General features: G+C 43.7%; 58 protein-coding genes and 1 pseudogene. 34 read left to right on the forward strand and 25 right to left on the reverse strand.

The genetic code is table 11. From position 1 onward, the window contains the following. Positions 1–285 (forward strand): transposase (locus tag EDC44_RS03940; RefSeq protein ID WP_207896705.1); only part of this gene is annotated, 285 nt, incomplete at its 5' end. A 123-nt stretch (positions 286–408) separates the two neighbouring features. Here EDC44_RS03940 and mfd read toward each other — a convergent pair. From mfd to EDC44_RS03980, 7 genes are all read right to left on the reverse strand, one after another. After that, a complete protein-coding gene (mfd, locus tag EDC44_RS03945; protein WP_131975617.1) occupies positions 409–3,849 on the reverse strand; it encodes a transcription-repair coupling factor in 3,441 nt (1,146 codons plus the stop codon). A gap of 3 nt (positions 3,850–3,852) precedes the next feature. Further along, positions 3,853–4,326, reverse strand: a complete 474-nt coding sequence (locus tag EDC44_RS03950; RefSeq protein ID WP_131975619.1) for a GNAT family N-acetyltransferase — start codon at positions 4,324–4,326, stop codon at positions 3,853–3,855. Continuing rightward, entirely contained in the window at positions 4,326–4,592 is a 267-nt protein-coding gene (locus EDC44_RS03955) for a type II toxin-antitoxin system TacA family antitoxin (protein ID WP_131975621.1), read from the reverse strand. The genes EDC44_RS03950 and EDC44_RS03955 overlap by 1 nt, the downstream gene beginning before the upstream one ends. Positions 4,593–4,901: 309 nt before the next feature. After that, complete coding sequence (locus tag EDC44_RS03965; RefSeq protein WP_131975625.1) at positions 4,902–5,975, reverse strand: porin; 1,074 nt, start codon at positions 5,973–5,975, stop codon at positions 4,902–4,904. 254 nt (positions 5,976–6,229) lie between these two features. Continuing rightward, positions 6,230–7,303 carry a porin gene (locus tag EDC44_RS03970; protein ID WP_131975627.1) on the reverse strand — a complete coding sequence of 358 codons (1,074 nt, stop codon included), beginning with the start codon at positions 7,301–7,303 and terminating at the stop codon, positions 6,230–6,232. Between the two features lie 243 nt (positions 7,304–7,546). Then, entirely contained in the window at positions 7,547–8,614 is a 1,068-nt protein-coding gene (locus tag EDC44_RS03975) for a porin (protein WP_131975629.1), read from the reverse strand. A 251-nt stretch (positions 8,615–8,865) separates the two neighbouring features. Next, positions 8,866–9,936 (reverse strand): porin, encoded by a 1,071-nt coding sequence (locus tag EDC44_RS03980; protein WP_131975631.1) that lies wholly within the window; start codon positions 9,934–9,936, stop codon positions 8,866–8,868. Positions 9,937–10,333: 397 nt separating this feature from the next. Between EDC44_RS03980 and rppH the strand changes: the two genes are divergently transcribed. The 5 genes from rppH (at position 10,334) to trxA (ending at position 13,972) form a co-directional block, all read left to right on the forward strand. Beyond that, complete coding sequence (rppH, locus tag EDC44_RS03985) at positions 10,334–10,942, forward strand: RNA pyrophosphohydrolase (RefSeq protein ID WP_131975633.1); 609 nt, start codon at positions 10,334–10,336, stop codon at positions 10,940–10,942. 14 nt (positions 10,943–10,956) lie between these two features. Then, the gene (locus tag EDC44_RS03990) at positions 10,957–11,748 is read left to right on the forward strand and encodes a sulfite exporter TauE/SafE family protein (protein WP_131975635.1); all 792 of its coding nucleotides are present in this window, start codon (positions 10,957–10,959) and stop codon (positions 11,746–11,748) included. 55 nt (positions 11,749–11,803) lie between these two features. Beyond that, positions 11,804–12,613 carry a prolipoprotein diacylglyceryl transferase gene (gene lgt, locus EDC44_RS03995; protein ID WP_131975637.1) on the forward strand — a complete coding sequence of 270 codons (810 nt, stop codon included), beginning with the start codon at positions 11,804–11,806 and terminating at the stop codon, positions 12,611–12,613. A 9-nt stretch (positions 12,614–12,622) separates the two neighbouring features. Then, entirely contained in the window at positions 12,623–13,474 is an 852-nt protein-coding gene (locus tag EDC44_RS04000; protein WP_131975639.1) for a thymidylate synthase, read from the forward strand. Positions 13,475–13,612: 138 nt separating this feature from the next. After that, positions 13,613–13,972, forward strand: a complete 360-nt coding sequence (trxA, locus tag EDC44_RS04005; RefSeq protein WP_341538949.1) for a thioredoxin — start codon at positions 13,613–13,615, stop codon at positions 13,970–13,972. Positions 13,973–14,029: 57 nt separating this feature from the next. Here the strand turns inward: trxA and EDC44_RS04010 are convergent, their stop codons facing one another. Both EDC44_RS04010 and EDC44_RS04015 read right to left on the reverse strand, forming a co-directional pair. Continuing rightward, positions 14,030–14,890, reverse strand: a complete 861-nt coding sequence (locus EDC44_RS04010) for a phosphoribosylaminoimidazolesuccinocarboxamide synthase (RefSeq protein ID WP_131975643.1) — start codon at positions 14,888–14,890, stop codon at positions 14,030–14,032. Positions 14,891–14,986: 96 nt separating this feature from the next. Continuing rightward, on the reverse strand, positions 14,987–17,647 hold the full coding sequence (locus EDC44_RS04015; RefSeq protein ID WP_131975645.1) for a GDYXXLXY domain-containing protein: 2,661 nt from the start codon (positions 17,645–17,647) through the stop codon (positions 14,987–14,989). A gap of 131 nt (positions 17,648–17,778) precedes the next feature. Between EDC44_RS04015 and cmoB the strand changes: the two genes are divergently transcribed. From cmoB to bamJ, 3 genes are read left to right on the forward strand one after another with little or no spacing between them, the layout of a single operon-like run. Continuing rightward, the gene (gene cmoB, locus EDC44_RS04020) at positions 17,779–18,744 is read left to right on the forward strand and encodes a tRNA 5-methoxyuridine(34)/uridine 5-oxyacetic acid(34) synthase CmoB (protein WP_131975647.1); all 966 of its coding nucleotides are present in this window, start codon (positions 17,779–17,781) and stop codon (positions 18,742–18,744) included. Positions 18,745–18,800: 56 nt separating this feature from the next. Next, positions 18,801–19,673: an archaetidylserine decarboxylase gene (gene asd / locus EDC44_RS04025; RefSeq protein WP_131975649.1), complete on the forward strand. Its 873-nt coding sequence runs from the start codon at positions 18,801–18,803 to the stop codon at positions 19,671–19,673. An 11-nt stretch (positions 19,674–19,684) separates the two neighbouring features. After that, complete coding sequence (bamJ, locus tag EDC44_RS04030) at positions 19,685–20,317, forward strand: BamJ family beta-barrel-assembly machinery protein (protein ID WP_131975651.1); 633 nt, start codon at positions 19,685–19,687, stop codon at positions 20,315–20,317. Positions 20,318–20,417: 100 nt separating this feature from the next. Here the strand turns inward: bamJ and EDC44_RS04035 are convergent, their stop codons facing one another. After that, positions 20,418–21,182, reverse strand: coding sequence for a M48 family metallopeptidase (locus tag EDC44_RS04035; RefSeq protein WP_131975653.1), 765 nt, complete (start codon positions 21,180–21,182; stop codon positions 20,418–20,420). Positions 21,183–21,212: 30 nt separating this feature from the next. After that, positions 21,213–21,647 (reverse strand): GNAT family N-acetyltransferase, encoded by a 435-nt coding sequence (locus EDC44_RS04040; protein WP_131975655.1) that lies wholly within the window; start codon positions 21,645–21,647, stop codon positions 21,213–21,215. Positions 21,648–21,842: 195 nt separating this feature from the next. Between EDC44_RS04040 and tpiA the strand changes: the two genes are divergently transcribed. The 3 genes from tpiA to pckA all read left to right on the forward strand — a co-directional run bounded on the left by tpiA (position 21,843) and on the right by pckA (position 26,125). Then, positions 21,843–22,610: a triose-phosphate isomerase gene (tpiA, locus tag EDC44_RS04045; protein ID WP_131975656.1), complete on the forward strand. Its 768-nt coding sequence runs from the start codon at positions 21,843–21,845 to the stop codon at positions 22,608–22,610. A gap of 304 nt (positions 22,611–22,914) precedes the next feature. Then, positions 22,915–24,249, forward strand: coding sequence for an NAD(P)/FAD-dependent oxidoreductase (locus EDC44_RS04050; RefSeq protein ID WP_131975658.1), 1,335 nt, complete (start codon positions 22,915–22,917; stop codon positions 24,247–24,249). A gap of 259 nt (positions 24,250–24,508) precedes the next feature. Next, positions 24,509–26,125: a phosphoenolpyruvate carboxykinase (ATP) gene (gene pckA, locus EDC44_RS04055; RefSeq protein ID WP_131975660.1), complete on the forward strand. Its 1,617-nt coding sequence runs from the start codon at positions 24,509–24,511 to the stop codon at positions 26,123–26,125. Positions 26,126–26,277: 152 nt separating this feature from the next. Here pckA and cmoA read toward each other — a convergent pair whose 3' ends face one another. Continuing rightward, entirely contained in the window at positions 26,278–27,003 is a 726-nt protein-coding gene (cmoA, locus tag EDC44_RS04060; RefSeq protein ID WP_131975662.1) for a carboxy-S-adenosyl-L-methionine synthase CmoA, read from the reverse strand. A 22-nt stretch (positions 27,004–27,025) separates the two neighbouring features. Continuing rightward, entirely contained in the window at positions 27,026–27,535 is a 510-nt protein-coding gene (locus EDC44_RS04065; protein WP_131975664.1) for an isoprenylcysteine carboxyl methyltransferase family protein, read from the reverse strand. Between the two features lie 207 nt (positions 27,536–27,742). Between EDC44_RS04065 and aspS the strand changes: the two genes are divergently transcribed. From aspS to ruvB, 9 genes are all read left to right on the forward strand, one after another. Beyond that, positions 27,743–29,509, forward strand: a complete 1,767-nt coding sequence (aspS, locus tag EDC44_RS04070; protein ID WP_131975666.1) for an aspartate--tRNA ligase — start codon at positions 27,743–27,745, stop codon at positions 29,507–29,509. Positions 29,510–29,595: 86 nt separating this feature from the next. Further along, positions 29,596–30,696: an AAA family ATPase gene (locus tag EDC44_RS04075; protein WP_131975668.1), complete on the forward strand. Its 1,101-nt coding sequence runs from the start codon at positions 29,596–29,598 to the stop codon at positions 30,694–30,696. A gap of 4 nt (positions 30,697–30,700) precedes the next feature. Then, positions 30,701–31,180, forward strand: a complete 480-nt coding sequence (locus tag EDC44_RS04080; RefSeq protein ID WP_131975670.1) for a type II toxin-antitoxin system VapC family toxin — start codon at positions 30,701–30,703, stop codon at positions 31,178–31,180. Further along, a complete protein-coding gene (gene nudB, locus EDC44_RS04085; RefSeq protein ID WP_131975672.1) occupies positions 31,150–31,584 on the forward strand; it encodes a dihydroneopterin triphosphate diphosphatase in 435 nt (144 codons plus the stop codon). Before EDC44_RS04080 ends, nudB begins: the two co-directional genes overlap by 31 nt. A 2-nt stretch (positions 31,585–31,586) precedes the next feature. Next, a complete protein-coding gene (locus EDC44_RS04090; protein WP_131975674.1) occupies positions 31,587–32,327 on the forward strand; it encodes a YebC/PmpR family DNA-binding transcriptional regulator in 741 nt (246 codons plus the stop codon). A gap of 26 nt (positions 32,328–32,353) precedes the next feature. Further along, positions 32,354–32,788, forward strand: a complete 435-nt coding sequence (locus EDC44_RS04095; RefSeq protein WP_131975676.1) for a hypothetical protein — start codon at positions 32,354–32,356, stop codon at positions 32,786–32,788. A gap of 52 nt (positions 32,789–32,840) precedes the next feature. Then, positions 32,841–33,413 carry a crossover junction endodeoxyribonuclease RuvC gene (gene ruvC / locus EDC44_RS04100; RefSeq protein WP_131975678.1) on the forward strand — a complete coding sequence of 191 codons (573 nt, stop codon included), beginning with the start codon at positions 32,841–32,843 and terminating at the stop codon, positions 33,411–33,413. Positions 33,414–33,514: 101 nt separating this feature from the next. Next, the gene (gene ruvA, locus EDC44_RS04105) at positions 33,515–34,129 is read left to right on the forward strand and encodes a Holliday junction branch migration protein RuvA (RefSeq protein ID WP_131975679.1); all 615 of its coding nucleotides are present in this window, start codon (positions 33,515–33,517) and stop codon (positions 34,127–34,129) included. Between the two features lie 26 nt (positions 34,130–34,155). Beyond that, positions 34,156–35,160 carry a Holliday junction branch migration DNA helicase RuvB gene (ruvB, locus tag EDC44_RS04110; protein ID WP_131975681.1) on the forward strand — a complete coding sequence of 335 codons (1,005 nt, stop codon included), beginning with the start codon at positions 34,156–34,158 and terminating at the stop codon, positions 35,158–35,160. Between the two features lie 15 nt (positions 35,161–35,175). On the opposite strand, the gene EDC44_RS04115 is transcribed toward ruvB, so the two are convergent. Together EDC44_RS04115 and EDC44_RS04120 are read right to left on the reverse strand one after the other, a co-directional pair. After that, complete coding sequence (locus EDC44_RS04115; RefSeq protein WP_131975683.1) at positions 35,176–36,066, reverse strand: LysR family transcriptional regulator; 891 nt, start codon at positions 36,064–36,066, stop codon at positions 35,176–35,178. A 23-nt stretch (positions 36,067–36,089) separates the two neighbouring features. Continuing rightward, positions 36,090–37,292 carry an ATP-binding protein gene (locus tag EDC44_RS04120; RefSeq protein ID WP_243647896.1) on the reverse strand — a complete coding sequence of 401 codons (1,203 nt, stop codon included), beginning with the start codon at positions 37,290–37,292 and terminating at the stop codon, positions 36,090–36,092. 231 nt (positions 37,293–37,523) lie between these two features. Here EDC44_RS04120 and EDC44_RS04125 point away from each other — a divergent pair, with 231 nt between their 5' ends. Continuing rightward, entirely contained in the window at positions 37,524–38,501 is a 978-nt protein-coding gene (locus EDC44_RS04125; protein WP_131975685.1) for an alpha/beta hydrolase, read from the forward strand. A 25-nt stretch (positions 38,502–38,526) separates the two neighbouring features. Here the strand turns inward: EDC44_RS04125 and EDC44_RS04130 are convergent, their stop codons facing one another. Further along, entirely contained in the window at positions 38,527–39,408 is an 882-nt protein-coding gene (locus tag EDC44_RS04130) for a LysR family transcriptional regulator (protein ID WP_131975687.1), read from the reverse strand. 129 nt (positions 39,409–39,537) lie between these two features. Between EDC44_RS04130 and EDC44_RS04135 the strand changes: the two genes are divergently transcribed. From EDC44_RS04135 to EDC44_RS04155, 5 genes are all read left to right on the forward strand, one after another. After that, positions 39,538–40,545 (forward strand): aldo/keto reductase, encoded by a 1,008-nt coding sequence (locus EDC44_RS04135; protein ID WP_131975689.1) that lies wholly within the window; start codon positions 39,538–39,540, stop codon positions 40,543–40,545. A 309-nt stretch (positions 40,546–40,854) separates the two neighbouring features. After that, positions 40,855–41,463, forward strand: coding sequence for a flavodoxin (locus EDC44_RS04140; RefSeq protein ID WP_131975691.1), 609 nt, complete (start codon positions 40,855–40,857; stop codon positions 41,461–41,463). A gap of 2 nt (positions 41,464–41,465) precedes the next feature. Further along, complete coding sequence (locus EDC44_RS04145; protein ID WP_131975693.1) at positions 41,466–42,404, forward strand: alpha/beta hydrolase; 939 nt, start codon at positions 41,466–41,468, stop codon at positions 42,402–42,404. Positions 42,405–42,514: 110 nt separating this feature from the next. Next, positions 42,515–44,164: a carboxylesterase/lipase family protein gene (locus tag EDC44_RS04150; RefSeq protein ID WP_131975695.1), complete on the forward strand. Its 1,650-nt coding sequence runs from the start codon at positions 42,515–42,517 to the stop codon at positions 44,162–44,164. A gap of 131 nt (positions 44,165–44,295) precedes the next feature. Continuing rightward, on the forward strand, positions 44,296–44,622 hold the full coding sequence (locus tag EDC44_RS04155; protein WP_131975697.1) for a nuclear transport factor 2 family protein: 327 nt from the start codon (positions 44,296–44,298) through the stop codon (positions 44,620–44,622). 69 nt (positions 44,623–44,691) lie between these two features. Here EDC44_RS04155 and EDC44_RS04160 read toward each other — a convergent pair whose 3' ends face one another. The 8 genes from EDC44_RS04160 to EDC44_RS13185 form a co-directional block, all read right to left on the reverse strand. Continuing rightward, on the reverse strand, positions 44,692–45,942 hold the full coding sequence (locus tag EDC44_RS04160; RefSeq protein WP_131975699.1) for an ATP-binding protein: 1,251 nt from the start codon (positions 45,940–45,942) through the stop codon (positions 44,692–44,694). 177 nt (positions 45,943–46,119) lie between these two features. Further along, the gene (locus tag EDC44_RS04165; protein WP_131975701.1) at positions 46,120–46,872 is read right to left on the reverse strand and encodes an SDR family oxidoreductase; all 753 of its coding nucleotides are present in this window, start codon (positions 46,870–46,872) and stop codon (positions 46,120–46,122) included. A gap of 141 nt (positions 46,873–47,013) precedes the next feature. Beyond that, the gene (locus tag EDC44_RS04170; protein WP_131975703.1) at positions 47,014–47,721 is read right to left on the reverse strand and encodes a carboxymuconolactone decarboxylase family protein; all 708 of its coding nucleotides are present in this window, start codon (positions 47,719–47,721) and stop codon (positions 47,014–47,016) included. Then, on the reverse strand, positions 47,699–48,223 hold the full coding sequence (locus EDC44_RS04175; RefSeq protein WP_243647897.1) for a cupin domain-containing protein: 525 nt from the start codon (positions 48,221–48,223) through the stop codon (positions 47,699–47,701). Before EDC44_RS04175 ends, EDC44_RS04170 begins: the two co-directional genes overlap by 23 nt. A gap of 93 nt (positions 48,224–48,316) precedes the next feature. Next, a complete protein-coding gene (locus EDC44_RS04180) occupies positions 48,317–48,730 on the reverse strand; it encodes a cyclophilin-like fold protein (RefSeq protein ID WP_207896709.1) in 414 nt (137 codons plus the stop codon). A gap of 222 nt (positions 48,731–48,952) precedes the next feature. Next, positions 48,953–49,831, reverse strand: coding sequence for a LysR family transcriptional regulator (locus EDC44_RS04185; RefSeq protein ID WP_131975705.1), 879 nt, complete (start codon positions 49,829–49,831; stop codon positions 48,953–48,955). Positions 49,832–49,929: 98 nt separating this feature from the next. After that, on the reverse strand, positions 49,930–50,535 hold the full coding sequence (locus EDC44_RS04190) for a LysR substrate-binding domain-containing protein (RefSeq protein WP_243647898.1): 606 nt from the start codon (positions 50,533–50,535) through the stop codon (positions 49,930–49,932). Between the two features lie 6 nt (positions 50,536–50,541). Continuing rightward, the gene (locus EDC44_RS13185) at positions 50,542–50,814 is read right to left on the reverse strand and encodes a LysR family transcriptional regulator (protein WP_243647899.1); all 273 of its coding nucleotides are present in this window, start codon (positions 50,812–50,814) and stop codon (positions 50,542–50,544) included. Between the two features lie 153 nt (positions 50,815–50,967). Between EDC44_RS13185 and EDC44_RS04195 the strand changes: the two genes are divergently transcribed. Next, positions 50,968–52,113: an aldo/keto reductase gene (locus EDC44_RS04195; RefSeq protein WP_243647900.1), complete on the forward strand. Its 1,146-nt coding sequence runs from the start codon at positions 50,968–50,970 to the stop codon at positions 52,111–52,113. Positions 52,114–52,115: 2 nt separating this feature from the next. Then, a complete protein-coding gene (locus EDC44_RS04200) occupies positions 52,116–52,685 on the forward strand; it encodes an NAD(P)H-dependent oxidoreductase (protein WP_131975707.1) in 570 nt (189 codons plus the stop codon). A 20-nt stretch (positions 52,686–52,705) separates the two neighbouring features. Here EDC44_RS04200 and EDC44_RS13370 read toward each other — a convergent pair. Beyond that, positions 52,706–52,801, reverse strand: a pseudogene (locus tag EDC44_RS13370) (electron transport complex subunit RsxE); the annotation flags it as partial. Positions 52,802–52,822: 21 nt separating this feature from the next. Between EDC44_RS13370 and EDC44_RS04210 the strand changes: the two are divergent. The 5 genes from EDC44_RS04210 to EDC44_RS04230 all read left to right on the forward strand — a co-directional run bounded on the left by EDC44_RS04210 (position 52,823) and on the right by EDC44_RS04230 (position 57,495). Further along, on the forward strand, positions 52,823–53,401 hold the full coding sequence (locus tag EDC44_RS04210) for an NAD(P)H-dependent oxidoreductase (protein ID WP_131975709.1): 579 nt from the start codon (positions 52,823–52,825) through the stop codon (positions 53,399–53,401). A 203-nt stretch (positions 53,402–53,604) separates the two neighbouring features. Continuing rightward, the gene (locus EDC44_RS04215; protein WP_131975711.1) at positions 53,605–53,862 is read left to right on the forward strand and encodes a helix-turn-helix domain-containing protein; all 258 of its coding nucleotides are present in this window, start codon (positions 53,605–53,607) and stop codon (positions 53,860–53,862) included. Next, positions 53,859–55,145: a type II toxin-antitoxin system HipA family toxin gene (locus tag EDC44_RS04220; protein ID WP_341538950.1), complete on the forward strand. Its 1,287-nt coding sequence runs from the start codon at positions 53,859–53,861 to the stop codon at positions 55,143–55,145. The genes EDC44_RS04215 and EDC44_RS04220 overlap by 4 nt, the downstream gene beginning before the upstream one ends. A 105-nt stretch (positions 55,146–55,250) precedes the next feature. Then, positions 55,251–56,366: an alpha/beta hydrolase gene (locus tag EDC44_RS04225; protein ID WP_131975715.1), complete on the forward strand. Its 1,116-nt coding sequence runs from the start codon at positions 55,251–55,253 to the stop codon at positions 56,364–56,366. A gap of 235 nt (positions 56,367–56,601) precedes the next feature. Then, the gene (locus EDC44_RS04230) at positions 56,602–57,495 is read left to right on the forward strand and encodes an aldo/keto reductase (RefSeq protein WP_207896711.1); all 894 of its coding nucleotides are present in this window, start codon (positions 56,602–56,604) and stop codon (positions 57,493–57,495) included. Positions 57,496–57,671 lie beyond the last annotated feature (176 nt).

Here is a 57,671-nt window from a genome sequence, read left to right on the forward strand (position 1 = left end):
AACGCAGTGAGAGTATCGGAGCAAGGCAAAAAACTTTACAAACGCCGAGCGGAAACAGTAGAACGCAGTTTTGCCGATGCAAAACAACATCACGGTCACCGTTATGCCCGTTATAGAGGACTATCTAAAGTTCAAATGCAATGCTTCCTTGCAGCCGTGGCACAAAATATCAAGAAAATCGCCCTGGTGGTATGGGCTTTTTTATACTGTTTATGGCTCAAATTATGTACGTCTAGAGTATTTGCAAAAAAATCAGGGAAAATGACTGCTTGTGTGGTTATCTGAAAGGGAATATCAAGAGAAAGGTGAAAAAACTAAAAAATAAACCCTCTTTTATCAAATTGCTTTGAAAAAGTGGGTTTGTCAGTAGTCTGCCCGTCTATGTATCACATAGACGGTTTACGCTTTTTACGTTAGTTCTATCACCAAATTCTCCACAAATTCCAACCGCTCTTTGTAGCTGGTAAAGGTTTTATTAAAGCGGAATTTTGTCGGTCCGTCGAATTTGTAGATTTGCGGTTCGCTGCGGATAAGCTGAATAAATTTCACCGGATCCACATCCGTATTCGGGGCAAATTCTATAAAACCACCTTGAGCGGTGGAGTCGATACGTAACACTTTAAGCGGTTTGGCAATTAAGCGGAGTTCGGCAATTTTCAATAAATTGTTTGCCGCTTCCGGTAAGCTGCCGAAACGATCAATCAGCTCGACTTTCAATTCATCCAAGGCTTGTTTATTGTCACTACCTGCAATACGTTTGTAGAAAGATAACCGCATATTCACATCGCCGAGATAATCTTCCGGTAATAACGCAGGGATTCGCAGATCAATTTCCAATTGATGGTTTTGCGTGAGTTCTTCCAAACTTGGCTCACGCCCTTCTTTCAACGCCTCTACCGCACTTTCCAATAAATCCATATAAAGAGAAAAACCGATGCTTTCGATTTGTCCGCTTTGTTCCGAACCGAGCAATTCACCGGCTCCGCGAATTTCCAAATCATGTGTGGCAAGCACAAAACCGGCACCTAGATTATCCAAACTTTCCAAGGCTTCCAAGCGTTTTACCGCATCTTTGGTCATGGCTTTCGGGTGCGGAGTCAGCAAATAAGCATAAGCCTGATGATGGGAACGCCCCACTCGGCCGCGTAATTGATGCAGTTGGGCCAAACCGAAATGATCCGCCCGTTCGATAATAATGGTGTTTGCCGTCGGCACGTCGATACCGGTTTCGATAATGGTGGAACAGACCAGCACATTAAAACGCTGATGATAAAAATCCGACATCACTCGCTCTAATTCCCGCTCCCGCATTTGACCGTGACCGATAGTCACGCGGGCTTCCGGCACAAGTGCGGTAAGTTTTTCCGCACAATTTTCAATACTCGCCACATCGTTATGCAGATAATAAACCTGCCCGCCCCGCAGAATTTCCCGCAGAATGGCTTCACGGATAATCACATCATCCGCTTGCCGCACGAAAGTTTTAATGGTCAAACGACGAGCCGGCGGCGTAGAAATAATGGATAAATCCCGAATGCCGTTCATCGCCATATTCAATGTTCTCGGAATCGGCGTTGCCGTCAGCGTCAAAATATCTACATTGGCTCGCAGCTGTTTGATTTTCTCTTTTTGCCGCACGCCGAAACGGTGTTCCTCATCAATAATCAGCAGACCTAAATCATTAAATTGCACATCGGATTGAATCAGCTTGTGCGTACCGATCACAATATCCGCTTTGCCGTCCGTGAGATCCTGCAAAATTTGCTTTTGTTCTTTGCTCGTTTTAAAACGGGACAACACTTCCACACTTACCGGCAAATTAGCGAAACGATCTTTAAAATTTTCATAATGCTGTTGAGCCAATAAGGTAGTCGGCACCAATACCGCTACCTGTTTGTTATTCATCACCGCTAAAAATGCCGCCCGCATTGCGACTTCCGTTTTGCCAAAGCCCACATCGCCGCACACCAAGCGATCCATTGCTTTGGCTTGGCACATATCGGCAATCACCGCATTAATCGCCATTTCCTGATCGAATGTTTCCTCAAAAGGGAAAGTGGCGGCGAATTTTTGCATTTCATCGCGATCATATTGGAAAGCAAAGCCTTTTTTCACTTCCCGTTGAGCATAAATATCCAATAATTCCGCCGCCACATCGCGGATTTTTTCTGCCGCTTTTTGGCGGGAACGCACCCACGCCTCACTGCCTAATTTGTGCAATGGTGCGGTTTCATCCGCACCGCCCACATAACGGCTAATTAAATGCAGAGATGATACCGGCACATAGAGTTTGGCATCGTTGGCATAGCCAAGCAGCAAATATTCAGCAGTAATCCCACCGTTTTCAATGGTCACTAAGCCGCCGTAACGCCCTACGCCATGCTCTAAATGCACCACAGCCTGACCGATTTTTAATTCCGCTAAATTACGAATCAGAGTATCCGGATTAACGGATTTGCGTTTATCCCGGCTGCGTTGTTGCACCCGTTCACCAAGCAGCTCCGTTTCGCAAATAATTGCCAATTTCCGCCCTTCGCCCTGTATGATAAAACCATGGTCTAGCCCACTGATAAGCAACCCGGTTTTTTGTGCCGTCGGCATTGATAAACTACTGATTTGCTGCGGTTTTAATTTTAACGGCTTTAACAAATCCAGTAAGGTTTCCCGCCGCCCTTCGCTTTCTACGGAAAAAATAATCTGTCCGTCAAAATGTTCTATAAATTGACGTAACAAATGCAACGGTTCTTTTTGCTGTGCCTGAATCATCAATTCCGGTAAGGATTCCACCGTTAGATTTTGCTGCCGTGCCGATGTGCGGACTTTTTCCGTTTTTAAGGTGATACGGGGATAATTTTTTAAAGTGCGGTTGATTTCGTCGATTTTTAGCCATAGTTGCGACGGAGCCAGTAAAGGCCGCATAGGATCCACTTTGCGACTTTCAAAACGGCTTTCCGCATCGCTGTAAAAACGTTCCGCCTGTTCGTTATTATGTTCAAAATCAATAATTAAACTTTTTTCCGGCAGATAATCAAACAAGGTAGCCATTTGTTCAAAAAACAGCGGCTGCCAATATTCAATCCCGGCGACCAGCGTGCCTTTGCTTACTTGTTGATAAATATGTTCCGGATCGCGGCGGATTTCGCCAAAGGTATCACGGAATCGACTGCGGAAAAATTCAATGCCTTTTTCATCTGTGGGAAATTCATTGGCGGGCAATAAATTGATTTGTGGAATTTCATCAAGACTGCGTTGGCTGTCCACATCAAAAGTGCGGATAGAATCAATTTCATCATCAAAAAAATCTAAGCGAAAAGGCACCGCACTTCCCATAGGAAACAGATCCAATAACGCTCCCCGCACGGCATATTCGCCGTGTTCTAATACTTGTTCCACCGCCCGATAACCGGCATTTTCCAGTTGCAGTCGCATTTTTTCGATACGCAGCATATCACCTTTTTTTATCAGCAGCACATTATTTGCCAAAAATGACGGCGGACACAGGCGTTGCATTAAGGTGGTAATCGGTAAAATCAATATGCCCTGTTTGGTGTTTTGCACATAATACAAGGCACTCAAACGAGCGGATATAATATCTTGATGCGGTGAAAAATTATCATAAGGTAAAGTTTCCCAATCGGGAAAAAAACTCACCGGAAGTGCGGTCCGTTCTGATAAAATTTTTTCCAAACGCACCGCACTTCGGGTGTCGTTGGTGACAATCACGGTCAAACCTTTGTTTTGATTTGCAATTTCCGCTAAAGCTAAAGATTCCGATCCGTTGATTACGTTGGCAAGAATTTTATGATCTTGCGGTTGAGTTGGAATGTTGAGATTAAAGTAGGTGTTCATTGATTATAGTTTTAGTAGCAATATCATAGGATCAATCGGAGATGACCGGAATCCATAGTATAAATAAAATTGTTTTGCCCGCTCATTTAATGCGTGAACCAATAATGCTCTGGCGCCGATATGTTCACTTACATTTCCAGCCCGTATAATTGCATCTTTTAGTAAACCAACGCCCATATGTCGCCCCTGCATAGAATAGTCAACCGCTAATCGAGCCAACACAATAACGGGAATAGGGTTCGGCATATTACGGCGAATATTACTTGTTGCGATTTCGTGGCTTACCGAACCGGAAGCAAGAGCATAATAACCCAGCGCTCTATTATGTTCATCACATATAACAAAAGTACGGCTTGCTTTGCTTTTTTGATTTTTCAATGCCTGATTCTTTAACCAAGAATTCAAGCTCAGTTCTGTACAATCAAAATCGGCAATATAGTGAATATCCGATAATAAACAAAGATTAAATTCCGGCATTATTCTTGTTCCCAAGGTGCTTTTTTCGCAAATAACCGCTCTAAACCCGGATTATACTGAGCAGGCTCTTCTAAAATTTGTAAAAATTGATTGTATTGTTCTTCACTCACAGAAAAAACCGTGCGATCTAAAATCACATTTTGTGCTTCCTTACAAGCCACTTCCAACATAAAATCAGAACGGGTTTTTCCTAACAATGCCGCAGCTTGATCGATAAGATCGCGTTGACTTGGCAGTGCTCTTAAATTGATTGGTGCGCTTCTCATTATTTATCCTTTATCCTTTATCCTTTATCCTTTATCCTTTATCCTTTATCCTTTATCCTTTATCCTTTATCCTTTATCCTTTATCCTTTATCCTTTATCCTTTATCCTTTATCCTTTATCCTTTATCCTTTATCCTTTATCCTTTATCCTTTATCCTTTATCCTTTATCCTTTATCCTTTATCCTTTATCCTTTATCCTGAAATACACATCAGATATACAAATAATAATTTAGATAAATAATTAAGTCAACTCAAAACACATAAAAAAACCCGACCAAAGGCCGGGTTTTATATATAATCTAACTGAAATTAGAAATGTACACGTAAGCCAACACCGAAGACATTGTCTTTTTCAGTTTCACCTATTAGTGCATCTTTAGTACGTTGATGAGCATATTCGATATAAGGCACTACATTTTTATGTAATTTATAATCGATACCTGCTGTATATTGGTTTATAATTTCAGTTGTATAAGCTAAAGAATCATATTTAGTATCAAGACGTTCCCATTGAACATATAAACGTGACTCAGGTACTACACGATATCCCGCATCTAAAAGGATATAATTATGTTTTTTATCCCTAACAACTGAATAAGCGGCTAAAGAATTACCGAATTCTTCTGCTGATCTTACATAACTTACAGCAATATCGAATGGTCCGTATACATAACCTAAATGAGCACCCCAATCTGATTTTTTAGATCCTGTGTCACTGCCATGACCTTCCCGACGGTCTTCGGTATAAAGTAATGCCGCATTGAATGATTGCATATCATCAATATCAAGATTATAGAATGCTACTGCGCCGAAACCATTTTTATAATCTCCAGAAGTCACCTTATTATAACTTTTATCTGCATCACCAAATAAATAATCCAAACCGAAGCTAAAACCGTTCCATTCTGCCGAACGGAATTTCACGGATTTATCACTGCGGGTTGTTAACGGACTTAATGCAGCACTGTTATAATATGCTGAATCTTGTAAGAAATCATCCGCATTAGTCAATTGACGACCAAAGCTTAAGGCACCAACATCCTGATGTTTGAAACCTAAGTACAATTCACGCGTTGTCGGATCACCCCAACCACTCTTAGAACCTTGTTGTGCTGTTTTAGCTGATTCTGCTTCAAAACGAAGTTGATAACCGCCAAACGCAGAGAAACCGTTACCTAAATCATGTGAAGCTCTAAAAATAAGACGTGAACCGTCATTTTTTAAATCTCCGCGTTGATCATCGCCAACACGACCTAAGAACATACGAACAGAACCACCTAATTCTACTTTAGTTCCTTCTTGTTCATACACTGTTATAAGTGCGTTTGCAGAACTTGTTGCTGCCATTGCTGCAACCGCTAATGCTACTAATGTCTTTTTCATAGTTTAATCCCTCTGGTGATTAAATATATTAATTATTAGATAAATTAGATTGAACTTACTTTAAAATAAAGTGTCCACCCGACGTGATAATCTCAAAAGATTATGACAGTGTCAAATAAAAATATACTTAAACATGTAGAAAATCTGATACAGATCACATAATCACACTATATTTTGCTTAAAATTAAATCACAACATATAAAAAAACCCGACTAAAGGCCGGGTTTTATATTTTATGTGTAATCTAACTGAAATTAGAAATGTACACGTAAGCCAACACCGAAGACATTGTCTTTTTCAATTTCACCTATTATTGCATATTTAGTACGTTGGTGAGCATATTCAATATAAGGCACTACATTTTTATGTAATTTATAATCGATACCTGCTGTATATTGGTTTGTAATTTTGCTTGTATAAGGTAAATAATCATATTTAGTATCAAGACGTTCCCATTGAACATATAAACGTGATTCAGGTACCACACGATATCCTGCATCTAAAAGGATATAATTATGTTTTTTATCCCTAAAAACTGAATAAGCGGCTAAAGAATTACCAAATTCTTCTGCTGATCTTACATAACTTACAGCAATATCGAACGGTCCGTATACATAACCTAAATGAGCACCCCAATCCGATTTTTTGGCTCCGGTATCACTGCCATAACCTTCCTTATGGTCTTCGGTATAAAGTAATGCCGCATTGAATGATTGCATGTCATCAATATCAAGATTATAGAATGCTACTGCACCGAAACCATTTTTATAATTTCCATAAGCCGCCTTATTATAACTTTTATCTGCATCACCAAATAAATAATCCAAACCGAAACTAAAACCGTTCCATTCTGCCGAACGGAATTTCACGGATTTATCACTGCGGGTTGTTAACGGACTTAACGAAGCACTAGTATAATATGCCGCATCTTGTAAGAAATCATCCGCATTAGTCAATTGACGACCAAAACTTAAGGCACCAACATCCTGATGTTTGAAACCTAAGTACAATTCACGTGTTGTCGGATCACCCCAACCACTATCAGAACCACGTTGTGCTGGTTTAGCTGATTCTGCTTCAAAACGAAGTTGATAACCGCCAAACGCAGAGAAACCGTTACCTAAATCATGTGAAGCTCTAAAAATAAGACGTGAACCGTCATTTTTTAAATCTCCGCGTTGATCATCGCCAACACGGCCTAAGAACATACGAAGAGAACCACCTAATTCTACTTTAGTTCCTTCTTGTTCATACACTGTTATAAGCGCGTTTGCAGAACTTGTCGCTGCCATTGCCGCAACCGCTAATGCTACTAATGTCTTTTTCATAGTTTAATCCCTAGGTGATTAAATATATTAATTATTAGATTGAACTTACTTTAAAATAAAGTGTCCGCCCGACGTGATAATCTCAGAAGATTATGACAGTGTCAAATAAAAATATACTTAAATATATAGAAAATCTGATACAGATCACATAATCACACTATATTTTGCTTAAAATTAAATCACAACATATAAAAAACCCGACTAAAGGCCGGGTTTTATATTTTATGTGTAATCTAACTGAAATTAGAAATGTACACGTAAGCCAACACCGAAGATATTGTCTTTTTCAGTTTTACCTGTTCTTCTCTCATTAATAGTACGTTGGTGAGCATATTCGATATAAGGAACTACATTTTTATGTAATTTATAATCAATACCTGCTGTATATTGGTTTTTAATTTCGGTTATATCCCAAGAATCAAATTTAGTATCAAGACGTTCCCATTGAACATATAAACGTGACTCAGGTACTACACGATATCCTGCATCTAAAAGGATATAATTATGCTTTTCATCCCCATCAGCCCAAGAAGCTAAAGAATTACCGAATTCTACTGTTGATCTTACATAACTTACAGCAATATCGAATGGTCCGTATACATAACCTAAATGAGCACCCCAATCTGATTTTTTGGATCCGGTATCACTGCCATAACCTTCATAACGGTCTTCGGTATAAAGTAATGCTGCATTGAATGATTGCATGTCATCAATATCAAGATTATAGAATGCTACTGCACCGAAACCATTTTTATAATTGTCACGCCCCCTGTCATAACTTTTATCCGGATCACCAAATAAATAATCTAAACCAAAGCTAAAACCGTTCCATTCTGCCGAACGGAATTTCACGGATTTATCACTGCGGGTTGTTAACGGACTTAACGCAGCACTGTTATAATATGCTGAATCTTGTAAGAAATCATCCGCATTAGTCAATTGACGACCAAAGCTTAAGGCACCAACATCCTGATGTTTGAAACCTAAGTACAATTCACGCGTTGTCGGATCACCCCAACTACTATCAGAACCATGTTGTGCTGTTTTAGCTGATGTTTCTTCAAAACGAAGTTGATAACCGCCAAACGCAGAGAAACCGTTACCTAAATCATGTGAAGCTCTAAAGATAAGACGTGAACCGTCATTTTTTAAATCTCCGCGTTGATCATCGCCAACACGACCTAAGAACATACGAACAGAACCGCCTAATTCTACTTTAGTTCCTTCTTGTTCATACACTGTTATAAGTGCGTTTGCCGAACTTGTTGCTGCCATTGCCGCAATCGCTAATGCTATTAATGTCTTTTTCATAGTTTAATCCCTAAATGATTAAATATATTAATTATTAGATTAATCAGATTGAACTTACTTTAAAATAAAGTGTCCGCCCGACGCGATAATCTCAGAAGATCATGGCAGTGTCAAATAAAAATATACTTAAATATATAGAAAATCTGATACAGATCACATAATTACATTATTTTTGCTTAAAATTAAATCACAACATATAAAAAACCCGACTAAAGGCCGGGTTTTTTATTTTATGTATAATCTAACTGAAATTAGAAATGTACACGTAAGCCAACACCGAAGACATTGTCTTTTTCAATTTCACCTACTGCATCTTTAGTACGTTGGTGAGCATATTCGATATAAGGAACTACATTTTTATGTAATTTATAATCGATACCTGCTGTATATTGGTTTGTAACTTCGTTGAATGTGCGGGCAGAATCATATTTAGTATCAAGACGTTCCCATTGAACATATAAACGTGACTCAGGTACAACACGATATCCCGCATCTAAAAGGATATAATTACGTTTTAAATCTCCATTATCAGCCCAAGAAGCTAAAGAATTGCGGAATTCTTCTGTTGATTTTACATAACTTACAGCAATATCGAACGGTCCGTATACATAACCTAAATGAGCCCCCCAATCAGATTTTTTGGCTCCGGTATCACTGCCATAACCTTCCCGATGGTCTTCGGTATAAAGTAATGCCGCATTGAATGATTGCATATCATCAATATCAAGATTATAGAATGCTACCGCACCAAAACCATTTTTATAATTTCTTCTAGGAACTTTGCCATAACTTTTATCCGGATCACCAAATAAATAATCTAAACCGAAGCTAAAACCGTTCCATTCTGCCGAACGGAATTTTACGGATTTATCACTGCGGGTTGTTAACGGACTTAACGCAGCACTGGTGTAATATGCTGAATCTTGTAAGAAATCATCCGCATTAGTCAATTGACGACCAAAGCTTAAGGCACCAACATCCTGATGTTTGAAACCTAAGTACAATTCACGCGTTGTCGGATCACCCCAACCACTCTTAGAACCATGTTGTGCTGTTTTAGCTGATTCTGATTCAAAACGAAGTTGATAACCGCCAAACGCAGAGAAACCATTACCTAAATCATGTGAAGCTCTAAAGATAAGACGTGAACCGTCATTTTTTAAATCTCCGCGTTGATCATCGCCAACACGGCCTAAGAACATACGAACAGAACCGCCTAATTCTACTTTAGTTCCTTCTTGTTCATACACTGTTATAAGTGCGTTTGCCGAACTTGTTGCTGCCATTGCCGCAACCGCTAATGCTATTAATGTCTTTTTCATAGTTTAATCCCTAGATGATTAAATATATTAATTATTAGATTAATTAGATTGAACTTACTTTAAAATAAAGTGTCCGCCCGACGCGATGATCTCAGAAGATCATGGCAGTGTCAAATAAAAATATACTTAAATATATAGAAAATCTGATACAGATCACATAATTACATTATTTTTAATTAAAACACCTAAGATAACAAAACAGAAATGAAGTTTATTTTCATTTTAATCTCAACCACCTCAATCTTTCAAAATGAAAATAACTACTGCTAAAAATAATATCAATGAATATTCTTTATTTACGCAATAAATTATGCATAATCGATTGTTAAAACCCGCGTATTATGGAACAATAGCCAGTTATTATATAAAAATTTTAAAAAATTTAAGGTGAGCGATAGTGATCGATTGCGATGGCTACCGTCCGAATGTGGGTATCGTGATTTGTAACCGTAGCGGACAGGTACTCTGGGCGAAAAGATATGGACAAAACTCGTGGCAGTTTCCACAAGGGGGGATCAATGAGCACGAATCTCCCGAGCAGGCAATGTATCGTGAGTTATATGAGGAAGTCGGTTTAGAGCCGGAAGATGTGCGTATCTTATATTCTTCCAAACAGTGGCTTAAATACAAATTGCCAAAACGTTTGTTACGTTATGATTCAAAACCCATGTGTATCGGGCAAAAGCAACGTTGGTTTTTATTGCAGCTTGTTTCTGACGAACGAAATATCAATATGCAGCGTTCCAAAACGCCGGAGTTTGACGGTTGGCGTTGGGTGAGTTTTTGGTATCCTGTGCGGCAAGTGATTTCTTTTAAGCGGGATGTGTATCGCAAAGCATTAAAAGAATTTAGCCTGTTATTATTTAATGCCGAAAAAACATTCATTCCGGTCAATAAAAAAGAAAACAAGAAAACGGAAATAAAAAAAGAAAAATTTTCGGATGCAAAAAAACCGAACAATACATTCCGTAAATCCCACAAAAAACGTGGATATTATAAAAAATAAGGATAACTTACTTTATGCTGATTTTTTTTCTAACCTGCCTGTTAGTCGGTTCCGTCGTCGGCATTTTGGCCGGGTTATTCGGCATTGGCGGCGGTTTGGTGATTGTTCCTGTTTTGGTCTATTTACTGCCGCAAATCGGTGTTCCTGAAACTTTGCTGATGTCCACCGCACTTGGTAGTTCTTTTGCTACTATTGTTATTACGGGATTCTCATCTGCCCAACAACACCACCGTTTAGGCAATATTGTGTGGTCGGCAGTCAAAATTCTGGCGCCTGTGATTATGCTTTCAACCTTTATTTCAGGTCAATTTATCAGCCGTTTGCCCCACTATATTATGAGTAAAGTATTTGCTTGTTTGGTGGTGTATTTGGCATTGAAAATGATTATTTCCATCAAAACCAAACCAAGCGGTAAAACACTTACCCCCACTGCGTCTGCGGTAGGTGGTGTGTTAATCGGTATGGCATCCAGTGCGGCAGGTATCGGCGGCGGCGGTTTTATCGTGCCGTTTTTAAACAGCCGCGGGATTGAAATACGAAAAGCCATCGGTTCATCCGCATTTTGCGGTGCATTACTCGGTATTGCCGGTTGCTTAAGTTTTATTGTTAGCGGTTGGAATGTAGCCGAAATGCCGCCATATTCTCTCGGTTATGTGTATTTACCCGCAGTGGTGGGAATTACTCTGACATCATTTTTTACATCTAAAGTTGGTGCGACACTCACAACAAAACTACCTGTGCCGGTGTTGAAAAAAGCCTTTGCGGTATTTTTACTTTTTGTAGCATTCAATATGTTTTTTAAATAAATATAGTTAGACTTTCTTTCGTGCGGGAGAAAGTTTTTATAAAACAAGGAAAATAATGAACGAAAATTTTTTGCAATTCCCTAATATCGATCCTGTGGTTTTCAGTATCGGACCTATCAGCCTGCATTGGTACGGCGTGATGTATTTGCTCGGCTTTGGATTCGCTTATTGGCTGGGTTCCCGTCGCATAAAAAAATCCAACGGAGCCTGGAATAACGAGCAGTTTGATCAGCTTCTCTTTAACTGCTTTGCCGGTGTAATTTTAGGTGGGCGTATTGGCGATGTATTTTTCTATAATATCGATAAATTCCTGCAAGACCCGCTCTATTTATTCCGCATCTGGGAAGGGGGAATGTCTTTCCACGGCGGCTTAATCGGTGTGATTGTGGCAATGATTTGGACATCATACCGCCAAAAACGCAATTTCTGGCAAACCGCTGATTTTATCGCTCCCCTTGTGCCATTTGGTTTAGGTATGGGACGAATCGGTAATTTTATCAACGGCGAACTCTGGGGGCGTGTAACTTACGATGTGCCTTGGGCAATGGTTTTTCCCCACGCAGGTCCGGAACCCCGCCACCCATCACAGCTTTATGAAGCCTTTTTAGAGGGTTTTGTATTATTGTTGATTTTAAACTGGTTTATCCGCAAATCCCGTCCGTTAGGAGCGGTTTCCGGCTTGTTCTTAATCGGTTACGGTGTATTCCGTTTCTTAGTGGAATATGTGCGGGAAATAGATCCAGGTGTAAACACCGCAACAGATCTGATTACCCGCGGTCAAATACTTTGTTTACCAATGATTATCGGCGGTGTGCTGATTATGCTATGGGCATACAATAAAAAGAAAAGTGCGGTACAAAAATAAGGAATTTTTATGAAACAATATCTCAATCTTTGCCAAAATATTATTGAAAAAGGTACTTGGGTGGCGAATGAACGCACAGGAAAACGCTGTTTAACTCTGATTAACGCGGATTTGGAATATGATGTCGCAAATAACGAATTTCCGCTTATTACCACCCGTAAAAGTTTCTGGAAAGCGGCCATCGCAGAATTTTTAGGTTATATCCGCGGCTATGATAATGCCGCCGATTTCCGCAAACTCGGTGCCAAAACGTGGGATGCTAATGCCAACGAAAACGCAGCCTGGCTTGCGAACCCGCACCGCAAAGGTACGGATGATATGGGGCGTGTATATGGTGTGCAGGGTCGTTCTTGGCGTAAACCGAACGGCGAAACGCTCGATCAATTACGCAAAATCGTGGATGATCTCAAACGCAGCGTCGATGATCGCGGCGAAATTTTAACATTCTATAATCCGGGCGAATTTGATTTAGGCTGTTTGCGTCCTTGCATGCACACGCACACATTCTCTTTAGTGGGCAATACTTTATATCTAACCAGCTATCAACGTTCTTGCGATGTGCCTTTAGGGTTAAACTTCAACCAAGTGCAAGTATTTACATTTTTAGCCTTAATGGCTCAAATCACCGGTCATAAACCGGGCAAAGCCTATCATAAAATTGTAAATGCCCATATTTATGAAGATCAGTTGGAATTAATGCGTGATGTGCAATTAAAACGCGAACCGTTTCCGTCACCAACACTGGAAATCAATCCGGATATTAAAACCTTGGAAGATTTAGAAACCTGGGTCACGATGGATGATTTTAATGTAGTGGGCTATCAATGCCACGAAGCGATTAAATATCCGTTCTCCGTTTAATTGCAATGATAGTCCGTAGCTATTAGATAAAAATAAATATTAAAATCAAATAATTAATTTTTTAGTGATGATATATAACGAAATGTTTTATGATTACCGCTTGAAATTAAGCCGAGATAACATTATCTTAACAACACTATATTTTGTACAAACAGTAAAACAAAGGAAAAAAGAATGAGTGAAGTATTACATATCACTGATGCAACATTTGAAAAAGATGTATTACACGCAGACACACCTGTATTAGTAGATTTATGGGCACCTTGGTGTGGTCCGTGCCGTATGGTAGCACCAATTTTAGATGATTTATCCGTAGAATTAGACGGCAAAGTAAAAATAGCAAAAATTAATATCGACGAAAACCAACAAACTCCGGCACAATTCGGTGTGCGTAGCATCCCGACATTATTACTTTTCAAAGAAGGTAAATTAGTGGCTACGCAAGTGGGTGCGTTACCGAAAAACCAATTAGCCGCGTTTATTGAGAAAAATATCTAATTATCTGATTGATTATTATTCGATAAAAAATCCCGGTTCAATGAGCCGGGATTTTTGTTATTTCGTCAATAAGTCCAAGGCTTCTTGATATTTTGCCACGGTTTTCTCAATGACATTGGCTGGCACTTTCGGTGCCGGGGGCTGTTTGTTCCAACCGCTGTTTTCTAGCCAGTCGCGAACGAATTGTTTGTCAAATGACGGCGGATTGATGCCTTCTTGATAGGTATCCACAGACCAGAAACGGCTGGAATCCGGAGTTAATACTTCATCCATTAAGGTTAATGTGCCGTTTTCATCTAAACCGAATTCAAATTTTGTATCACAGATAATAATGCCTTTGGTCAGTGCATATTCTGCCGCTGCGGTATAAAGTGTGGTAGCTTTTTCTTTCACTTGTGCCGCTAATTCTTTACCGATCAATCGTTCACATTCTGCGTAGCTGATATTGATATCGTGATCGCCCACTTCCGCTTTGCTGGACGGAGTGAAAATCGGTTCTGGCAATTTGCTTGCTTCCACTAAGCCTGCCGGTAATTGCAAACCGCAGATTGTGCCGGTTTTATTGTAATCTTTTAAACCGCTGCCGGTAAGATAACCGCGAACAATAGATTCAATTTTAATCGGAGTTAAGCGTTTGCACACCACCGCACGATTTTTCACCGCCTCGGCCTCCGCTTGCGGCAACACATCAAACACTGTTTCACCGGTAAAATGGTTCGGCATAATGTGTGCCAATTTATTGAACCAAAAGTTTGAAATTTGAGTAAGAATTTCGCCTTTACGCGGAATAGGATCATCTAAAATCACATCAAATGCGGACAAACGATCCGTTGCCACCATTAGCATACGTTTGTCATCGATTTCATACAAATCACGCACTTTACCGGAATAAATTTTTTTTAAGCTGAGTTGTGTCATTTGGGTTCACCTTTAATTATTAAAATTTCGCGGAATTATACCGCACTTTATAAGCAAACGTTTGCGATTTTTTTGTTGTAATGCTGAATTTTTTGATTACAACGGTTTTAATTGTTCATCCAACAACCGCAATAACAAGGCTTTACCGTCTTTAAAGCGATATTCGCCATATTGGGCTTTGCTGTAATAATCGGCTTTGCCTTCTGCAAAGAAATATTGCTGCCCCGGAATATGCATACGGTAATCGCGGTATTTTGCTACTAGATAGATGTCTTCCGTACAGCCGTTAAAATCCTGTGGTTTGTGGTAAGTCATCCGGCACAGCTCGTTCACACCGTTTTCATCGGCTTTTAGTAACAAATAATATTCATCGGCAGCCTGTTCCTTTGTACCGTATTCCGGGAATATATTTTTCAGTGTATTTTCTGCTTCCTGTTCTTGCCGTTCTAATTCTTTGGCGATTTCTCTCTCTTGTCCTGCTTGAGATTCATCATTCAGTGTGGCATCAATGCCTACAACAACAGAAGTCGGAATGTGGCCGTTGTGCAAACGCTCTGCCGTCATCAGCATATCATAATTCAATTCCATATAATCACCCTGCATTAATGAACGGGGATCCACGGGTGCCAGTTTTAAGATAATCGGTTTGCCGTTATTTAACACATTTTCATTATCCACTACGGCATAATTGGCAATACCCAAAGCGGCGAATACTGTGGCTAACACCGCAATTGTCACGCTATTCCAGCTTGGAGTAGTAAAAAGTGCGGTGGATTTTATCGTAGAATTTTCATTCTTTCTTTCCAATAATTTATACACGGTCAGCGTCAATAAAAAGAATACGGACATCACAAGCAATAACAAGGATTTATACAACAGCGGAATACCCAACCAGTAGTAATACAGCGCTAATGCAAAAAGCATATAAATCGTAATAACTGCAAACAGCATACGGCTGTACAGTGCATACGCAATCAATAATAAGCCGAATAAAGTAATAATATAGCCTGATGCAATAAACACCGCACTGAATAACGCTATCGGAATTAAAAATAACCAACGATATTTGAGTTTACTACTTATAAACAGATAAACAACCGTTGGGATAAACATGAGTGATACTACGATCACAAATGATACATTCCACTCTCTTTCCATGAATACATTGTTGGTCAACACATTAAAAAGTGCGGTAAAAGAATCTACCGTTTTCGTTTCTCCGTTACCGATGTATAACGCATACTCGCACATATAGACGAATGTACGGGTAACACTAATCAATTGATAAATCACCGCCCCCCATAAAACAGTGCTGAATTTCACCGCACTTTCCGGTTTTCTGTAACAATAAACCGCTAAAGCAAAGGTGGCTACATAAACTGCATCACGCAGATAATTGGTAATTAAAATCCCATTGATGGATAGCCCGCTTTCGCCATCCCAAAATGAAAAATCAAAATAAAGGTGCTCTAAATAATAAAAAAGTGAAAATAACGCCAAACTGACACATACCACTCGTAACCAATGTACGACAAATAAAACATAACACAGCACGCTAAGCCCCGTCAGTGCCAAGAAATAACCGCTATTACGGTAAAATTCCTGTTGAATAAAAGCATAGGTGACTGCCAGCAACAGGCCGAATAAAATCAGCATTTCATCCATATAATGACGGTTTGAACTGCTGAAATAACGAACACTGCCTGCGGCTAAAAAGATCAAGGAAACCACTAAAACCGGTGTTTCGCTACCCGCTGAGATAGAAAGAAAAACGAGAAAAAATCCAATGGCTAAAGTTGCCAGAATAAAGGCAAGTCCATAAATGGAGAAGGACAATTTACTGTCAGGATGATTTTTCACAAACCATTTTTTCAGCCATTCGCCGCCGATAATGGCAGCAACAAAGGTAAATATCGCCACGACTAAAAACACACTGTAGGAATCTGCATACATTGATGAGAGTGCATTATTGATAATCCAACCGTCAATGGTGATAATGCCGTAAATATAGACAATAACCATCAATCCAATATCCGGCCGTTTTTTCCAATACATAAAAAACAACAGCACGGCACAGAGTGCGTTGAAAAAATAGCCTAACGACATTGCACCGTTTTCCACATCAAATACATCATGGTCTGAGGCAAAGGTTGCGGCAAAAAAGGCAAAGAACGCAAACAATATCACCAATAATTTCGGCAACACCCGCCATTTATCTTGGAAAAGATGAATTTTCCATTCCACTAAACAAAGCAGCAATATATTAAATAACGCCGATAACGCCAAGGTATCGCTGGATAACGCATTGAGTTCTTTATGCAAATATAAAGATAAAACGGTATTTGCCGTGACAATCCATAGCAGTCCGTTTGCTGCATTAGGTAATACCAGCAATAACGGCAGTTGCAGTAATGACCATAAGGCAAATAACTGCCAAGGATCGGCACCGGTTTGGTAGATTTGCCCGATAAGCGCAAAGAGTACGCCGATTAATACAGCGGAAATAAACAGTCCCGATTTACTTTTGAAATGAGACACGCTCTGCCGCACTTCCCGCCAATAGAAAAACAATGAAACCACCGTAATCAGCACAAATAAGCCCTGAGCGGCATAAATTTTTTGGAACCTGGACAGATAATCCCAGTTAGCCGCAATAAAGGTCACGATACCACTGACAAATAACCCCGTTCCTAATAAGGAAAATAATAAAACTAAATATTGTTGCCAAGATAATCCGAATAAAAGCCGTTGATTCATTTGTTTATTTCCTTGCTTCAATATAAAAACTTGTCACATCATAGCGGATCACGTCATAAAAAGTAAACAACTGCTTGATTCCAAGCGGTTTATAGGCATAATAGAGCGGAATTTTATGAATAGGTTTATTTATGATTGATTTTCGTCCTTTTTATCAACAAATTGCCACCGGTGAATTGTCTCACTGGTTGGAAACACTGCCTTTGCAATTAAAGCAATGGGAAAAGCAAACTCACGGCGATTATGCCAAATGGGCAAAAATCGTGGATTTTCTACCGTACTTAGAAATTGCCGAGCTGAATTTAAAAAGTGCGGTTAAATCTGAAGGAATTTCACCGCTTAGCAACGGCGAACGCCAACGCATTGTGTATCATCTCAAACAGTTAATGCCGTGGCGTAAAGGGCCTTATCATCTGCACGGCGTACATATTGATTGCGAATGGCGTTCAGATTTCAAATGGGATCGTGTGCTGCCCCATTTGGCGGATTTAAAAGGCCGTACCATTTTAGATGTGGGCTGCGGTAGCGGTTATCATATGTGGCGAATGGTGGGCTGTGGTGCTAAAACCGTGGTAGGTATTGATCCGACCGAACTATTCTTATGCCAGTTTGAAGCGGTGCGGAAATTATTAGGCAATGATCGTCGGGCAAATTTAATTCCGCTCGGCATTGAAGCCATGCAGCCGTTGGAAGCCTTTGATACGGTGTTTTCAATGGGCGTGTTGTATCATCGTAAATCGCCGTTGGATCATTTAACTCAGTTGAAAAATCAGTTGGTGAAAGGCGGCGAATTAGTGCTGGAAACCTTAGTGATCGACGGTAACGTGAACGATGTGTTAGTGCCTGCCGACCGCTATGCCAAAATGAAAAACGTATATTTTATTCCGTCCGTGCCGGCATTGATTAATTGGTTGGAAAAATGCGGTTTCCGCAATGTACGTTGTGTGGATGTAGAAATCACATCATTGCAAGAGCAACGTAAAACCGAGTGGCTGGACAATGAAAGTCTGATCGATTTTTTAGATCCGCAAGATCACAGCAAAACCATTGAAGGTCATCCCGCACCGAAAAGAGCAGTAATTTTGGCGAATAAATAGAAATGTTAGTATAAAACTTGCTATAATCCACTTTCTTTCAACATCTAGGAAAAAGAATGAAACACAGTTTATCTTATTGGCAACGTATTAAAATCGCTTTTCAATATGTGATGCCACAACTTTATCTCACCCGGCTCGCCGGTTGGTTTGCAAACCGCAAATGGGGTTCCGTGACACATTTTATGATTAAAATGTTCGCTAAAAAATATAACGTGGATATGAGTGAAGCGGAAAGACCGGACTTCAATCAATACGCCAGCTTTAACGAATTTTTTATCCGCGAATTAAAACAAGATGCCCGCAAATTTGACGAAAATCCTACCGCACTTGGTCTGCCGGCAGACGGACGCATCAGCCAATGCGGTGAACTTGACGATAACTTATTATTGCAAGCCAAAGGTCATTTTTACAGCTTGAACGATCTTCTGGCGGAAGATAACGAATTGGTGAACACCTTTAGAAATGGGACGTTCGCCACCACATACTTATCACCGAGAGATTATCATCGCGTACATATGCCGTGCGACGGCACATTGCGTAAAATGATTTACGTACCGGGCGATTTATTTTCCGTCAATCCATTCTTAAATACCAACGTACCAAATTTATTGGCCCGCAATGAACGGGTGATTTGCCTGTTTGATACGGCATTCGGCCCGATGGTACAAATTTTAGTGGGAGCCACCATTACGGCAAGTATCCGTACCGCTTGGGCGGGCGTGATTAATCCGCCGCGGGGAACCGAAGTGAAAACCTGGACTTATGAAGGCGATGCGGCAGTGAAACTTGCCAAAGGACAAGAAATGGGGGCGTTTTTATTAGGCTCTACAGTAATTAATTTATTCCCGCACAATGCGGTGACATTAAATGCAGAGCTTGCGGTTGATGTGCCGGTGAAAGTGGGAGGGCTTTTAGCAACTCAAAAATAATAGGAAAAACAATGACAAAACAATTCTTTGAACAAGTTTCTTTAGACGATGTTTCAGCTAAAGGCAGCTACGGTATCGGTTTGCAAATCGGTCAACAATTATTAGAAAGTCACTTAGATGTACGTGTAGAAGCGGTAGCAAAAGGGATCTATGATGTAATTAATCAAAATGCGCCGGCATTGGATTTAAACGAAGTGACCAAATCTTTACAACAACTTCAACAAGAAGCACAAGAAACGGCAATGGCACAATTTAAACAAATTGAAGAAGACGGCAAAGCCTACTTAGAAGCAAACAAAGCAAAAGACGGCATTATCGTGACTGATTCCGGTTTGCAATATGAAGTGCTAGTGCAAGGCGAAGGCAAAGTGCCGATTCGCACTGACACTGTTCGTGTTCACTACACGGGTTCCCTTACCGATGGTACGGTATTCGACAGTTCTGTAACGCGCGGTCAACCGGCAGAATTTCCGGTCACCGGCGTTATTGCAGGCTGGGTTGAAGCATTGCAATTAATGCCTGTGGGTTCAAAATGGCGTTTAACCATTCCACATAATCTTGCTTACGGCGAACGCGGTGCAGGTGCTTCAATTCCCCCATTCAGCACATTAGTGTTTGAAGTGGAATTATTGGATATCGTTTAATATCTCATAAGGTGGACATTTTGTTCACCTTTTTATTTATCTTTTTTCTACAATATTAAAGACTTTAAAGAACAATTCACTAATGCTATTCAACTAAATTTTAATTCTTTTTACTCGCTTGATATACCTTCATCGCTTCCGGTAATAAACGTTGCAAATTTGCTTGGCGATCAGCGTTGTTTGGGTGAGTGGAAAATAAGGTTGCAGCACCGGATATATCACCGGAAACTGCGGTCATTTTTTTCCACATATTCGGTGCAACGGACGGATCATAACCGGATTCTGCCATCAGCATTAAACCGATCTCGTCAGCCTGAGTTTCATGACTGCGGGAATACGGATTGGTCACTGCCAAACTTGCCGTCGTGCCAAGTAAACCGCCGTCATTAACTCCGACCGCAGCCAACCCCACCTGACCTAATGCAACGCCGATATTTGTCAATATACCTACGTTACGTTGAGCTTTCCCGTGTTCCAATAACGCATGAGCCATTTCATGTCCCATAACCACAGCGATTTCATTATCACTTAATTTTAATTTATTCACCAAACCGGTATAAAAAACCATTTTACCGCCCGGCATCGCCCAAGCATTCAATTCTTTGGATTTAATCACGTTAATCTCCCAATTGAATTTCACACCGGTGTGATTGGCTTTATTGGCATAAGGTACCATTTGATTAAACACTTTTTTCACTCGTTTTGCCGTATTGGATGTAGTATCCAATGCACCTTGTGCCTGTACTTTATTAATTGCCTGACGATAACTTACTGCGGCTTCCTGATTAATGGAAGCGGAATCCGCACAAGCATTTAATAACATTGCCGCCGCAAAAACAACGGATAATTTTTTAATGAATTTCATAGCACCTTCCTAAAGATAACAGTTATATGATCATAAACTTAATTCAAAAATATGTTTATTGGGATTTAATTTAAAACCTTTCTCTTCCCAAATATCCCGATTTTGCCGTTTATACTCCACCACCAAACGGTTAGACTGAGTAAAACAAACAAACTCTTTAGCTTTCTCAATCAATGCGGTATAAATTTCCGTTGAATTATTCACGTTTTTAACAAAAATATCCGTCAATTGCCAATAACGTTGTAACTGCAATGATGACAGTCGCGGATAAAGCTGTACAAATCCCACCGCACTATTATCGGCATCGGTAGCAATAAAAATCATGCTTTCACTAAAACGAATACGATTACTGAGAAAAGCAAAAGCGCGATCGGGATTTTCGCTCATTCCGTTGGCTAAACGATATTCTTCAAATAGCGGTAGAAGAAGCTCCAAATTCCATTGTTCTGCTTTAAAAATTTTCATAGGTTCATGCCGGCTAACAATAGCTTTTAGTTAATTTATAATCAATTTATACAGTAAATTGTATCTTTTTGCGACGCAATAATCATCCTTTATTCACAAAAATCTAAAAAATTTGATTTAACTCTAATTTTCACGGTCATTTTTTGGTATAGTAAGTGCGGTTTATTTTTCAAAAATTTTAACAGGAGAAACAAAATGGCACGTCGTCCTTTAGTTATGGGTAACTGGAAATTGAACGGTAGCAAAGCGTTCACTAAAGAATTAATCGAAGGCTTAAAAGCCGAATTAGCCGGTGTGGAAGGTTGTGATGTAGCAATCGCACCACCGGTGATGTATTTAGCGGAAGCTGAAGCGGCATTAGCAGGCAGCCAAATCGCGTTAGGTGCACAAAACGTTGACTTAAATAAACAAGGTGCATTCACCGGTGATATTTCAACCGAAATGTTAAAAGATTTCGGTGCGAAATACATCATTATCGGTCACTCCGAACGTCGCCAATATCACAAAGAATCCGATGAATTTATCGCAAGAAAATTCGGCGTATTAAAAGAAGCGGGTCTTGTGCCGGTATTATGTATCGGTGAATCCGAAGCCGAAAACGAAGCCGGCAAAACTGAAGACGTTTGTGCACGTCAAATTGATGCGGTAATCAATACGTTAGGTGTTGAAGCATTTAACGGTGCGGTTATCGCATACGAACCAATCTGGGCAATCGGTACCGGCAAATCTGCCACTCCGGCACAAGCTCAAGCGGTTCACGCGTTTATCCGTGGTCATATCGCAGCTAAATCCCAAGCGGTTGCAGACCAAGTGATTATCCAATACGGCGGTTCTGTGAACGATGCGAACGCTGCAGAATTGTTCACTCAACCGGATATCGACGGTGCATTAGTAGGTGGAGCTTCATTAAAAGCCCCTGCGTTCGCTGTGATTGTGAAAGCGGCAGCAAAAGCGAAAGCATAATCGAATCACATTAAATAAAGGTCAGGCTTAAAGTGTATGTGGCCTCACAGGGTTACGATATTCCTTAAAATAATAGTTTTACTTAACCTGTATTGAGTTCAGTTAATATTTTTAAGAAAACTTGATATCACAAAAATAAAGTGCGGTGGATTTTAAAAAAATTTTAGAATTCACCGCACTTTGCTTTGTTTGCTTTTTAAATGGCTAATAAACTTATTTCTTATTCCTTTCAAGAATAGACAGTATATTAAAAAAATTCTATAATTGTTAAAATAAAGTTATTAAATAGTAAAGGAAAAGTAAAATGAAAAACATCGTTGTTGTCGGCGGTGGGGCGGGCGGATTAGAACTTGCCACACACCTAGGCAATACATTAGGACGGAAAAAACGTGCTAATGTGACATTAGTGGATAAAAATGCCACGCATTTATGGAAACCGTTGTTGCACGAAGTGGCAACCGGAGTTTTAGAAGAAGGTATCGATGCGTTAAGTTATCGTTCCCATGCCCGCAATCATCACTTCAGCTTTGTCCAAGGTGAAATTACCGGGTTAAATCGCACGCAAAAATATGTGGAATTAGCCCCTGTATATGGTAAAGATGGTGATATGTTAGTCATTGCCCGCCGTGTTCCCTATGATTATTTGGTGATTGCTATCGGCAGTAAATCCAATGATTTCGGCACACCGGGCGTGGCTAAGCACTGTATTTTCTTAGATAACCCGACTCAAGCCCTGCGTTTCCAAAATCGGATGTTGGAATTATTCTTAAAATTCACGGAAAATCATGCATTAGATGAAATTGGTGAAGAAGAATTTAAACAACAATTGGTTGAAAACGATAAAGTAAATATCGCCATTGTGGGCGGTGGAGCAACCGGTGTTGAACTGTCTGCCGAGCTCTATCACGCTGTGGAATATATTTCTCATTACGGTTACGGAGCAATTGATGACGGTCATTTACAGGTCACATTGATTGAAGCGGGCGAACGTCTATTGCCGGCACTGCCGGAATCCCTTTCCGAAGGGGTGAAAATCAAGTTAGAAAGCTTAGGTGTAAAAGTAAAAACGCATACTATGATCACCGAAGCCTATGATAAAGGTCTACGCACCAAAGACGGGCAGGATATTAAAGCAGATTTAATGGTGTGGGCCGCCGGTGTGAAAACATCTGAAATTACCAAACAATTTGATAGTTTAGCCACCAATCACATCAATCAAATTGAAATTAAACCGACCTTGCAAACTACAGTGGATGACAGCATTTTTGCCATCGGTGACTGTGCATTTTTAATGCAAGCCAACGGTAAACCTGTGCCGCCGCGCGGGCAAGCTGCGAACCAAATGGCAGTGACTTGTGCAAAAAATATCACGGCGTTGCTGGATAATAAACCGTTAAAAGATTTTGTCTTTAATGACAAAGGTTCATTGGTTTCATTGTCCCAATTTACCGCATTCGGTTCATTATTGGAAAAACGCAAAAAAGGGGCGATTAAAATCGAAGGCCGTTTAGCTCGTTTAGCTTATTTGTCACTCTATCGTGCCCACCAAACTGCATTGCACGGTTGTTTTAAAACCGGCTTGATGTTGTTAGTGAAAGGAATCAACCGATTTATTCGTCCTTCACTCAAATTACACTAATATATTTGAAAATGTCTCCAAAACGTACCGCACTTTAACTCGCTGTTAATTTTGGGGATTTTTTATACATAAATTTCATTGAATTGGGATTTCAACTAAAAAACTTTGATGTAAATCACAAAATCTATCAAAATATTTAATAAATTATCCATAAATATTTAAAGTGTGATCTAGATAACATTTTTTAGGTAGATTTTTCTATAGAATACTTCCCATCTTTCTATTAACTTTAAACTTTAACTTCAATGAGGTATGTAGTATGACAGACGTAAACGTAGTAATCAAAGAATTAGGCGAACTTGGTATCTATGATGTAAAAGAGGTCGTCTATAATCCAAGCTATGAATTACTTTTCAAAGAAGAAACCAAACCGGGCTTGGAAGGTTACGAAAAAGGTACATTAACAAATCAAGGTGCAATCGCGGTAGATACAGGTATTTTTACCGGTCGTTCACCAAAAGATAAATACATTGTATTAGACAAAAAAACAGAAAATACCGTTTGGTGGACCAGCGATAAAGTAAAAAACGACAATAAACCGATGAGTCAAGAAACCTGGCAAAGCTTAAAAGGCATCGTAACCAAAGAGCTTTCCGGCAAACGTTTATTCGTGGTCGATGCATTCTGCGGTGCAAACGAAGCAACTCGTTTGTCTGTGCGTATCGTAACTGAAGTTGCATGGCAAGCTCACTTTGTGAAAAACATGTTTATTCGTCCTAGTGAAGCAGAATTACAAAATTTCAAACCGGATTTCGTAGTATTAAACGGTTCAAAAACCACTAACCCGAACTGGAAAGAACAAGGTTTGAACTCTGAAAACTTCGTTGCATTCAATGTGACCGAAGGCGTTCAATTAATCGGTGGTACTTGGTACGGCGGCGAAATGAAAAAAGGTATGTTCTCAATGATGAACTACTTCCTCCCGCTTCAAGGCATCGCATCAATGCACTGTTCCGCTAACGTAGGCAAAGATGGTGATGTAGCGGTATTCTTCGGTTTATCCGGTACCGGTAAAACAACGCTTTCAACCGACCCTAAACGTCAATTAATCGGTGACGATGAACACGGTTGGGATGATGAAGGCGTATTCAACTACGAAGGTGGTTGCTATGCAAAAACCATCAACTTATCTGCTGAAAACGAACCGGATATCTACGGTGCGATCAAACGCGATGCATTATTAGAAAACGTAGTTGTATTGGCAAACGGTGATGTTGATTATGCGGACGGTTCAAAAACTGAAAATACCCGTGTATCCTACCCGATTTATCACATTCAAAACATTGTGAAACCGGTATCTAAAGCCGGTCATGCAACTAAAGTGATTTTCTTATCTGCAGATGCTTTCGGCGTGTTACCACCGGTATCTAAATTGACTCCGGAACAAACTAAATACTACTTCTTATCCGGTTTCACTGCGAAATTAGCAGGTACAGAACGTGGTATCACAGAACCGACTCCGACATTCTCAGCTTGTTTCGGTGCGGCATTCTTAAGCTTACACCCAACCCAATATGCCGAGGTGTTAGTAAAACGTATGCAAGCATCCGGTGCAGAAGCATACTTAGTAAACACCGGTTGGAACGGTACAGGTAAACGTATTTCAATCAAAGATACCCGTGGTATCATCGACGCAATCTTAGACGGTTCAATCGATAAAGCGGAAATGGGTTCATTACCAATCTTTGATTTCGCTATTCCTAAAGCCTTACCGGGCGTAGATCCGGCAATCTTAGACCCGCGTGATACTTATGCAGATAAAGCACAATGGGAAGAAAAAGCGAAAGACTTAGCAGGTCGTTTTGCGAAAAACTTTGAAAAATACACCGGTACTGAAGAAGGTAAAGCATTAGTGGCAGCAGGCCCTAAAGCATAATTAACAGTCTCATATTCAACTAAAAGTGCGGTCTATTTGACCGCACTTTTTTGTTGGTGTAATGGACAAAAATGTTGAATTATTTTTAGAAGCAAGATTACAAATTCAATAGAAAAACAAATTATATCTATACTTGGCTAAGTCATATTCTCTTATTTCACCGCAATCATCGATCCAAAATTAAAACATTGAAACCATATTTCCACATGCGAAAAACCTATGTTTTTTAACCGCACTTTTTGAAAATTAATGCTGTCTGTGCGCATGACATTCTCAAGTGCGGTGCGTTTTTGGCTGACTTCTAATTCGCTATAGCCGTTAGCTCGTTTGAATTGATGGTGCAAATCAATCAATAATTCATTGATTTGCTGATCATCAAAGCGATATTTTTCGGATAACACCAGCACACCATTGGGATTTAAACCGTGATAGATTTTTTCGAGCAATGCCGTGCGTTCTTCCGGTGGCACAAATTGTAAGGTGAAATTCAAAATAACCATAGACGCATTTTTGATTTCGACCGTGCGAATATCATCACACAAAATTTCTACGGGCACATCGCTGCTGTATGCGGCAATATGTTGACGGCAACGTTCTACCATAGGCTGGGAATTGTCTACGCCGATAATTTTAACGTTAGGTTGATGAATATTGCGACGGACAGATAACGCTGCCGCACCGCGTGAACAGCCGAGATCATAAACATTGCTATTTGGCATGACAAAACGTTCTGCAAGCATACCAATCGCAGTGATGATATTGGAATAACCGGGGATAGATCGTTGGATCATATCGGGAAAGACTTCCGCCACATTTTCATCAAAGGTAAAATCACCGAGTTTTTCGATGGGAGCTGAGAAAATGGTATCTTTGATCATTGGGTAAACCTTTTACAAATAGTTAGCGCAAGTGTGCCATCGCTTGTTCTTCTTGTTTGATACGAATGCCTAAAATAATAAGATAAATCGGCAGCCCAATCAATGCGGTATATTTGGCATGACAAAATAAACATAAACCGATGAGCTCAGGAATGATATTTAAAAAATAATTAGGATGACGAACATACTTAAATAAAAATGACTGATTGATACGATGTTCAGGCAAAATATACAACTTAACCGTCCAAATTCCTTTTAATGCCGAAATGACATAGAACAACATAAACAAAGCAAAAATCAAAATAGCCAAACCGATGGGAGCATAACTGTTGAAACCTATTTGATTAATATTGGCTTCTGTGATGGCAGAAAGATAGAAAATAATATGGACTGCGGATAATAACGTTGAAACTTTTTTGCCGTACTGTATTGCACCTTGTTGAATCAGCATTTTTTCATTCTTAATAGAAATGGAAAGTGAATAAAAACGAATTGCTAATATAATGATAAATAAAAAATTAATAGTAAACATAAGCTCTCCTTGCGTGTTTTATTTTAAAGTGGGGGAATGCTAACAAGGATTTTTACGTTTGTAAATTTTAATAGGAAAAAATAGGGCGAATTGTGGTATTTTTGTACATTTTATCTGCAATTTGATTTTTTAAATAATGTTTTAACCTCGTTCAAATTTCCGTTATAATTCATCAGTTAATTTTCAGATAAATTTAAGGAACATAAAATGATGCGTTCTCATTATTGCGGTGCGTTAAACCGCGAACATATCGGCAAAGAAGTGACATTAAGCGGCTGGGTGAATAAACGCCGTGATTTAGGCGGTTTGATTTTTATTGATATGCGTGATGTAAAAGGTATTGTGCAGGTGTGTTTTGATCCGAAATATCAGGACGCGTTGAATGCCGCAAGCAGCTTACGTAACGAATTTTGTATTCAAATCAAAGGTGAAGTGATTGCCCGCCCTGACAATCAAATCAATAAAAATATGGCAACGGGTGAAGTAGAAGTATTGGCGAAAGCACTGAAAGTCTATAACGCAGCCGATGTATTGCCTCTGGATTTCAACCAAAATAACACCGAAGAACAACGCTTAAAATACCGTTATTTGGATTTGCGTCGTCCGGAAATGGCACAGCGTTTAAAAACTCGTGCTAAAATCACCAGTTTTGTGCGTCGTTTTATGGACGATCACGGCTTCCTTGATATTGAAACCCCAATGCTTACTAAGGCGACCCCTGAAGGTGCGCGTGACTATTTAGTGCCGAGCCGTGTGCATAAAGGCAAATTCTATGCATTGCCACAATCACCGCAATTATTCAAACAATTGCTGATGATGTCAGGTTTTGATCGTTATTATCAAATCGTGAAATGTTTCCGCGATGAAGATTTACGTGCAGATCGCCAGCCCGAATTTACCCAAATCGATGTGGAAACTTCTTTTATGACGGCGGAAGAAGTGCGTGCGGTGATGGAAGAAATGATTCACGGCTTGTGGTTGAATACCCTTGGTGTAGATCTTGGTCAATTTCCAACAATGACCTGGAAAGATGCCATGGAGCGTTTTGGTTCCGATAAACCGGATTTACGTAACCCATTGGAAATTCAAAGTATTTGTGATTTAGTCCGTCATGTGGAATTTAATGTATTTAAAGAACCTGCAAATAACAAAAATGGTCGAGTTGCTGTAATTCGAGTGCCCAATGGTGCGACGATTACTCGTAAACAAATTGATGAATATACGCAATTTGTTGGTATCTATGGAGCAAAAGGCTTGGCATGGGTGAAGGTGAACGACATTAACGCAGGTTTAGAGGGCGTTCAAAGCCCAATCGCTAAATTTTTAGACGAAGCCACAATTAAAGCGATTTTAGACCGCACTTCTGCACAAACAGGCGATATTTTATTCTTCGGCTCAGGCAACTGGAATGTGGTTACAGATTCACTCGGTGCGTTACGTTTGAAACTTGGCCGTGATTTAGGCTTAACCCGTTTAGAGGAATGGCAACCGCTATGGGTGGTTGATTTCCCGATGTTCGAACGTGATGAAGATGGCAATCTTGCCGCAATGCACCATCCGTTCACCTCACCGAAAAATTTTATGCCTGAGCAATTAGAAGCGGATCCGACAGCAGCGGTGGCAAATGCTTATGATATGGTGATCAACGGCTACGAAGTGGGCGGCGGTTCCGTGCGTATTTTCGATCCGAAAATGCAGCAAACCGTGTTCCGCATTTTAGGCATTAATGAACAAGATCAACGTGAAAAATTCGGCTTCTTACTTGATGCCTTAAAATTCGGCACACCGCCGCACGCAGGTCTTGCCTTTGGTTTAGACCGTTTAACCATGTTACTTACCGGCACCGACAATATCCGTGATGTCATCGCCTTCCCGAAAACTACCGCAGCAGCGTGCTTGATGACCGAAGCACCGAGCTTTGCGAATCCTCAGGCGTTGGGTGAATTAGGGATTGAAGTGGTTCAAAAAGATTAACGAATAAAAGTGCGGTTATATTGACCGCATTTTTAGTATTTCGTTGGCAGATATTCATTTTATATATCCAAAATGAGGAAGATTTGATGCTACCATTTAAGAAAATAGAATTCTTAGGTGTAAAAGGAATTAATAAATTATCCCTTACCTTTGATGAAGCTAAAATGAACGTGTTTATAGGAAATAATGGGGTTGGAAAAACCAAAGCATTAGAATGCCTATTTCAGGAATTATTATTCTCAAGTCATAAGTATAACCATGACGAAATAATATTTGAAAAACAGCTCTCATTTGAGGAGTCGTTAGTAGATTCTAAACCACATATAGAAAATAAAGCAGCTATTTGGGTTAACCAAATAAAAAAGATACATGAGTTACCAGTTGTTTTTATTTCTGCATTAAATAGAGGAAAAATATCATCCGGCAATTTAGACTCAGTGAAACCATTAGGAGAATTTGAAGAGCGTAAGACAGAATATTTTTCAAAAGTATTTAGCAGTTTAACGGGTAATAGCGATAATATTTCCATTGAAGAGTGGTTTGTACAACGAATATTATCAGGAAATATTCTTGCTAGCGAAGAGGATAATCGCTTCATTGAGATTACTTCTGTGCTTAACATTTTACACCAAATTGATGAACGTATTGATAATTCACCATTAACCTCAGAAACAAAACCTATCATATTACATGGAGGAAAATCAGTATCCTTGAATATTGGTGGAGAAAGACGCCGTTTAAATGAATTGAGTAGTGGATTTGCCTCCTTACTAAAAATAGTACAAACTATTATTTCAGGCTATTCATATTTTACCAATAGTACAAAAATTGAAGAAGTTGAAGGTATAGTATTAATTGATGAAATCGAAAGCCATTTACATATTAGTTGGCAATCAAAAATTTTACCTTTGCTAAGTAAAGTATTCCCTAATACCACTTTCATAATTGCAACACATTCATCACTAGTTCTTTCTCAGATGGTAGTTGGCAAAGCATATCGTTTAGTAAGAGAGAATGATTGTGTTACGAATAAAGAGATTAAGAATCCAGCCGATTCATCGCTAATAGATTTGTTATTCGAAGCATTTAATACAGATGTTAACGCTTTGAAAATAAACGATGCTCAACCTAGCGATCAAACAGCTAAAAAATCTCAGATTTTAGAGTTACTCAGAAGTAAAGGGTAATGCAATGACTATAAAAAAAATATTATTGGATACAAATATTTTAGTGTCAGCGATTAACGATGCTCAAAGCCAAGAGAGAATTCAACTTGAGGAGCTATTACAAGATGAAAATACGCTGCTTTATACGACACCATTAATTAAACACGAAGTTTTGCGATTTTATAAGATCATTGATGAAAATAGGCAATATAGTACAGCAAAAGCAATTTTAGATTTGTTAAAAAATTTAGATATTGATGAAAGAATAAGTGCGATTGCAACAGATATTGTCCGTTTTGAACGACAAAAATATCCTGAACGTTATCAACCTAATATTGATGGAAATCAGAAAAAGATAGATAAATATAATTTTGATATCATGCATATTGCTACTGCAAAGCAAAATAAATTAGAAATAAAATCTAATGATGGTGATGTAATTTATAAATATGAACGATTATATGATGAGATGAAATGCAATACAAAAATCCCGAATCCGTCTTAGTGGTAATTTATGCTAAATCCAGTGGCAATGTGTTGATGTTGCAGCGCAAAGACGATCCGGATTTTTGGCAGTCAGTGACGGGGTCGCTTGCGATTGGAGAAACGCCGAGACAAACCGCAATACGGGAAGTTTTTGAAGAAACCGGGCTAAAAACCACCACACTTTTTGATTGCAACACACAAGTTAAATTTGAAATTTTCCCACATTTTCGGTATAAATACGCACCTAATGTGACACATTGTCTGGAACATTGGTTTTTATTACCGGTGGAAGGGGAAAGTGCGGTCAATTTAACGGAACATTTGAAATATCAATGGTTACCGCCACGCAATGCGGCAGCCTTAACGAAATCGCCGAATAATGCGTCGGCGATTCGCCAATTTATATTAAAAGAGGAAATTTAACAATGGCAGGTCATAGTAAGTGGGCTAATATTAAACACCGTAAAGCGGCACAGGATGCACAACGCGGTAAAATCTTTACAAAATTAATTCGTGAGTTAGTCACTGCGGCAAAAATCGGTGGCGGCGATGTCAGCTCAAACCCGCGTTTACGTGCGGCAGTGGATAAAGCATTAGCTTCCAATATGACACGTGATACCATCAACCGTGCTATCGAACGCGGCGTAGGCGGTGGTGATGATACCAATATGGAAACCAAAATCTATGAAGGTTATGGTCCGGGCGGCACAGCAGTGATGGTAGAATGTTTGTCCGATAACGCTAACCGTACCATCTCTCAAGTACGTCCGAGTTTTACCAAATGCGGCGGTAACTTAGGTACTGAAGGCTCGGTTGGTTATTTGTTCAGCAAAAAAGGGTTGATCTTAATTGAAAGTGCGGACGAAGAGGCATTAACCGATGCTGCGATTGAAGCGGGTGCAGATGATATTCAACCGCAAGACGACGGAAGTTTTGAAATTTATACGGCTTGGGAAGATTTAGGCAATGTGCGTGATGCTATTGAAAAAGCAGGCTTTAAAATTCAAGAAGCCGATGTTACAATGATTCCATCTACCTCCGTAGATTTAGATGCAGAGACTGCGCCTAAACTTCTTCGCCTGATTGAAATGTTAGAAGATTGTGATGATGTGCAAAACGTCTATCATAATGGTGAAATCAGTGATGAAGTAGCAGCGTTGTTGTAATTATTTCAATCAGATAGGAGATTTTTATGAAATTAATCAAATTACTTCCCGCAATCTTAGCCGCTACGGTAATATCGGCTTGCTCAACGGCAGCAATGAAAGAAGATGCAAAAGCACTTGAAGTTCAACCAAAAATGACGGAAAAAGCCATTGCGTATAATTGTATCGGTAAAAAACATGTTGTAATCAATTACACTTTTGCAGATCAAAAAGCCGTGAGTGCAACGGTGATGTTAAATAAAAAATCATTGGGTGAAACTTTTATGCGTAATGACATCAACGCAGACAGTGCTTCTTTTGTTTCTGGCGATTATGTCTTAAATGTAGAAAACCCGCTTTCATTGGATACGGTAGAAGTTCAACGATTGATTAATATTTATCGTTCAACCAAAGATTCTGATGAAATTCAGGCGAAAGTTTGTAATATCAATAAAAAAGCAACGGCTAAATTAGCTAAATAATTTAAGCATAAAGAAAATGGCTAGGAATTCTAGCCATTTTTTTGGAATTAACATGGCAATTATTTTAGGAATAGATCCCGGTTCTCGCGTTACCGGCTATGGCGTGATTCGCCAGAGTGGACGACGTTTGGAATACCTTGGCAGCGGTGCAATTCGTACGCAAGTGGAGGATTTACCTACCCGCTTAAAGCGGGTATATGCCGGTGTCACTGAAATCATTACGCAATTCCAACCGGAAATGTTTGCGATTGAACAAGTGTTTATGGCAAAAAATGCCGATTCTGCACTCAAACTCGGTCAGGCACGCGGTACGGCTATTGTGGCTGCGGCTAATCAGGGTGTGCCGGTGTTTGAATATGCCGCACGGCTTGTAAAGCAAACTGTGGTCGGTATTGGTTCCGCCGATAAAAAACAGGTGCAACATATGGTCACTAAAATTCTTAATCTTTCTGCCGAACCGCAAGCGGATGCCGCCGATGCACTAGCGATAGCCATCACCCACGCCCATAATATTCAACATTCATTACACGTGATAACCTCTGCCAAATCCACAGAAACTCAGGAAAAAATGACCGCACTTTTGAAAACCCGATACAGCCGCGGACGGTTTCGATTAAAAATCTAAAAATAAACTGGTTATTCATACAGTTTTGTTCTATTATACGTATATTAATTTTTATTAAATCAAATAGTGGGTAATAAACGCCCATTGTACAGGTGTTTTTTATGATTGGTCGATTATCAGGCGTGTTATTGGAAAAACAGCCACCGGAAATTTTGTTGGATATACAGGGCGTAGGTTATGAATTGTTATTACCTATGACCAGTTTTTACAATTTGCCTGAAATCGGGCAGCAAGTGATGTTGTTTACACATTTGATTGTGCGTGAAGATGCTCATTTATTATTCGGATTTTCCCATAAATCTGACCGCACTTTATTCCGTGAGCTGATTAAAACCAATGGTGTTGGACCAAAATTGGCACTGGCGATTTTATCGGCAATGTCGGTAGCTGAATTTGCTTATGCTATTGAACGGGAAGAATTATCCAAATTGGTAAAAATTCCGGGAGTCGGTAAGAAAACTGCCGAACGTTTGTTGGTGGAGTTAAAAGGCAAATTTAAAGGTACAGTACAAGCCGACTTCTTTGTGGAAAGTAACCATATTCCGCAATCGCAAAGTGCGGTGGAAAATCCTGATAATCCGGCTGATGAAGCAGTCGCTGCGTTGACCGCCTTGGGTTATAAGCCGACTGATGCCGAAAAAATGGTGAAGAAAATCCATAAAGCAGAAATGAGCAGTGAACAACTTATTCGCGAAGCCTTAAAAGCCGCATTGTAACCGTCACCCATTAAATAAAAAAAAATATGATTGAAGCAGACAGAATAATCAGTGCCGGTGCGAAATTAGACGATGAATATGTTGATCGTGCGATTCGTCCGAAATTGTTAGCCGACTATGTGGGACAACCCCAAGTGCGCGAACAAATGAAAATTTTTATCAAAGCGGCAAAATTACGCCAGGATGCTCTGGATCATCTATTGATTTTCGGTCCGCCGGGACTGGGGAAAACCACGTTAGCAAATATTGTCGCCAATGAAATGGGGGTAAATATTCGCACAACTTCGGGACCTGTATTGGAAAAAGCGGGTGATTTAGCAGCAATGCTCACTAATCTTGAACCTTATGATGTGCTGTTCATTGATGAAATCCACCGTTTATCACCGGCCATTGAGGAAGTGCTGTATCCTGCTATGGAAGACTATCAGCTGGATATTATGATTGGCGAAGGCCCCGCGGCACGTTCCATTAAATTAGATTTACCGCCATTTACCTTGGTCGGTGCCACAACCCGTGCAGGTTCTTTAACTTCCCCCTTGCGTGATCGTTTCGGTATCGTGCAACGGTTAGAATTTTATTCTGTAGATGATTTAACTTCTATTGTTACCCGCAGTGCGAATTGCTTGAATCTGGAAATTTCAGAAAATGCCGCTCATGAAATTGCCCGTCGTTCTCGAGGAACACCGCGTATTGCCAACCGTTTGTTGCGCCGAGTGCGGGATTACGCAGATGTGAAAAACGGCAGTGTGATTTCAGAGAACATTGCTAAATCCGCCTTGACAATGTTGGATGTGGATCATGCCGGTTTTGATTTTATGGATCGCAAATTATTAAGTGCGGTTATTGAGCGTTTTGACGGCGGTCCGGTCGGATTAGATAACCTTGCAGCAGCAATCGGTGAAGAGCGAGATACGATTGAAGATGTTTTAGAACCGTATTTAATTCAACAAGGTTTTTTACAGCGTACCCCCCGTGGACGAATTGCAACATCAAGAACGTATTTGCATTTCGGATTGCAAAAAAATGACTAACCGGAATAAAAATTTTCACACCCTAAGCAGCTCAATCAACGCCGTCATAGCCGCAGTTTTGTGTTTGTTTCTCGGGTAATAGAGATACATCGGCGGGTAGGTGATGGCGGATTTGCTTAATACTTCTACCAAGTTGCCCGCTTGCAAATCGGCTTCTATTGAGCTTATCGGCAGCCACGCCAGCCCTAAGCCATTAATTGCAGCCTGTTTGACCAGGTTGCCCGAATTAAAGATAACACTTTCAGGCACTTTGATTTTATGGATTTGTTTTTGTTCGATAAATTCCCATTCGCTTAAGCGGTATGTGGGGTTAAAGGCAATCACAATACAGCGGTGGTCGGTAAGTGCTTTCAGTGTGTTCGGCTTGCCGAATTTCGCCAGATAAGCGGGCGAAGCAACCACCGCCATTGTGTTTTTAGCGGAAATCTGCACCGCCACCATATCCTGTGCCACATCGCTGCCCGAACGTACGCCGAAATCGAAGCGTTCGGCAACGATGTCGCAATAAAGATTGTTGATATACACCTCTAGCTCGATGTCGGGATTCTCCGCCAAAAACGGCGCGATTTTCGGATAAATCAAATCCGTTGCCACCCGTTCGGGGCAGTTGATGCGGATTTTGCCGCTCATTTTGTCGGTGTAATCCGCCAATGCACTCAATTCCTGCTGAATACTGCCGAACATCGGCGCAATGCGTTCCAACAGCTGCTGCCCCGCTTCGGTAGTCGCAACCGCTCTGGTGGTACGATTGAGCAGCTTGATTTTCAGACGGCTTTCCAAATCGCTCATCCGATGGCTCAAAGCGGAAGGTTGCACGTTTAACGCCTTCGCCGCTTGGGTAAAACTGCCGAGACTCGCTACCTGCACAAAGGCGTAAAGATCGTTGAATTGTTTGTTGTCGTTCATCGGAATACCTACCTTAATGTTGCTTATTCGGGTTGTGCCAGCAGCCAATCTAAAGCATACACAACAGGAATGCCGTCGATCACACCTACATCCATTCGATTCAGCGTAAGGATAATTTTTTGATAATTATCATTGATATGCAATAGATTCCGCTGCTCGAGGTCGTTGTCTTGTGGCAGTTGGTAAGCGACTTGGATATAGATTTTTTCCGAGCCTTTAAAGCAGACAAAATCAATTTCTTCGCTGTCCAGCTTGCCCACAAACACATCGTAGCCGCGCCGCTTGAGTTCGATAAAAATAATATTTTCCAGTTGCGAGCCGACATTTCCCACTTGCGCCAATACATTATTGCGGATGCCGGTATCCACCACATAATATTTTGCCTGCGTTTTCAACCGCACTTTGCCGCGAATGTCGTAACGCTGTGCTTCGTAAAAAATAAAGGATGCTTTCAGCAATTGGATATATTTATCAATGCTGGTGGAATTAGTTTTCAGCCCATTACTGGTCAGGGTATCGGCAATTTTTTTCACCGTCACGGGCGAACCGAGCGTATCCAATAAATAGGCGATCACCCGTTCCAACTGGTTGATTTCCCGTATATTGCCACGGGCGGCGATGTCTTTCAGCACAATGCCGCTGTAAATGCCGTCCAGAATATCTTTCTTCACCTGCTCATTTTCAATTGCAGGCAATACGGGAAAACCGCCCCATTTCAGATAGCTATGAAATAGCACTTCAGGCAGCTGCGGCGAGGCAAGCTGCTGATGATAATCACAAAACTCTTTGAAACTTAACGGATAAACCTGCAATTCGATATAACGCCCGGCAAGATAGGTCGCTAGCTCGCCCGATAACAAATTGGCATTGGAGCCGGTGATATAAATATCTGCATCAAACGCCACCCGCAAGCCGTTGATCAGTTTTTGCCAATCGTGGACTTCTTGAATTTCGTCAAAAATAAAATAAATTTTACCGCTTGTTGCCGCCGCTTTTTGCTGAATATCCGCATACAAGGCGACTGGATCGGTTAAAGAAAAGTTGTCGGGATGTTCAAAATTATAGAAAAGAATATTGCTGCTACTAATGCCTTGTTGCTGTAAATAAGTGCGGTATAGCTGCAAAATCACCGACTTCCCCGAGCGGCGGACACCGGTAATCACTTTCACAAATTCATTGTCTTTAACCGCAATCAGCCATTGCAGATAAGTTTCACGATTTAGCATTATTCCGCCCATTAAATTCAAACGTAATTGAATTTTATAAAAATTAGAGATATTTTTCAAGTATATTTGAAAAACTCCAAAAATCTACTGCAATTTAAATCCTGTTTTAAATTGCCGATACGCTTTTATTCCTGAATATTTCTCATAAGCGTATTGCGATTATTCTATCTTATCCAGCAAATAATGCCAGCCTATAATAAGCCCATTCAATCAATACAGAGGGCAAATCCGATGAAACTGTTTAAAACTACCCTACTCGCCACACTTTTAGCCGCAACTTTAGGAGGTAATGCAATGGCAGCTGATTACAAAAACAATCCGTTTACGCTCACTTACGACAACGCCATCACTGAAAACGTGCAAGGCAAAGTGAATATCCACCCTGTGAAATATACGCAAAAACAAACGGGTGTCGAGGTGGCGGCAAATGTTTACACGCCTGCAAACTACAATCCTGCGAAAAAATACCCTGCCATCGTGGTCGCCCACCCGAACGGCGGCGTGAAAGAGCAAGTGGCTGGCTTGTATGCGCAAAAATTGGCGGAACAAGGCTACATCACCATCGCTTTTGATGCGGCGTACCAAGGGGCAAGCGGCGGACAACCACGTTACACCGACAAACCGCAAAACCGCATTGAAGACATTCGCGCCGCAGCGGATTTTATCAGCCAATTCAAAGGCGTAGATGCCGACCGCTTGGGCGTGTTGGGCATTTGCGGCGGTGGCGGCTACACCATTAAAGCGGCGCAAACCGACAAACGCTTTAAAGCGGTGGCGACTTTGAGTATGTTCAACTCAGGCGATGCCCGTCGCAGCGGCTTTATGCGTTCGCAAAAAGATACGATTCAACAACGCCTTGCCGACATCGCCAAAGTGCGCGCTCAAGAAGCGGCTGGCGGTGAAATCCAATACACGCCGTCTTTCGGGGCGAACATGACCGCCGAGCAAGTCGCCGCCCTGCCGTTTGAAATGTACCGCCAAGGCTACGAATACTACGCCCAAACCCACGCCCACCCTAATTCGCAAACCAACAGCACGGTGGACAGCCTGTATATGACCGAAGAAGTGTTCGCCAACGCCGGCGGCACACAAAACAAAGAACTGTACCTGCTCAAAGGCGCAACCCACATCGAAACCTACTGGAAACAGCCGTATGTGAATCAAGCAACGGAAAAATTAACCGCGTTTTTCGGCGGGAATTTGAAATAAGCAGCGGAAAAGTGCGGTCGGTTTGTTAGCCATTTTTGATTTCAGCACGGCAAAATTCCAGCCATTGCATCAGTGGTTGGAGCCGTGCTTGCTGCTCAGGTAAGTAGGCGAAATGGTAGTCAATATTCGCTTCGGGGTCAGTGATGGGGATGAAATGGCGGTTGCCGCTGTCGGTGCGGTAATGCTGCACAATGTCGGTGCTGACCGTTGCTGCGTGGCTGTCTTTTAAATATTGTTGAAACAGGAAAAAATCATTAAAACGGGTGATTTTGGTCGTTTTTCCTATCTCTTGGTAGTATGCGGTTTGCTGCCGCCAAAATGCGCCATCCACATAAAACAATGCCAGCTCTGACAAGGCGATGTCTTTGAGCGAAACCGTTTCAGCGCTTGGCAAAGTGGCATTGCTTTCGATAGACAATAGCAGTCGGTCGGCGATAAATGGCTGGCAAATCAATCTGTTATCTTCAATCATTGCGGCGGTAATCAGCAAGTCAAACTGCCCGCTTTGCAGTAATTCCGCCGTATTTTGAGCTGGTTGGTACAGTTTAGGCTGCAATTCCAGCTCGGGAAACATCAAGGCAAATTTCGGCACGGCATACCACATCGGCCCCGGATCGCAAAAACCGACCTTAAAAATATGCTCGCGGCGGGAAAACCCGCGTAACTCGGTTTTCATCTTTTCCTCTTGCGCCAAAATGCCTTGAGCGTGTCGCAACGCCAGCCCGCCTGCCTGATTGAGCGTGATTTTATTGCGGGTGCGTTCAAATAAAGTAATGCCCAGCTCCGCTTCCAGCTTTTTAATCATCGTACTCAGCGCCGGCTGGGAAATATATAACTGCTCGGCAGCTTCACTGATACTGCCGAGCTCGGCGATTTTTGCAAATTGTTTTAATTGAGTGAGTTCCATTATTCTGCCTCGTTTCAGTATTCGTTTTATTTATACTAACATAAATTAACGGTAATGTACGCCGCCAATATGAATGACTTAAAATACATTCATTGATTCATCATTAAAGCGGAGTCTAAGGAGTCTAAAATGAAAAAAAGAAACATCGGGTCATTGGCAGTATCCCCTATCGGTATGGGTTGCATGGGTTTTTCACATGGCTATGGCAAAGCACCTTCTGAAGAATACGCCTTGAATGCCATCCGCCAAGCCTATGAATTCGGCTGCAATTTTTTTGATACCGCAGAAGTCTACGGTAGAGAACAATTTTTTGCAGGACATAACGAACTGCTGCTCGGTAAAGCGGTGAAAGATTTCCGTCAACACACCGTACTGGCAACCAAACTGCATCTGCATCAGGAAGAGCTCGAAAATGCCACAATATATCAAGCCGTTCGCCGACATCTTGAAAAATCAATGAAGAATCTGCAAACCGATTATGTGGATTTGTATTATTTGCACCGAGTGAATAATGATGTTGCAGTGGAAGATGTGGCTGAAGCAATGGGCAAATTAAGACAGGAAGGCTTGATTAAAGAATGGGGCTTGTCGCAAGTGGGCGTAAGTACCTTGAAAAAAGTCCAATCCATTACACCGGTTACCGCCGTGCAAAATCTTTATTCAATGCTGGAACGCGGCTGCGAGCAGGAAGTATTTCCTTACTGTTTGGAAAATAATATCACCGTCGTGCCGTTTTCACCGATCGCCAGCGGTTTCCTATCAGGCAAAATCACTGCGACGACTGAGTTTGAAAAAGAAGACGACGTACGTAAATTCGTCCCGCAGTTATCACAAGAAAACATCGCTGCCAATCAACCGATTTTGGATATTCTGGCAAAATTCTCCGCAGAGAAAAATGCAACAAATGCACAAATTTCTTTAGCTTGGATGCTGCACAAATACCCGAATGTCGTACCGATTCCGGGTTCTAAAAATCTGGAACGCATTTTGGAAAATTTAGGTGGCTGGAATGTCGAACTGACCGATGAAGAATTTAATGCCTTAGAAACCGCCTTAAATGCTTGTACCGTACACGGTCATCGCGGCTTTGAAGAAACCGAACAAACCACATTCGGGCTGAATAAAGAAAAGAAATAAGAGGAGCAACAATGAATTTCTTAAATAACACACTCACAAGTGCGGTCGGTTTTTGGGAAATTTTGTAGATTTTTCAGGAAATTCTACCGCTTGCAAGAAAGACAATGCCGTCTGACAAAAGCCGCAGGCTTTTGAACGTCGGCTCTGCCGACGGCCCGAAGGGTGAGCCAAGCGAACGAGTGAGCTTGCGAATAAAATGAAATTCAGGCGGCATTTTATTGAATTTTTCTCATTAAGCCATTGCATTTTTAGCGGATTATCAACCCAATCCGGCCGTTTTATACTGTCTTCCACATAAAGGAGAACATAATGACATATCCCATTTTTAACCGCCGCCGTTTTATTCAGGGCGGTTTGGCGTTGTTGTTGGCCGGCGGTTTGAATCTGACCGCGCAGGCTGCCGAACCAAACGATACGCTGGTGCTGTATCTTTCCCGCACGGGCAACAATAAAACATTGGCGGAATTTATCGCCCGCGAGACGGACAGCACTTTGGCAGCAATTGAGACGGTTAAGCCCTATCCGCAAAATTATCAGCAAATGCGCGATCAGGCGGCGAAAGAGATTTCAGACGGCATTTTGCCGACCATCAAGCCGCTGCCCGATCTCAGCCGCTACCGCCGCATTGTGTTGGTGTTCCCCACTTGGGCGATGAGCCTGCCCGCCCCCGTCCGCAGCTTTTTACGCCGCCACAATCTCAACGGCAAAACCCTACTGCCGCTCAACACCAACGCAGGGTACGGCGTGGGCAGCGGTTTTGAAGAAATCAAGCAGCGGGCAACAGGCGCGGAGGTGAAAACGGGTTTGTCGCTGAAAGGTGGCAACGAACGTGAAGGCAGAGGCTTTGTCATGCAGGGCGACACGCTCAAGCAGGCGCAACGCCAAATTCGGGCGTGGCTCAATCAAGCAGGAAAATAACGATGAGAAAACAGATACTGGGCGGCTGCTTAGCGTTGGGCGTAGCAGGAGCAAGCCTTGCCGATACCTCAACGCCGCTGCTGAACGCTCAAAGTACCATCGGCGATGTGCTGACACACCCGAAATTGCAGGGCTTTGCCGACAAACTGCTGCCGTGGGATAATGACCGCTACGACCGCACGCTGCCGTTTGCCCGTATCGGTGAGCTGATGCCTTATCACAGCCATTTCAACACTGCCGATATGCTCGCCCCGCTCAATGCGATGATCCAAAGCCGCGAGCAGGTGTTTTATGATTTTTATCAAGGCAAAGTGCCGCATACGGGGTTGTTTTTGTTTCGCGGCAAGCCGAACGCGCCTACTGCCGTGGTTTCCGCAGGCAGCGGTTTCCAATATGTCGGCTCGCTGCACGAAGCCTTTCCGCTGGCGTGGAACATCAGCAAAAAAGGCTATAACGCCGTGGTGGTAAAATACCGTGCAGGCGTGGGCGCACAGGCGGCAACCGAAGATTTAGCCAATGCCATCATCTATCTCTTTGATAATCAAGCCAAACTCAAAATTGATATGCGGCACTATTCGCTGTGGGGCGCATCCGCCAGCGCGCGAATGGCAGCCTACATCGGCTCGCACGGCGTGCAGCGCTTCGGCGTGAACAATCCGCAAATTCCCCGCCCGCAAACCGTGGTAATGCTCTATACGGGACATTCCGACACCAGTAATAACGAGCCGCCGACTTTTGTCGCCGTGGGCGAATACGACGGCATCGCCCCGCCTTCCGTAATGGCTCGCCGTATCAACCGCCTCAAACAGCAAGGTGTCAAAACCGCCTTCCACCGCTATCCGAACCTCGGACACGGCTTCGCACTGGGTACGGACACTTCGGCGCAAGGTTGGCTGGATAAAGCGGTGGTGTTTTGGGAAGAGGCGATGAAAATACGGTAATTGCGTTTATTCCTGAAAAAAACTCACAACGCTATAAAGATTTCCCCGTATTATCAGTAAAATCAAATCCACTATAATAAGCCCAATCGAGCAATAAACAGGAGCAACTGATGAAACTGAAAAAATTACTGGTTTTGACCGCACTTTCCCTTTCGCTGAATACCGCTTTTGCCACCAATGATGCTGTTGTCGCTGAGCCGAATGTAGCGGTAGCAAATACGCAAGCGGGCAAGGTGCAGGGCTTTGTGCATAACGGGATTTTCAATTATAAAGGCATTCCCTATGCCACCGCCGAGCGCTTTAAAGCGCCGCAAGCCGTGGCGAAATGGGCAGACACCCGTACCGCGCTGACCTACGGCAATATCTGCCCGCAATCGGCACAAAATCCGTTGGCGAACTTTATGTTTTCAGGCCCGCATTTGCAGCAAAGCGATGACTGTTTGAATTTAAACGTGTGGACACCTGCCTTAAATGACGGCAAAAAACGCCCTGTGATGGTGTGGCTGCACGGCGGCGGTTTTGAAGCGGGTTCGTCCATTGAAAGCTATGCTTATGACGGCGAAAACCTGAGCCGCACGGGAGATGTGGTGGTGGTTTCGGTCAACCACCGTTTGAATGCGATGGGGTATTTGGATTTGTCCGCTTATGGCGATGAGTACAAACATTCCGCCAACAACGGCATACAGGATTTGGTGGCGGCGCTCAAATGGGTGCAAACCAATGCCGCGGCCTTCGGCGGCGATGCGGATAATGTGACCATTTTCGGCGAAAGCGGCGGCGGTGCGAAAGTGCTGACCCTGATGGCAACCCCTGCCGCCAAAGGTTTGTTTGACAAAGCCATTGTGCAAAGCGGTGCGGTGGAGCAAATGGGAATGACCCTGCTTGCCCCGAAAACCACCAAACGGGTCGCCGAGCTGATCTTACAGAATCTGGGCTTGAGCGGTAAAGAAGTTGCCAAACTCAACATCCTGCCTTACGAACAAATCGCCGCCGCAAGTGCCAAAGCCCTCAAACAAACCGCCGAAGAACAAGGCTTGAAGAATGTAATGGGTACAGGCACAGGCTTGAGCTGGGCACCTGTAACCGACGGCAGCTATATTCCGCAAGAACCCGTGGGCGAGCAATATCCTGCCATCGCCAAAGACATTCCGCTGTTAATCGGCTCGAACCTGACCGAATGGAACACCATTTTTGCCCATTTCGGCGATATGGCAAAGGCACAAACGGACAACCACAACACCTTTACCGCTGCGCAAGTAGCACAAAAAATGCAGCAAAAATACGGCAGCAATGCAGAAGCGATAGCCGCAGCCTTTAAAGCCGCCTACCCCGAACGCAAAGCGGCAGATGCCTTATATGCAGACAGCTTCCTACGCCCGTTTGCAATGAAAACCGCACGCCTGAAAGCCGACCAAAACGGCGCGCCGGTGTATCAATATCTGTTTGACTGGGACACCCCGATTTTAGGCGGCTTTGCAATGTCTTACCACACAGCGGAAATTCCCTTTGTGATGAATAGCTTAAGCTTAACTGAAACCGCCCACGGCAACGGGGACGAAGCCAAAGACCTCGCCGATAAAATGAGCCGCGCTTGGGTCGCCTTCGCCAAAACAGGCAACCCGAACGTACCGGGCTTACCGCAGTGGGATGCCTACACCCGTCAAAACGGCGCAGTAATGTTGTTGGACAACCATCCGCAAATGCGTTATTTCCACGACGAAAAACTGATGAAACTGTTACAGCCGAACGTGAATTTCTAAACCGCAAGCGGTCGGATTTGGCTGGAAATTGACAAATGCCGACGACCTGACGGGCGGCGAATCAAAACAAGGAGTATCCGATGCAAACCGATGAATTGCTTTTAACCCTTTCCGAGCGCAAATGGTAGGCAATGGCCGAGCGTAATCTTGCCGAGTTGAAAACGCTGCTGCACCCCAATGCCCTGTTTGTGCATATGGGCGGCAATTTTGACAAGGCTACCGAGTTGGCGATTATTGAGAAAGGCGATATTCAGTACAAACACGCCGACATTCAAGAACGCCACGTGCGTATCGCAGCAAACACGGCATTGGTGGTCAGCAAAGTGCAGATGACTTCCATCGTGCATGGCAACGAAGTGAGCTTTTTGTTTACCGTAACCGAAACCTTTACGCAAGAACAGGGGCAATGGCAGCTGCTGGCACTGGTATTCACCAAATTATTGGACAATCCCGCATAAGCTGCTCCTGCACTCACGTTAAATTAAACTAACAATGCCGTCTGAAAATCTTTCAGACGGCATTTTCTTTCACACCCACCCCAACGGCAATGCCAGCAAATCCTGATCCAGCCATAATTTTTGCGGATATTGGTTGAGGATTGTGCCGTGGGCGACGCTGATTTCCGTTGGCGGCAGTTGGTTACGCAATAAGTCAAACGCCGCTGCCATTTTTTTAGTGGGGCTGGCGGTTTGTTTGATTTCCACGGGGTAGATGGTGCGGTCGTGTTCGATAATCAAATCAATCTCTTTTTGATTGGTATCGCGGTAGTAATACAGTGGCGGCTCAAGCCCTGCGTTGTAAAAGGATTTGATGATTTCGCCCACCACAAAAGTTTCAAAAAACTGACCGCTCTTTGCTCCGTTTTTCAGGGTGCCTGCCGTCAGCCAACGGGTCAGATACGCCATCAGCCCGGTGTCTAAAAAATAGACTTTCGGGGTTTTGATTGCTCGCTTCAAGTGATTGTTGCTGTAGGGTTGAAGCAGGTAGACAATGCCTGAGGTCTGCAACACAGCCAGCCAGCGTTTGACCGTATCCACCGATACGCCCACCTCGCCTGCGATATTGCTGTAATTGAGCAGTTCTCCGCTACGGCTGGCGACGGCAATCATAAAGGTGGTGAAATCGTTGGGATTGTTGACCGCAATCAGCTCGCGCACATCACGCTCGATGTAGGTCGCCACATAAGAGGCGTAATACAGTTGCCAATCCATCTCCTGCTCATACAGACGCGGCATATAGCCCTTGTGAATGGTTTGCCAAAGATCCAAGCCGTTGAAATCGGGCAGATTTTTCTCACGCGCCGCCAAATAGTCGGCATTGGGGATAAAGGGCAAATCAAAGGTATTGCGGCAGATTTCCCGCAGCGACAAGCCTTGCAGCTTCAGCACCGCAATCCGCCCCGCCAGACTTTCGTTGACGTGTTTCATCAATTCAAATGCCTGCGAACCCGAGAGCAGATACCGCCCGTTTTGCTTTTCACGGTCGATATGCAGCTTGAGCAGCGAAAACAGCTCGGGCGCGTATTGCACTTCGTCCAAAATCAGTTTGCCGCTGTGATTGAGAAAAAACAATGCGCCGTCGTTTTTCGCCATATTCAGCACCAGCGGATCGTCAAAGGTAACATATTGATAAGGCTCGTGCTCCTCCTGCTCCGAGCCGAAATGCTGCAACAGCGTGGATTTCCCCACCTGCCGCGGGCCGGTAATCAATAGCGACGGAAACTGATGCACCAGCCTGCCCAACAAACGGCTTAAATGACGCGGATAAAAATTCGACATAGCCAATGCTCCGTAAAATTCAGTTTGATTTACGATTTAATCTTAAATTAAACTGAATTTTAGGCGTGTATGAAGTACAAATCAAGTTTAATTTACGATTTAATCTTAAATTAAACTGAAAATACCATCTGAAAGGTTGGAGACTTTCAGACGGCATTTTGCATTGTTGATAAATGATTACCAAGGCTGGGTAGTCGGGCCGAGGGTGAACTCGCTGATGTTGGTGTCTTCAGGTTGGCTCAAAGCAAATACCACCACGTTTGCCACCCGTTCAGCGGGGATTTCGTAGGTGTCGTACAGTTGGCGGTAGCCTGCCGAGCTGTCTTTATCGGTAATGCCTGCCACAAATTCCGACTGCACAGCGGCAGGGTAAATAGTCGCGGTGCGGATATTCGTACCTGCTTGGGCGGATTCCATACGCAGCACTTCCATAATGGCTTTCACCGCCCATTTGGTGCCACAATACACACCTGCGCCCGGATACACTTTTAAACCTGCCACGGAAGATACGCTGAGGATATGCCCCGATTTTTGCGTTTCAAAGGTCGGCAACACGGCGGCAATGCCGTTTAACACGCCTTTGATGTTGACATCTACCATCGCATTCCAGTTGGTGGTTTCCAATGCGGAGAAGGACGAGTTCGGCATTAAGCCTGCGTTTAAGAAAATCGCATCCACTTTACCAAAAGCTGATTTTGCCAGCTCCACCAAAGCGGCGTTGTCTTCGGGTTTCACTACATCGGTAACGCGGTACACCGCCTCGCCGCCTTTGGCTTTGATGTTATCGACAATCGCCTGCAATTTTGCTTCACGGCGCGCGCCCAACACCAATTTCGCCCCTTGTTCGGCAAGTTTGTAGGCGGTGGCTTCGCCGATACCGCTGGATGCGCCTGTGATAATCACAACTTTGTTTTCAATATTGTTGCTCATTTTTCTGTTTCCTTGTTGGTTGTTCATTTTGATTCGATGAGAAATATTCTACAGCTTTCAGCGTAAAGAAAAAGTACGTTCAAATTGTTATTCTTTTAACTAAAAGTTGAAAATAACATACCGAAATATCCGCTCCCGATATTATTTCACCAGCGTTTCGATGGCGTTAATTTGTCCGTCGGTTAAACCGTTGTGTTTGCCGATATTTTTATGAGCGTTGTATTGCGAAGCGGTGTCGGCGTTTGCGCCCAATGCGCCGAGGATCAGCACTTCGCGTTGCTGCCAGCTCAATAAATCGCTGGTGAATACGTCGCCGAACAAGTGGGCTTGCAGATAGCGGTTGATGTCGGGGGCAAAATCGAATATGCCGCCTTTCACTTCCCGCCCCGTCAACTCAGTTTGTGTTTTCTGCCCTGCTTTCAGGCTGTCGAAATCGGCGGAAAGTGCGGTGACTTTGCGTCCGATTTCGGTATTCAAACCTTGTTCTTGCCGTTCATTGACCACGCTTTGCAAGGTTGCCAGCCCGTTTAAAGCACGCGGAAAACCGCAATAGGCGTAAAGCTGCACGATGGCATCTTTGGCTTGGTTGATGGTCAGCGCCTTGCGGTCAAAGGTTTGATTCAACACATTTTTTAATTCGGCTTGATTGCCTGTCGCCACGTATTTGCCGATGAGTGCAAGGCTTTGTTGGGTTTGGTTGAGTTCGTTCATACTTTGCTCCTGTGAAATAGCTGCGGCGGTACGTGCTTGGGCTAATGTCGTCTGAAAAGACGCACCGCCGACTACCGCTGCCAATACCAAAAGTGCGGTGGTATTTTGCAAAATTTTAAAGGGCGTTGTAGTGTTCATCGGTTACTTCTCCCGCCCATTCGTTACTTGCACCGGCTTTCGGCACCATAATGGCGATGTGTGAAAACCAGCTGTCTTTGGTCGCACCGTGCCAGTGTTTGACTTCGGCGGGAATGTTCACCACATCGCCGGCTTTCAAACGCTGCGCAGGCTTGCCCTCTTCCTGATACCAGCCTTCGCCGGCAGTGCAAATCAATAATTGTTGCGTGCCGTGGTGGATGTGCCAGAAATTGCGGCAGCCCGGCTCAAAGGTAACGTTATGGGCGTTGACATCACCGTTTGACAGCGGCGCAAGATAGCTTCTGCCGGTGAAATATTGGTCGTAGGCTTCGTTAAATTCGCCTTGCGGAAACATTTGTTTGAATACGGTGTTGGTCATTTTGTCTTCCTTTTTGCTTGAATTGTTGATGGATTGTGCGAATGCCGATAAGGGCAATCCGCTTGCAGTCGCGGCTGTCAATAATGCTGCCGCTTTTAATAAGGTTCGTTTTTCATTCTGCATATAGCCTCCTGATTTGATTGGATTTAGTAAAACCTTGCGGATGCGAGGTCTATGCCTGTATTTTGCTAAGGTCTGTTGACAATTCATCCGCCGTTATGATTTTACGCTGAACGTGGCTTTAATACTGCTTTGCTTGCCCAGTTCGGAAACATCTTGTCGGATATGCCCGAGCTGCTGCCGCTCGAAGGTATCGCCGTCTTGTTTATAGAGAATCACCAAACTGCCGCGCGGCGGCCAGTAGATTAAATCGCCCACGGCGAAGTGGTCGCGGCGTAGATTTTCAGACGGCAGCGAGCCTGCACCGAGGCGGTGCACCAGCTCGCGGCCGTAAAGATTCTGCATTTCAACGGTAAACGGCATTTTTTGAATCAGCGCGCGGCTGGCGGCGTTATTTTCCAGATCTGCGGTAAAGGTTTGATTATTGACGGTAATATGAATTTGCGTGTTCATTTGGTTTGCCTCTGTATTGGGATGCGGTTGGGCATTGGCTGCGTTTAGGGCAGACAACAACGCCGCTGTTAATGCGAAAGCCATTTTTTTCATTTTGCACTCCTTAAATAAAAAACCGACATCACGGCTTGCGATGTCGGTTATTTTAGAAATCGGGGCTTGGTATGTCCAATACTATTATTTTATGCTTTTGTATGCCTTTTATGTATGGTTTGGCAAAAAATGCCGTCTGAAAAACGATAATTTTTTCAGACGGCATTTTGCATTTTTTACGCCGTATCACACCGCTTGCAGCTTCTCTTTGACAAATTGCAAAAACTTCGCCGCTGCCCCGAAATCGGCACGGGTTTTCTTCCACGCCAATACCGAAGTCATCGCCAGCTCGGGAAAGAGCGGTCGGAATGCCAAGCGGTTTTTATCCAGCAGCGTGATTGCCCCTTCGATGGTCAGTGCGTAAGCATAGCCGCTGTCCACCAAGGCGGCGGTGTGGGTAATCAGGTTGTAGGTGGCGACGATATTCGGCTGGATGTTGCCTGCCTGCAGCCAATGGTTCAGCTCTTTTTGCAATGCTTGACGGTCGGAAACCATCAGCGGCAAGCCGTCGAGATCTTGCGGCGTAATCGCGTTTTTGGCGGCAAGCGGATTTTCAGACGGCATCAGCACGCCCCAGCGTTCTTCGGTGTGGAAACGCAAATAGTCGTAACGCGCCATCTCTACAGGCTCGAGCAATACGCCGAAATCCAACAAGCCCGCATCGAGTTTTTCTTTAATATCATCGGCATTGTCGCTGTAAAAGCGAAACTGCACCTGCGGATAATCGCGTTGGAACGCCTCGCTGAGATCCAAAATCTGCTGTGCCGCCAAAAGCCCGCCCATCCCGATGCTGATGATGCCCGCCACATTCTGCCGATCGGCAAAATCCGCTTTAATTTTATCCATCAACACCACCACATCTTCCGCCCGCTGCCGCAACGCCACGCCCGCATCGGTCAACACCAGCCGCCTGCCGCGTTCAAACAGCTGCACACCCAGCTCTTCTTCCAACTGCGCCATCTGGCGGATCAAGGTCGGCTGGGTAATAAACAACGCCTCGGCCGCACGGGAAATATTCTCTTCCTGCACCACGGCAAGAAAATAACGCAAGAGTTTGATGTCCATTGACACCTCCTTTGATAGGGTATGCAGGTTGGGTTTCGCAAAGGCAATCCAAGCTGCCGAATAAGCAAGTTTTAATGTGTTGAAAATGTTCCCAAAACCTACCGCACTTTAATCACCTCCACCAAGGCTTTCAGCAGCGGCGAGGGGTTGCGGTTGGGGTAGTAAAGATAATACGGCGGATAGGTTTTCGCCCAGTCGTCGAGGGCGGTTTGCAGCGTGCCGTCTGAAAGCGCTTGTGCCACGAAGCTCTTTTCCGTCCAAATAATGCCCTTGTCCTGTTTGCAGGCGTGCAGCAGCAAGTGGTCGCTGTTGCCGATAAAGGCTTGGGAAAGCGGCGGCGTGAGGGGCGTGCCGTCGGGGGCGGTGAACGCCCAATCGAGCAAGCCGCCGTGGGTGGGCAGCCGCAGGCGTAAGCATTGGTGGCGGCGCAGCTCGTCGGGGGTGGCGGGCTTGCCGTGTGCCGCCCAATAGTCGGGTGTGGCGACGCAACACATCGTCATCGGCTCGGACACTTTCACCGCAATCATATCCTGCGCCAGCATTTCGCCCATTCGGATGCCCGCATCAAAACGCTCCGCCACAATATCCACAAAGCGGATTTCGCTGTGCAGCTCCAGCGTTACATCGGGGTATTGGCGTTGGAAGTCGTCAAATTTGCTCCACAACTCCGTAATTAAGGCGTGGTACGTGCCCGTGATTTTCAACACGCCCTACAAGCGGTTGTACGAGCCCAATACTTCGTTGATTTTATGTTCGATTTCCAGCAGCAGCGGCGACAGCTGGCGGTAAAGCTGCCCGCCTGCTTCGGTGAGCGACACTTTGCGGGTGGTGCGTTGGAACAGGCGTAAGTCGAGCTGCTGCTCCAACTGCCCGATGGCTTGGCTGACCGCCGCGCGGGACACCCCGAGCTGTGCGGCGGCTTTGGTGAAACTCTGACTTTCGGCAACCAGCAGAAAAGTGTGTAATTCGTTGGCGTATTTCATATTGATTTGTTTGCAGTTTTTTCGCTTTATTTAACCGCTTGCAGGGCAGATTGTCAATTAAAACTAAGCAAAGTGTTTTGATTTTGTCGTCTAGTTAAGGCTAATGCGTTTCCTTATAATGCGCTCATTCTGTTGATTACTGGAGAACATATAATGAACCAACGCCACTATAACCATTATGACCGCCGCCAATTTTTAAAACTGGCAGGCTTGACCACCACCGCTGTCGCTTCCACCACCCTTTTGGGCGGGCTGCCTGCTTATGCCGTAGGCGTGCAAGCGGTTGGATTAACCGCAAAAAATGCAATGCCGACCCGCCAGCTCGGGGCGTTGACCGTCTCGCAAATGGGCTTGGGCTGTATGAATATGTCGGTGTATTACGGCACGCACCTGAGCGATGCCGACGGCGCACGCCTGATCCGCCAAGTCTACGATATGGGCATAGATTTTTTCGACACCGCCGAAGTGTACGGCGCATTTACCAATGAAACGCTGGTGGGCAAAGGCTTGAAACCGTTCCGCCAACAGGTGAAACTGGCGACCAAATTCGGTTTTAACATCAACGACAAGGGCGAAAGCATCGGCTTGGACAGCCGCCCCGCCAGTATCCGCAAAGCGGTGGAAGGCAGCCTGAAACACCTGCAAACCGATTATATCGACCTGCTTTATCAGCACCGTGTTGATCCCAATGTGCCGATTGAGGACGTTGCCGGCACGGTAAAAGATTTGGTCAAAGAGGGGAAAGTATTGCATTTCGGTTTGTCGGAAGCCGTTCCAAGCACGATCCGAAAAGCCCACGCCGTATTACCGGTGGCGGCAGTGCAAAGTGAATTTTCATTATTAGAGCGTTCGCCGGAAAGCAATGGCGTATTTGATATTTGCCAAGAATTAGGCATCGGCTTTGTGGCGTGGGGACCGCTGCAACAAGGCTTATTAACCGGCAAGTTGCGTGTTGAAGATCTGGCAAAACGCCCCGACGACTTACGCCACACCTTCCGCCGTTTTAGCCCTGAAAATTTGGCAAAAAATGCACAATTAGGGGAATATTTGCAACAATTCGGGCGCAAATATAATGCCACTGCCGCTCAAATTGCCTTGGCGTGGGTGATGGCAAAACGTCCTTTCGTCGTACCGATTGCCGGCACAGGGCGTTTGGATCATTTGCAGGAGAATTTAGGGGCATTGCAAGTTCCTCTAACCGCTGCCGATATACTGGAAATCGAAACCGCCTTCGCCAAAATGGGCGTGGCGGGCGAACGTATGAATGAAGCACAGTTAAGCATCATTGATAAGGATTAAGGGTGAAGATTTTAGTGATTTCGGGACACCCGAATTTAAGCCAATCGGTGAATAACAAGCTGATTTTAGACCGTCTGAAAAGCCGTTTTAACGAGGACATTGAAATACGTGATTTGGGAGCGTTGTATCCTGATTATCGGTTTGACATCCAAGCCGAACAGCAGGCGATGATTGCCGCCGATGTGATTGTATGGCAGTTTCCGTTTTACTGGTTTTCAATGCCTGCTTTGATGAAAAAATGGCTGGACGACGTATTCGGCTACGGCTTTGCCTACGGCGGAGACGGCAGCAAACTGGCAGGCAAACCGCTGATTGTGTCATTTACCGCAGGTGGCAAAGCCGAAGAATACCGAGACGGCGGCGCAGAAGGGGCGGAAATCCCTGCCTTTTATCCGCCGCTCAAATCCACCGCCCATTTAACCCAAATGCAGTGGCGCGAGCCGGTTTACTCCACCAACGTGCTGTATATCCCCAATGTCAGCAGTGATGAAGAGCTGGCACAAGTCCAAACCCGCGCCCAAGACCACGCCGACCGATTGATTTTGGCGATTGAAGCGGCAGCGGAGCGGTAACAGAATGCCGTCTGAACATCAATGTTATTCGCAAGCTCACTCGTTCGCTTGCTCACCCCTTCGGGGCTGTCGGCAGAGCCGACGTTCAAAAGCCTTCGGCTTTTGTCAGACGGCATACTTAATCATTAAGGAATAATATGAACATCTTAATCCTAAACGGACACCAGCCTTATCCTTTTTCCGAGGGCAAACTGACTGCCACTTTAATCAGTGAAGCGGAAAAAATCCTGTTGGCAAAAGGACATAGCGTGCAGCATTCCAACGTGATGGAATACGACATCAACACCGAATTGGACAAATACAACTGGGAGGATGCGGTCATCGTGCAATTCCCAAGCAACTGGATGATGATTCCGAGGGCGTTCAAAAAATATATGGACGAAGTCTATATCGCAGGCACGGAAGGCAGATTGTGCAACAACGACGGTCGCAGCTCCAAAAATCCGAAAGCGGGCTACGGTACAGGCGGCGTGCAAACGGGTAAAAAATACCTGCTTTCCACCACCTTCAACGCCCCCAAAGAAGCCTTTAACAACTCCGACGAATACCTGTTCCAAGGCAAAGGGCTGGACGATTTGCACTTCCCCGTACACGTGGTGTACCGCTTCTTCGGCTACGAGCAACTGCCGAGCTTCGCCTGCTTCGACGTGCTGAAAAATCCGCAAATCGAGCAGGATTTGGCAGTGTGGAAACAGCATATTGAAGCGAATTTTTAACGGTGATGCCGTCTGAAAGAGTGAAACTTTTCAGACGGCATAGTCTTTTAATCAAAGACATAAAAAAACAAGCCTTATTATCAGTCAGATTAGTTACATCATTCAGCTGTAACAACCTTATCCACCATAAAGGATAATATTGCTTTTATCCCTTAAAGGGTATAACATAAACCTTACCCTCTGCAAGGGATAAGGAGCTTAAAATGGTAGTAACATCGAGTAAAATGCTGGCTCAAGTGATGCGTGAGTTTCGCTATCGACAAGGATTATCGCAAACGGATTTAGCTAAGCAGGCAGCTATAAAACAGGCAACGGTATCGGCGTTTGAAAATATGCCCGATAGCACCAAACTGGAAACATTATTTAAATTATTGGCAGGTTTGGAGTTGGAATTGGTGGTGCAGCCCCGTCCGAAAAATATGCCGTCGGCAACACAGGAAGAATGGGGTGATGTATGGTGAGTTCCCGTGTTTTAACCGTGGCAATGAATGGCGAAACCGTGGGCGAGTGGCGGAGATCTGCGGGCGGTGCAACAGAATTTCAGTATGCCGAAAGCTGGCTAAATGCTCCCCACACAAGGGCGATTTCGCTGTCGTTGCCGCTGGCTCGGCAGCCTTATAAAGGCGAGGCGGTGTATAATTTTTTTGATAACCTCCTACCCGATAATGAGCTGATCCGCTCACGGATTCAACAACGTTTTCAAACCGTTACCAAATCCCCTTTTGATTTGCTTTCTGCCATTGGGCAGGATTGTGTAGGGGCGATTCAATTGTATCAGGGGGAAAGCCGTTCGGTGCGGCAAACCGTCGCACAGCCGCTCAATGACCAAGCGATTGAAAATTTGCTGAAAAACTACCGCACTTCGCCGCTGGGTATGAATAAATTTGATGATTTCCGCATTTCGCTTGCAGGTGCTCAGGAAAAAACCGCCTTGTTATGGTATCAAAATCAATGGCAACGCCCGTTGCACGCCACCGCAACCAGCCATATTTTCAAACTGCCTATCGGCTCGGTAGGGCAAGGGCAACTGGATTTATCCGACAGTTGTGAAAATGAATGGTTGTGCTTGCAGATTTTGCAAAAATTCGGCTTATCCGTACCGCTTGCAAGCGTAGCCCGATTCGGTGAAAGCAAGGTGCTGATTGTCGAACGCTTCGACCGCCGTTGGTCGGCAGACGGCAGCTGGCTGATTCGCTTACCGCAAGAAGATATGTGCCAAGCCTTGAATATCGCACCTGCCCGCAAATATGAAGCGGACGGCGGCATCGGTATTGTGCGGATAATGCAGCTGCTCAACGGTTCGGCAAACGCCAAGCAAGACCGCAAGCAGTTTTTCAAAGCCCAAATTGTGTTTTGGCTGCTATGTGCCATTGACGGACACGCTAAAAATTTCAGTCTCTACTTAGAGCCGCAAAACCGCTACCGCCTTACGCCGTTTTATGATGTGATTTCCGCCTATCCGCTTATCAGCCCAAGCGGTTTGCAAGCCCAAAAAGTCAAAATGGCGATGGCGTGGCAAGGCGAAAACCGCCACTATGTATGGCAAAAAATCAAGCTGCCGCATATTTTCCATACAGCCAAATCAGCAGGTCTTGCCACTGAAACGGTGGAAGAGATTTTGCACGAGCTGACACAATCCTATCCGTCTATCGACCAAATTGACACCGCATCGCTGCCGCTTCACATCGTTGAACCGATTTTAAACGGCTTGCGCAATAAAATGAAAGTGTTGGATTGTGTGTAGAACTAATGAATTTTTCTCACAAGCCTATGGCAGTTTATCCCCATTATCGTTTGCGGTTTCTCTTTTATAATCAAATCAAAATGTTAAACCATTAGGAGAACCGCAATGAAAACATCCCTCAAACTGACCGCACTTTTTGCCGCATTGGGCTTGGCAATCAGCAACGCTTTTGCCGCACCGATGACCATCGAATCCCAAGGCAGCTTTGCGGTGGGCGGTACGGTCATCACCAGCCAAGGCAGTTACAAAGCCCGTCCCGATATTACCCGTGGCAAAACCGCCAATGATTTTATGGCGGTGTTTAAAGAAAACATCGCCAACGGCGGGCAGACCCTGCACGGCGATCACGCAACGGTGTGGTATCAAATCCCAAGCAATGCCAAAGCCACGCCGCTGGTGTTTTTGCACGGTGCGGGGCAGTCGATGCGGACGTGGCAGACCACGCCCGACGGCAGAGACGGCTGGAACAATATTTTCCTCGCCAAAAACTACCCTGTGTACTTGGTGGATCAGCCCCGTCGCGGCTGGTCGGGTCGCTCGACGGTGGACGGCACGGTATCCGCCACGCCTGACGAGCAATTTTGGTTTGCCCAATTCCGAATGGGCGAATACCCGAACTTTTTCAAGGGAGTGGCGTTTCCGCAAGATGAAGCGAGCCTGAATCAGTTTTTCCGCCAAATGACCCCGAACACGGGCGCGTTTGATGTGGGCGTGATTTCCGACAGCCTCAAAGCCCTGTTTGAGCGTATCAAGAGCGGCGTGTTGGTAACGCATTCGCAAGGCGGCATTGCAGGCTGGTTTGCAGGCATCAAAGCCCCCGAGCAAATCAAAGCCATCGTCGCCATCGAGCCCGGCAATTTTCCGTTTCCCGAGGGCGAAGTGCCGCCTGTGATTGAAAGTGCCTACGGCAACATCACGCCAGCCAAGGTGGACAACGCCCAATTTGCCCGCTTAACCAAAATGCCGATTGTGATTTATTTCGGCGATTTTATCAGCGACAAGCCGTCTGCAATCCAAGGCGAAGACCAATGGCGAATCCGCCTTGCCTTGGCAAAACAGTGGGCGAAAGTGGTCAACAAACACGGCGGCGATGTGCAGGTGGTGCATTTGCCGATTATTGGTATCAAAGGCAACACCCATTTCCCGATGCAGGATTTGAATAACATCGAAGTCGCCGAGCATTTGGCGGGCTGGTTGAAAGCTAAGGGGTTGGATAAATAAATCAGGATAAATAACGTAATGCCGTCTGAAAAGTTTTTCAGACGGCATTTTTACTTTCCTATCCTACAGAATTTGGAATCCAACTTCCATTTTTCAGGAAATAAAACAAAATTGGAAATAAACTTCCAAAATGGAATTACTGAATTTTCCTCATCAAGCCATTGCATTTTTAACGGATTATCATCGCAATTCAAAGCCGTTACACTGATTGCAACGTTCAATCTTAGGAGGAAATATGCAAAGCAGAACATTAGGCAAAGAGTTAACCGTATCCGCCATCGGTCTCGGCATTATGGGAATGGATCACGCCTACGGGCAGGCGGCGGATCGCGGCGAGATGGCGGATTTAATCCGTTACAGCGTGGAGCTGGGCGGTAATTTTTTCGACACCGCACCGATTTACGGCAAAGCCAATGAAATGCTGCTGGGCGGGGCGGTGAAAGGGATACGCGATAAAGTGGTGATTGCCACCAAATTCGGCATCGTCGGACAAAGCCATTCCGCCAAAGGCGTGGAAAATGTGTTGGACAGCCGCCCCGAAGCAATCCGCAAGCAGGTGGATGAATCGCTGGCAAACCTGCAAACCGACTATATCGACCTCTATTATCAGCACCGCATCGACCCGAACGTGCCGCCCGAAGCGGTGGCGGAAGTAATGAACGAGCTGATGGCAGCGGGCAAAATCCGTTATTGGGGCGTGTCCAACGCACCGCTGGATTATATGGCGAAAGCCCATGCCGTCAGCCCGATTACCGCCACCGAAAACCAATATTCGATGCTCGCCCGCCAGCCCGAACAAGGTCTGTTTGCATTTTGCGAAGCCCATCACATCGGCTTTGTGGCGTACAGTCCGCTCGGCAACGGCTTTTTAAGCGGCAGATTCAACGTCCAAACCCAATACGGTGAAGGCGATTTCCGCCGCACAATGGCGCGTTTCTCCCCCGAGGTGATGGCGAAAAATCAGGCAGTGTTGGATTTGCTGCACGACCTCGCCGCCGCCAAATCCGCCACACCCTCCCAAATCGTGTTGGCGTGGGAGTTGGCCAAAAGCCCTATCTCGTGCCGATTCCCGGCACGACCAAAAAACAGCGTTTGGCGGAAAATCTGGCGGCAACGCAGATTCGATTAACCGATGCCGAGCGGCACACCATCAATAGCAAACTGGCGGCAATGCAACTTGACGAAGCCTATTTTTAAATGCACAAGGAGTGTTACCGTTTGATGACCCGCAAAACGGCAAACTGTCGCTGGATGTGGATTAAATGGGTTGCAGAAATTCGTTAAAATCTGATCGCTTGTGAAAGT

This window comes from Cricetibacter osteomyelitidis, assembly GCF_004340985.1.
In the GTDB taxonomy this organism is placed as follows: Bacteria; Pseudomonadota; Gammaproteobacteria; order Enterobacterales; family Pasteurellaceae; genus Cricetibacter; species Cricetibacter osteomyelitidis.

Bases quoted from the DNA above. Each gene is read 5' to 3' on its own strand.
- mfd (WP_131975617.1), bottom strand. From the start codon at position 3,849: ATGAACACCTACTTTAATCTCAACATTCCAACTCAACCGCAAGATCAT.
- EDC44_RS03950 (WP_131975619.1), bottom strand. From the start codon at position 4,326: ATGCCGGAATTTAATCTTTGTTTATTATCGGATATTCACTATATTGCC.
- EDC44_RS03955 (WP_131975621.1), bottom strand. From the start codon at position 4,592: ATGAGAAGCGCACCAATCAATTTAAGAGCACTGCCAAGTCAACGCGAT.
- EDC44_RS03965 (WP_131975625.1), bottom strand. From the start codon at position 5,975: ATGAAAAAGACATTAGTAGCATTAGCGGTTGCAGCAATGGCAGCAACA.
- EDC44_RS03970 (WP_131975627.1), bottom strand. From the start codon at position 7,303: ATGAAAAAGACATTAGTAGCATTAGCGGTTGCGGCAATGGCAGCGACA.
- EDC44_RS03975 (WP_131975629.1), bottom strand. From the start codon at position 8,614: ATGAAAAAGACATTAATAGCATTAGCGATTGCGGCAATGGCAGCAACA.
- EDC44_RS03980 (WP_131975631.1), bottom strand. From the start codon at position 9,936: ATGAAAAAGACATTAATAGCATTAGCGGTTGCGGCAATGGCAGCAACA.
- EDC44_RS03990 (WP_131975635.1), top strand. From the start codon at position 10,957: ATGCTGATTTTTTTTCTAACCTGCCTGTTAGTCGGTTCCGTCGTCGGC.
- lgt (WP_131975637.1), top strand. From the start codon at position 11,804: ATGAACGAAAATTTTTTGCAATTCCCTAATATCGATCCTGTGGTTTTC.
- EDC44_RS04000 (WP_131975639.1), top strand. From the start codon at position 12,623: ATGAAACAATATCTCAATCTTTGCCAAAATATTATTGAAAAAGGTACT.
- EDC44_RS04010 (WP_131975643.1), bottom strand. From the start codon at position 14,890: ATGACACAACTCAGCTTAAAAAAAATTTATTCCGGTAAAGTGCGTGAT.
- EDC44_RS04015 (WP_131975645.1), bottom strand. From the start codon at position 17,647: ATGAATCAACGGCTTTTATTCGGATTATCTTGGCAACAATATTTAGTT.
- cmoB (WP_131975647.1), top strand. From the start codon at position 17,779: ATGATTGATTTTCGTCCTTTTTATCAACAAATTGCCACCGGTGAATTG.
- asd (WP_131975649.1), top strand. From the start codon at position 18,801: ATGAAACACAGTTTATCTTATTGGCAACGTATTAAAATCGCTTTTCAA.
- bamJ (WP_131975651.1), top strand. From the start codon at position 19,685: ATGACAAAACAATTCTTTGAACAAGTTTCTTTAGACGATGTTTCAGCT.
- EDC44_RS04035 (WP_131975653.1), bottom strand. From the start codon at position 21,182: ATGAAATTCATTAAAAAATTATCCGTTGTTTTTGCGGCGGCAATGTTA.
- EDC44_RS04040 (WP_131975655.1), bottom strand. From the start codon at position 21,647: ATGAAAATTTTTAAAGCAGAACAATGGAATTTGGAGCTTCTTCTACCG.
- tpiA (WP_131975656.1), top strand. From the start codon at position 21,843: ATGGCACGTCGTCCTTTAGTTATGGGTAACTGGAAATTGAACGGTAGC.
- EDC44_RS04050 (WP_131975658.1), top strand. From the start codon at position 22,915: ATGAAAAACATCGTTGTTGTCGGCGGTGGGGCGGGCGGATTAGAACTT.
- pckA (WP_131975660.1), top strand. From the start codon at position 24,509: ATGACAGACGTAAACGTAGTAATCAAAGAATTAGGCGAACTTGGTATC.
- cmoA (WP_131975662.1), bottom strand. From the start codon at position 27,003: ATGATCAAAGATACCATTTTCTCAGCTCCCATCGAAAAACTCGGTGAT.
- EDC44_RS04065 (WP_131975664.1), bottom strand. From the start codon at position 27,535: ATGTTTACTATTAATTTTTTATTTATCATTATATTAGCAATTCGTTTT.
- aspS (WP_131975666.1), top strand. From the start codon at position 27,743: ATGATGCGTTCTCATTATTGCGGTGCGTTAAACCGCGAACATATCGGC.
- EDC44_RS04075 (WP_131975668.1), top strand. From the start codon at position 29,596: ATGCTACCATTTAAGAAAATAGAATTCTTAGGTGTAAAAGGAATTAAT.
- EDC44_RS04080 (WP_131975670.1), top strand. From the start codon at position 30,701: ATGACTATAAAAAAAATATTATTGGATACAAATATTTTAGTGTCAGCG.
- nudB (WP_131975672.1), top strand. From the start codon at position 31,150: ATGCAATACAAAAATCCCGAATCCGTCTTAGTGGTAATTTATGCTAAA.
- EDC44_RS04090 (WP_131975674.1), top strand. From the start codon at position 31,587: ATGGCAGGTCATAGTAAGTGGGCTAATATTAAACACCGTAAAGCGGCA.
- EDC44_RS04095 (WP_131975676.1), top strand. From the start codon at position 32,354: ATGAAATTAATCAAATTACTTCCCGCAATCTTAGCCGCTACGGTAATA.
- ruvC (WP_131975678.1), top strand. From the start codon at position 32,841: ATGGCAATTATTTTAGGAATAGATCCCGGTTCTCGCGTTACCGGCTAT.
- ruvA (WP_131975679.1), top strand. From the start codon at position 33,515: ATGATTGGTCGATTATCAGGCGTGTTATTGGAAAAACAGCCACCGGAA.
- ruvB (WP_131975681.1), top strand. From the start codon at position 34,156: ATGATTGAAGCAGACAGAATAATCAGTGCCGGTGCGAAATTAGACGAT.
- EDC44_RS04115 (WP_131975683.1), bottom strand. From the start codon at position 36,066: ATGAACGACAACAAACAATTCAACGATCTTTACGCCTTTGTGCAGGTA.
- EDC44_RS04120 (WP_243647896.1), bottom strand. From the start codon at position 37,292: ATGCTAAATCGTGAAACTTATCTGCAATGGCTGATTGCGGTTAAAGAC.
- EDC44_RS04125 (WP_131975685.1), top strand. From the start codon at position 37,524: ATGAAACTGTTTAAAACTACCCTACTCGCCACACTTTTAGCCGCAACT.
- EDC44_RS04130 (WP_131975687.1), bottom strand. From the start codon at position 39,408: ATGGAACTCACTCAATTAAAACAATTTGCAAAAATCGCCGAGCTCGGC.
- EDC44_RS04135 (WP_131975689.1), top strand. From the start codon at position 39,538: ATGAAAAAAAGAAACATCGGGTCATTGGCAGTATCCCCTATCGGTATG.
- EDC44_RS04140 (WP_131975691.1), top strand. From the start codon at position 40,855: ATGACATATCCCATTTTTAACCGCCGCCGTTTTATTCAGGGCGGTTTG.
- EDC44_RS04145 (WP_131975693.1), top strand. From the start codon at position 41,466: ATGAGAAAACAGATACTGGGCGGCTGCTTAGCGTTGGGCGTAGCAGGA.
- EDC44_RS04150 (WP_131975695.1), top strand. From the start codon at position 42,515: ATGAAACTGAAAAAATTACTGGTTTTGACCGCACTTTCCCTTTCGCTG.
- EDC44_RS04155 (WP_131975697.1), top strand. From the start codon at position 44,296: ATGGCCGAGCGTAATCTTGCCGAGTTGAAAACGCTGCTGCACCCCAAT.
- EDC44_RS04160 (WP_131975699.1), bottom strand. From the start codon at position 45,942: ATGTCGAATTTTTATCCGCGTCATTTAAGCCGTTTGTTGGGCAGGCTG.
- EDC44_RS04165 (WP_131975701.1), bottom strand. From the start codon at position 46,872: ATGAGCAACAATATTGAAAACAAAGTTGTGATTATCACAGGCGCATCC.
- EDC44_RS04170 (WP_131975703.1), bottom strand. From the start codon at position 47,721: ATGAACACTACAACGCCCTTTAAAATTTTGCAAAATACCACCGCACTT.
- EDC44_RS04175 (WP_243647897.1), bottom strand. From the start codon at position 48,223: ATGCAGAATGAAAAACGAACCTTATTAAAAGCGGCAGCATTATTGACA.
- EDC44_RS04185 (WP_131975705.1), bottom strand. From the start codon at position 49,831: ATGGACATCAAACTCTTGCGTTATTTTCTTGCCGTGGTGCAGGAAGAG.
- EDC44_RS13185 (WP_243647899.1), bottom strand. From the start codon at position 50,814: ATGAAATACGCCAACGAATTACACACTTTTCTGCTGGTTGCCGAAAGT.
- EDC44_RS04195 (WP_243647900.1), top strand. From the start codon at position 50,968: ATGAACCAACGCCACTATAACCATTATGACCGCCGCCAATTTTTAAAA.
- EDC44_RS04210 (WP_131975709.1), top strand. From the start codon at position 52,823: ATGAACATCTTAATCCTAAACGGACACCAGCCTTATCCTTTTTCCGAG.
- EDC44_RS04215 (WP_131975711.1), top strand. From the start codon at position 53,605: ATGGTAGTAACATCGAGTAAAATGCTGGCTCAAGTGATGCGTGAGTTT.
- EDC44_RS04225 (WP_131975715.1), top strand. From the start codon at position 55,251: ATGAAAACATCCCTCAAACTGACCGCACTTTTTGCCGCATTGGGCTTG.
- EDC44_RS04230 (WP_207896711.1), top strand. From the start codon at position 56,602: ATGCAAAGCAGAACATTAGGCAAAGAGTTAACCGTATCCGCCATCGGT.